Source organism: Pseudoalteromonas sp. SWYJZ12, from assembly GCF_015864395.1.
Classification (GTDB): domain Bacteria; phylum Pseudomonadota; class Gammaproteobacteria; order Enterobacterales; family Alteromonadaceae; genus Pseudoalteromonas; species Pseudoalteromonas arctica.
In genome coordinates this window covers 1-57,671 of sequence record NZ_JADYXH010000022.1, presented here as the reverse complement: position 1 = coordinate 57,671, position 57,671 = coordinate 1, and the positions used below count along the sequence as shown (strand labels likewise).

The 57,671-nt window shown below is 38.1% G+C and carries 46 protein-coding genes, 2 tRNA genes, 1 pseudogene and 1 riboswitch (1 of these 50 running past the window's edge); of the genes and pseudogenes, 16 read left to right on the top strand and 33 right to left on the bottom strand.

Annotated features, from left to right (window positions below):
* The 4 genes from I6F42_RS17575 to I6F42_RS17560 form a co-directional block, all read right to left on the bottom strand.
* Positions 1 to 1,048, bottom strand: partial view of a GNAT family N-acetyltransferase gene (locus tag I6F42_RS17575; RefSeq protein ID WP_197152932.1) — the 5' portion only. The gene continues 92 nt to the left of window position 1, outside the view; only the first 1,048 of its 1,140 coding nucleotides appear in the window; its start codon is at positions 1,046 to 1,048; its stop codon lies off the left edge, out of view.
* Between the two features lie 6 nt (positions 1,049 to 1,054).
* Complete coding sequence (locus I6F42_RS17570) at positions 1,055 to 2,443, bottom strand: carboxylesterase (RefSeq protein WP_197152931.1); 1,389 nt, start codon at positions 2,441 to 2,443, stop codon at positions 1,055 to 1,057.
* On the bottom strand, positions 2,433 to 5,153 hold the full coding sequence (locus I6F42_RS17565; protein WP_197152930.1) for an ATP-binding protein: 2,721 nt from the start codon (positions 5,151 to 5,153) through the stop codon (positions 2,433 to 2,435). The genes I6F42_RS17570 and I6F42_RS17565 overlap by 11 nt, the downstream gene beginning before the upstream one ends.
* Before the next feature lie 72 nt (positions 5,154 to 5,225).
* A complete protein-coding gene (locus I6F42_RS17560; RefSeq protein WP_007579788.1) occupies positions 5,226 to 5,681 on the bottom strand; it encodes an Lrp/AsnC family transcriptional regulator in 456 nt (151 codons plus the stop codon).
* A gap of 136 nt (positions 5,682 to 5,817) precedes the next feature.
* Between I6F42_RS17560 and I6F42_RS17555 the strand changes: the two genes are divergently transcribed.
* Together I6F42_RS17555 and I6F42_RS17550 are read left to right on the top strand one after the other, a co-directional pair.
* A complete protein-coding gene (locus tag I6F42_RS17555) occupies positions 5,818 to 6,987 on the top strand; it encodes a monodechloroaminopyrrolnitrin synthase PrnB family protein (RefSeq protein WP_024589494.1) in 1,170 nt (389 codons plus the stop codon).
* 1 nt (position 6,988) lies between these two features.
* The gene (locus tag I6F42_RS17550; protein WP_197152929.1) at positions 6,989 to 8,113 is read left to right on the top strand and encodes an aminotransferase class V-fold PLP-dependent enzyme; all 1,125 of its coding nucleotides are present in this window, start codon (positions 6,989 to 6,991) and stop codon (positions 8,111 to 8,113) included.
* Here the strand turns inward: I6F42_RS17550 and I6F42_RS17545 are convergent.
* The 4 genes from I6F42_RS17545 to I6F42_RS17530 form a co-directional block, all read right to left on the bottom strand.
* The gene (locus I6F42_RS17545; RefSeq protein WP_007579794.1) at positions 8,097 to 8,585 is read right to left on the bottom strand and encodes a DUF4124 domain-containing protein; all 489 of its coding nucleotides are present in this window, start codon (positions 8,583 to 8,585) and stop codon (positions 8,097 to 8,099) included. The two genes, I6F42_RS17550 and I6F42_RS17545, sit on opposite strands and share 17 nt — an antisense overlap.
* Before the next feature lie 491 nt (positions 8,586 to 9,076).
* A tRNA-Ser gene (locus tag I6F42_RS17540) sits at positions 9,077 to 9,169 on the bottom strand.
* 52 nt (positions 9,170 to 9,221) lie between these two features.
* A tRNA-Ser gene (locus I6F42_RS17535) sits at positions 9,222 to 9,312 on the bottom strand.
* Between the two features lie 219 nt (positions 9,313 to 9,531).
* Complete coding sequence (locus tag I6F42_RS17530; protein ID WP_010554841.1) at positions 9,532 to 9,672, bottom strand: hypothetical protein; 141 nt, start codon at positions 9,670 to 9,672, stop codon at positions 9,532 to 9,534.
* 327 nt (positions 9,673 to 9,999) lie between these two features.
* On the opposite strand from I6F42_RS17530, the gene I6F42_RS17525 reads away from it, so the two are divergent.
* Positions 10,000 to 10,869 (top strand): diacylglycerol kinase family protein, encoded by an 870-nt coding sequence (locus I6F42_RS17525; RefSeq protein WP_197152928.1) that lies wholly within the window; start codon positions 10,000 to 10,002, stop codon positions 10,867 to 10,869.
* A 37-nt stretch (positions 10,870 to 10,906) separates the two neighbouring features.
* Here I6F42_RS17525 and I6F42_RS17520 read toward each other — a convergent pair whose 3' ends face one another.
* Entirely contained in the window at positions 10,907 to 11,836 is a 930-nt protein-coding gene (locus tag I6F42_RS17520) for a DMT family transporter (RefSeq protein WP_169044528.1), read from the bottom strand.
* A 102-nt stretch (positions 11,837 to 11,938) separates the two neighbouring features.
* Between I6F42_RS17520 and I6F42_RS17515 the strand changes: the two genes are divergently transcribed.
* Entirely contained in the window at positions 11,939 to 13,381 is a 1,443-nt protein-coding gene (locus I6F42_RS17515) for a PLP-dependent aminotransferase family protein (protein ID WP_007579799.1), read from the top strand.
* A 238-nt stretch (positions 13,382 to 13,619) separates the two neighbouring features.
* Here the strand turns inward: I6F42_RS17515 and I6F42_RS17510 are convergent, their stop codons facing one another.
* Complete coding sequence (locus I6F42_RS17510) at positions 13,620 to 14,414, bottom strand: YggN family protein (protein ID WP_010554844.1); 795 nt, start codon at positions 14,412 to 14,414, stop codon at positions 13,620 to 13,622.
* 388 nt (positions 14,415 to 14,802) lie between these two features.
* Between I6F42_RS17510 and I6F42_RS17505 the strand changes: the two genes are divergently transcribed.
* Positions 14,803 to 14,988, top strand: a complete 186-nt coding sequence (locus I6F42_RS17505; protein ID WP_007579801.1) for a PA3496 family putative envelope integrity protein — start codon at positions 14,803 to 14,805, stop codon at positions 14,986 to 14,988.
* Between the two features lie 118 nt (positions 14,989 to 15,106).
* Here I6F42_RS17505 and I6F42_RS17500 read toward each other — a convergent pair whose 3' ends face one another.
* The 3 genes from I6F42_RS17500 to I6F42_RS17490 all read right to left on the bottom strand — a co-directional run bounded on the left by I6F42_RS17500 (position 15,107) and on the right by I6F42_RS17490 (position 16,677).
* A complete protein-coding gene (locus tag I6F42_RS17500; RefSeq protein ID WP_197152926.1) occupies positions 15,107 to 15,604 on the bottom strand; it encodes a glutathione peroxidase in 498 nt (165 codons plus the stop codon).
* A 72-nt stretch (positions 15,605 to 15,676) separates the two neighbouring features.
* Positions 15,677 to 15,976 (bottom strand): AzlD domain-containing protein, encoded by a 300-nt coding sequence (locus tag I6F42_RS17495; protein ID WP_004335020.1) that lies wholly within the window; start codon positions 15,974 to 15,976, stop codon positions 15,677 to 15,679.
* The gene (locus tag I6F42_RS17490; RefSeq protein ID WP_197152924.1) at positions 15,973 to 16,677 is read right to left on the bottom strand and encodes an AzlC family ABC transporter permease; all 705 of its coding nucleotides are present in this window, start codon (positions 16,675 to 16,677) and stop codon (positions 15,973 to 15,975) included. Before I6F42_RS17490 ends, I6F42_RS17495 begins: the two co-directional genes overlap by 4 nt.
* Before the next feature lie 107 nt (positions 16,678 to 16,784).
* Between I6F42_RS17490 and I6F42_RS17485 the strand changes: the two genes are divergently transcribed.
* The 4 genes from I6F42_RS17485 (at position 16,785) to I6F42_RS17470 (ending at position 20,953) form a co-directional block, all read left to right on the top strand.
* Positions 16,785 to 17,441: a cytochrome b/b6 domain-containing protein gene (locus I6F42_RS17485; RefSeq protein WP_007579804.1), complete on the top strand. Its 657-nt coding sequence runs from the start codon at positions 16,785 to 16,787 to the stop codon at positions 17,439 to 17,441.
* An 88-nt stretch (positions 17,442 to 17,529) separates the two neighbouring features.
* Positions 17,530 to 17,618, top strand: a riboswitch (cyclic di-GMP riboswitch).
* Positions 17,619 to 17,714: 96 nt separating this feature from the next.
* Complete coding sequence (locus tag I6F42_RS17480; RefSeq protein WP_197152922.1) at positions 17,715 to 18,278, top strand: chitin-binding protein; 564 nt, start codon at positions 17,715 to 17,717, stop codon at positions 18,276 to 18,278.
* A gap of 142 nt (positions 18,279 to 18,420) precedes the next feature.
* Complete coding sequence (locus I6F42_RS17475; RefSeq protein WP_197152920.1) at positions 18,421 to 20,496, top strand: S9 family peptidase; 2,076 nt, start codon at positions 18,421 to 18,423, stop codon at positions 20,494 to 20,496.
* A gap of 58 nt (positions 20,497 to 20,554) precedes the next feature.
* On the top strand, positions 20,555 to 20,953 hold the full coding sequence (locus tag I6F42_RS17470; RefSeq protein WP_197152918.1) for a hypothetical protein: 399 nt from the start codon (positions 20,555 to 20,557) through the stop codon (positions 20,951 to 20,953).
* Between the two features lie 22 nt (positions 20,954 to 20,975).
* Here I6F42_RS17470 and I6F42_RS17465 read toward each other — a convergent pair whose 3' ends face one another.
* A complete protein-coding gene (locus tag I6F42_RS17465) occupies positions 20,976 to 21,728 on the bottom strand; it encodes a LytTR family DNA-binding domain-containing protein (protein ID WP_007579810.1) in 753 nt (250 codons plus the stop codon).
* 238 nt (positions 21,729 to 21,966) lie between these two features.
* Between I6F42_RS17465 and I6F42_RS17460 the strand changes: the two genes are divergently transcribed.
* Complete coding sequence (locus I6F42_RS17460) at positions 21,967 to 24,906, top strand: TonB-dependent receptor domain-containing protein (protein WP_010554852.1); 2,940 nt, start codon at positions 21,967 to 21,969, stop codon at positions 24,904 to 24,906.
* A 191-nt stretch (positions 24,907 to 25,097) separates the two neighbouring features.
* Here I6F42_RS17460 and I6F42_RS17455 read toward each other — a convergent pair whose 3' ends face one another.
* Positions 25,098 to 25,571: a Dps family protein gene (locus I6F42_RS17455; protein ID WP_004334993.1), complete on the bottom strand. Its 474-nt coding sequence runs from the start codon at positions 25,569 to 25,571 to the stop codon at positions 25,098 to 25,100.
* 336 nt (positions 25,572 to 25,907) lie between these two features.
* On the opposite strand from I6F42_RS17455, the gene I6F42_RS17450 reads away from it, so the two are divergent.
* Positions 25,908 to 26,117: a hypothetical protein gene (locus tag I6F42_RS17450; protein WP_010554853.1), complete on the top strand. Its 210-nt coding sequence runs from the start codon at positions 25,908 to 25,910 to the stop codon at positions 26,115 to 26,117.
* On the opposite strand, the gene I6F42_RS17445 is transcribed toward I6F42_RS17450, so the two are convergent.
* Together I6F42_RS17445 and I6F42_RS17440 are read right to left on the bottom strand one after the other, a co-directional pair.
* Complete coding sequence (locus I6F42_RS17445; RefSeq protein WP_010554854.1) at positions 26,114 to 26,719, bottom strand: alpha/beta fold hydrolase; 606 nt, start codon at positions 26,717 to 26,719, stop codon at positions 26,114 to 26,116. The two genes, I6F42_RS17450 and I6F42_RS17445, sit on opposite strands and share 4 nt — an antisense overlap.
* 183 nt (positions 26,720 to 26,902) lie before the next feature.
* Entirely contained in the window at positions 26,903 to 27,439 is a 537-nt protein-coding gene (locus I6F42_RS17440) for a YaeQ family protein (RefSeq protein ID WP_024593828.1), read from the bottom strand.
* Positions 27,440 to 27,530: 91 nt separating this feature from the next.
* Here I6F42_RS17440 and ylqF point away from each other — a divergent pair, with 91 nt between their 5' ends.
* Positions 27,531 to 28,475, top strand: a complete 945-nt coding sequence (ylqF, locus tag I6F42_RS17435; protein ID WP_010554855.1) for a ribosome biogenesis GTPase YlqF — start codon at positions 27,531 to 27,533, stop codon at positions 28,473 to 28,475.
* A 1,101-nt stretch (positions 28,476 to 29,576) separates the two neighbouring features.
* Here ylqF and I6F42_RS17430 read toward each other — a convergent pair.
* Both I6F42_RS17430 and I6F42_RS17425 read right to left on the bottom strand, forming a co-directional pair.
* Positions 29,577 to 30,689, bottom strand: a complete 1,113-nt coding sequence (locus I6F42_RS17430; protein WP_010554856.1) for a DUF547 domain-containing protein — start codon at positions 30,687 to 30,689, stop codon at positions 29,577 to 29,579.
* A 92-nt stretch (positions 30,690 to 30,781) separates the two neighbouring features.
* Positions 30,782 to 33,760 carry a DUF3857 domain-containing transglutaminase family protein gene (locus I6F42_RS17425; RefSeq protein WP_197152916.1) on the bottom strand — a complete coding sequence of 993 codons (2,979 nt, stop codon included), beginning with the start codon at positions 33,758 to 33,760 and terminating at the stop codon, positions 30,782 to 30,784.
* 245 nt (positions 33,761 to 34,005) lie between these two features.
* Between I6F42_RS17425 and I6F42_RS17420 the strand changes: the two are divergent.
* Positions 34,006 to 34,209: pseudogene (locus tag I6F42_RS17420) on the top strand (HTH domain-containing protein); the annotation flags it as partial.
* A gap of 206 nt (positions 34,210 to 34,415) precedes the next feature.
* Positions 34,416 to 36,500, top strand: coding sequence for an elongation factor G (gene fusA / locus I6F42_RS17415; protein ID WP_010554859.1), 2,085 nt, complete (start codon positions 34,416 to 34,418; stop codon positions 36,498 to 36,500).
* Between the two features lie 855 nt (positions 36,501 to 37,355).
* On the opposite strand, the gene mdoH is transcribed toward fusA, so the two are convergent.
* From mdoH to I6F42_RS17345, 14 genes are all read right to left on the bottom strand, one after another.
* Complete coding sequence (mdoH, locus tag I6F42_RS17410; protein WP_010554861.1) at positions 37,356 to 39,317, bottom strand: glucans biosynthesis glucosyltransferase MdoH; 1,962 nt, start codon at positions 39,315 to 39,317, stop codon at positions 37,356 to 37,358.
* Entirely contained in the window at positions 39,289 to 40,908 is a 1,620-nt protein-coding gene (locus I6F42_RS17405) for a glucan biosynthesis protein (RefSeq protein ID WP_010554862.1), read from the bottom strand. Before I6F42_RS17405 ends, mdoH begins: the two co-directional genes overlap by 29 nt.
* A 324-nt stretch (positions 40,909 to 41,232) precedes the next feature.
* Positions 41,233 to 43,962, bottom strand: coding sequence for an ExeM/NucH family extracellular endonuclease (locus tag I6F42_RS17400; RefSeq protein WP_010554863.1), 2,730 nt, complete (start codon positions 43,960 to 43,962; stop codon positions 41,233 to 41,235).
* Positions 43,963 to 44,084: 122 nt separating this feature from the next.
* Positions 44,085 to 45,095 carry a porphobilinogen synthase gene (hemB, locus tag I6F42_RS17395; RefSeq protein WP_010554864.1) on the bottom strand — a complete coding sequence of 337 codons (1,011 nt, stop codon included), beginning with the start codon at positions 45,093 to 45,095 and terminating at the stop codon, positions 44,085 to 44,087.
* 12 nt (positions 45,096 to 45,107) lie between these two features.
* Positions 45,108 to 46,955 carry a diguanylate cyclase gene (locus I6F42_RS17390; protein ID WP_010554865.1) on the bottom strand — a complete coding sequence of 616 codons (1,848 nt, stop codon included), beginning with the start codon at positions 46,953 to 46,955 and terminating at the stop codon, positions 45,108 to 45,110.
* Entirely contained in the window at positions 46,955 to 47,740 is a 786-nt protein-coding gene (locus I6F42_RS17385) for a TatD family hydrolase (protein ID WP_010554866.1), read from the bottom strand. Before I6F42_RS17385 ends, I6F42_RS17390 begins: the two co-directional genes overlap by 1 nt.
* Entirely contained in the window at positions 47,740 to 48,258 is a 519-nt protein-coding gene (locus tag I6F42_RS17380; protein WP_010554867.1) for a hypothetical protein, read from the bottom strand. The genes I6F42_RS17385 and I6F42_RS17380 overlap by 1 nt, the downstream gene beginning before the upstream one ends.
* A gap of 1 nt (position 48,259) precedes the next feature.
* Positions 48,260 to 49,000 (bottom strand): twin-arginine translocase subunit TatC, encoded by a 741-nt coding sequence (gene tatC / locus I6F42_RS17375; protein ID WP_010554868.1) that lies wholly within the window; start codon positions 48,998 to 49,000, stop codon positions 48,260 to 48,262.
* A 48-nt stretch (positions 49,001 to 49,048) separates the two neighbouring features.
* Positions 49,049 to 49,381 (bottom strand): Sec-independent protein translocase protein TatB, encoded by a 333-nt coding sequence (gene tatB, locus I6F42_RS17370; RefSeq protein WP_010554869.1) that lies wholly within the window; start codon positions 49,379 to 49,381, stop codon positions 49,049 to 49,051.
* A 5-nt stretch (positions 49,382 to 49,386) separates the two neighbouring features.
* Complete coding sequence (gene tatA / locus I6F42_RS17365) at positions 49,387 to 49,635, bottom strand: Sec-independent protein translocase subunit TatA (RefSeq protein WP_007579853.1); 249 nt, start codon at positions 49,633 to 49,635, stop codon at positions 49,387 to 49,389.
* Between the two features lie 80 nt (positions 49,636 to 49,715).
* A complete protein-coding gene (ubiB, locus tag I6F42_RS17360; RefSeq protein WP_010554870.1) occupies positions 49,716 to 51,320 on the bottom strand; it encodes a ubiquinone biosynthesis regulatory protein kinase UbiB in 1,605 nt (534 codons plus the stop codon).
* Positions 51,321 to 51,329: 9 nt separating this feature from the next.
* Positions 51,330 to 52,013: an SCP2 domain-containing protein gene (locus I6F42_RS17355; protein WP_010554871.1), complete on the bottom strand. Its 684-nt coding sequence runs from the start codon at positions 52,011 to 52,013 to the stop codon at positions 51,330 to 51,332.
* 11 nt (positions 52,014 to 52,024) lie between these two features.
* Entirely contained in the window at positions 52,025 to 52,780 is a 756-nt protein-coding gene (gene ubiE, locus I6F42_RS17350) for a bifunctional demethylmenaquinone methyltransferase/2-methoxy-6-polyprenyl-1,4-benzoquinol methylase UbiE (protein ID WP_010554872.1), read from the bottom strand.
* 83 nt (positions 52,781 to 52,863) lie between these two features.
* On the bottom strand, positions 52,864 to 53,850 hold the full coding sequence (locus I6F42_RS17345) for a GGDEF domain-containing protein (RefSeq protein WP_010554873.1): 987 nt from the start codon (positions 53,848 to 53,850) through the stop codon (positions 52,864 to 52,866).
* A 357-nt stretch (positions 53,851 to 54,207) separates the two neighbouring features.
* Here I6F42_RS17345 and I6F42_RS17340 point away from each other — a divergent pair, with 357 nt between their 5' ends.
* Together I6F42_RS17340 and I6F42_RS17335 are read left to right on the top strand one after the other, a co-directional pair.
* The gene (locus I6F42_RS17340; protein ID WP_033012462.1) at positions 54,208 to 55,986 is read left to right on the top strand and encodes a DUF885 family protein; all 1,779 of its coding nucleotides are present in this window, start codon (positions 54,208 to 54,210) and stop codon (positions 55,984 to 55,986) included.
* Positions 55,987 to 56,098: 112 nt separating this feature from the next.
* Positions 56,099 to 57,565 (top strand): FMN-binding glutamate synthase family protein, encoded by a 1,467-nt coding sequence (locus tag I6F42_RS17335; protein WP_007579865.1) that lies wholly within the window; start codon positions 56,099 to 56,101, stop codon positions 57,563 to 57,565.
* The last annotated feature ends 106 nt before the right edge of the window (positions 57,566 to 57,671 follow it).

The window sequence follows — 57,671 nt, the reverse complement described above, 5'->3', positions numbered from 1 at the left end:
TACTGAAGTCGCCATCAACAATATGGTGAGCAGAGTAGGTAAGCACGGGTTCAAATCCGCGTGCTATTTTGTGCTCACCTTGTGCACCCGAATGAAAACAGTTGAGTTTATGCTTTATTGCAAACTCAATACCTTGGTAATAACACAATTCAAAGTGCAGCGAATCTACTTCCTCACTTGCTCCCCAGTAGCGTCCATAAAGCGTATTTTTACCTACTAAACTAAGTGTTGCAGCAATCACTTTATCGTCTCTTTTGGCCAGCATAATAACGAGAGTATTAGCCATTAAGGCATGTAAAAGCGTAAAAAACTCCATATTTAAATAGCCCAAATGACCAGAGCGCTTTAAGTAGGTACGCTGATAAAACTCACAAAACAATTGCATTATCTCGGGCGTAATTTGCGTTCCTTGCAGCCATTCAATATCAATATTCTGTTGCGCTATTTTAGCTCGCTCTTTTTTAAGTGACTTACGTTTTCGTGAGCTAAGCATCTGCAAAAAGTCGTCAAAGGATTCATAACCTTTATTAAACCACTGAAATTGCACACCCACTCTTAACATGGCGTGTTGCTCAGTTAATGATGTTGCTTGAGCTTGATCGCAAAAGTTAACATGCCATCCCGACCATCCTTGCTCAGCACTGTGTAAGCTAAGTTGCTCTGTAATGTATTGATATACCGCATTTGGATTAGCGTGCTCGATAGCAATGCGCTTGCCTTCAATAGGGCTAAAAGGAATGCCAGATAGCCACTTGGGATAATATTCTAAACCGTGTTTTTCGTATGCCTCAGCCCATGCCCAGTCAAATACATACTCGCCGTATGAATGACTTTTTAAATACCCGGGTGCAAGTGCAACGAGCGTATCACTTTCAAAAATAGCGAGGTGATGGGGCTGCCAACCACTTTTTTGTGTTACGCATTGGCTTTGTTCAAGGGCATATAAAAAAGCATGTTGAGTAAATGGTTCATCACCAAATAAACGTTGCCACTGCGCCTGATCAATCTCATTAATACTGTTAAACCATTGGTGCGAAAACGTTCCCATGACTACTTACCTTGTAGTTGTTCTAAGCTGTTCTACGTTTTTAATAAACGTACTAATTTGCATTTTAAGCTCGGTAAAATGAGGATTATAAGTTAAGCGCTGTAAAGCCGGATAGTGTTTTAAGTTGGCGCTTGTACGCTCTCCTAGTTGTGGATTTTTTGTTGTTTTACATGTTTTGTACAGGGACTCGTCGTTAATAAAGCTGCCACAATTACGATAGGTTGCGTTAATTCCATAATGTGGATTTTGCGGTGAGTTAACAACAGCAATATGCGACATACCATGAACTTTTTTACACTGAGACGTTGTGCATTGCGGATTATTTACTGTGTAGTCACTAGCAAAGTCTGGCGGTAAAATATCAGTGCTTCCATAAAGTACTAAAGTATCGAGCGACTTATATTTTACTGAATTACCTTGGTGTAATGCACTCAATAACTTTAGCGTGGCACGCGTATCTATCGTAGTATCAATATCGCTAAGTACACTAAAAATAGGTAATTTAAGTGCAGGGCGTTTGTTCAAGCTACTTATGCTTGCAAGTGACATTGCATCGTACGAAGCGGCAGCTGCATTTAAAGGAAATGATTCATACTTAGCAAAGTCTACATCGGCGTCTTTATCTATCCAATTAACAAAGGGTATGGCATCAATCCACTTTGCTATCCAGCCGTACTTATTATGTGGCTCGGAGCCTGGCGAATAAAGCATAAGCGCTTTAATTTTAGGGGATACAGTGTGTTTGGTTGCGTAATCAAGAAGTAACGCTGCACCGGTAGAGTAACCTGCGAGTATCACCTCATCAAAGTCTTGCACCGAGCGTTCAATACCGTATTTTATTGCTTGTTGCCATTGGCTAACGTCTACATTGAGTAAAGCACTTGCGGCGCTTCCATGTCCTGGTAATAAAATAGTACGCACAGTATAGCCTTGCTGATAATACACTTGTGCTAAATCGTGATACGTAAAGGGGGAGTCAGTTAGTCCGTGGATTAATAGCGCAACTTTATTGCTGTTTGGATGCGTAAGCTCAAAAGGGGCAATAATATCTGCAATAGTAGGGTCAGGTTTTCGCTTACCCTGTATTACTAATTGCTGATACGTTTGTGTAATAACAGGGCATGGCATATTTGCACGTGGATTGGCTTTATTTATATGTTTATATGCAAAATCTAAGTAATCGTTAAATGGTAAAATGGCGTGGTAATTAAAGCGCTGATGGTTGTGCTCATTTTCAAAGCGTAATAAGCCTTGTTGCTTACTTTTTGTTATAAATTTAAAGTCGCTCGCCTGCGATATACAGTTTTGAGCGACAGCTGTATGAGAAAAAAGACTTAAAACAAAACCAAAAAATACTCTTAAAACTATTCTTAAAATTAAACCACTATTGTTCATTAACTTCTGCATATTGGACAAGACACTCGGTTAGCTTAATGAGTTCAAGCGGTTTTGCAAGATGTTGATTAAATCCAACTGCTTGTGCATGTGCTTTATCCTCTGGCATTACGTCGGCAGTTAAAGCAATAATAGGGAGTTCTTGTTTGGTTTTAAACTGCCGAATCAGTGCAGTTGCTCTATAGCCATCCATTATAGGCATTTGGCAATCCATAAGGACTAAATCAAAATGTTGTTTTTTCACTATATCGACCGCCAACTCACCGTTTTCTACCATATACGGCATAATCCCTAACGAGCCAAGCATCGCTTTAATAACCATTTGATTTACTGGGTTATCCTCTGCGACCAAAATGTCTAGCGAAGTAATATTAGTATTATCAAATGTAATAACATGTTCTTTTTTAGGTTCTGTTGTTTCTAATCGCATTGAAAATGTAAAAGTAGAGCCTTTATCTATTTCACTTTTAAGGGCTATTTCTCCCCCCATTAATTGGCTTAGCTCTTTTGCTATTGTTAAGCCAAGTCCTGTACCGCCAAACTGCCTTGAGGTAGAACTATCAGCTTGGGTAAATGCGTTAAATAATTTTTTATGCTGGCTTGGTTTTATACCTATTCCGGTATCACTAACGTTTATAACAAGTTGTACTTTATTGGCGGCAGTAAACTCTGTTTCTATGTTTAAAGTAACGCTGCCTTGGCTTGTAAATTTAATCGCGTTACTACATAAATTAAGTAATACCTGCTCAATTCGCATAGGATCACCAATAAACCAGGTATTTAAAGGTAACTTTGAGTTAACTTGCCAGTTAATACCTTTGTTAACTGCGCTTTGTTCAAACATATTGTCTATGCGTGTTATTAAGGCACCTAGGTCGAATGCAATAGATTCAATAACTAACTTTTGGGATTCTATTTTTGATATATCAAGAATGTCATTAATTAAGTTTAATAAACTTTTAGATGATGAGTTTATTTTATCTAAATAGCCAATGAGTGTACTTGCACTGTCTGTTTCTCGAGCAAGTGAAGAAAAACCAATAACGGCGTTTAATGGTGTACGTATTTCGTGGCTCATATTCGCTAAAAATTGGCTTTTAGCCTGATTAGCTAAATCAGACTGCTGCTTTGCTTGTGCGAGTGAGTGTGTACGCTCTGCAACTTGACGTGTAAGTGCAATCTGTTGCTGATTAAACAGCAGTAAAACCATTAAAATTAAAGAACATACGGCAACTTGAAGTATGAGCAATAATAGAGTTAGTTGACTATTATGTTGTGTTAAAAAGCTTTCTTTAAGGGCTAGTTTTACAATCCATTTTTGCCCTGCAAAGTCCACGTCAAACGACATTAAACGGCTGCCTTTGGCTTGCTGAACATCCTGAGAGTAATTACTATAAAACGGCGGTGTGTTTGTATCTTCGTATATACCAATCGAAAACATATCAGACTGTTCTTTAGAAATGGCCTGCTCAATAATACTACGCACTAAAAATATACCAGTGGCATAGCCTTTAATTGTTTTTTCATCGTTATATTGGGAGTACACAGGGGCAAATAATAAATAGGCTGGTTTAGGTTGTTTGGTTTGCACCAACTGAATTATTTTAGTTCCGACTGGCATGTACTTTATAGCGGGGTTAAGCAGAGAGTTTTTTCGATCAGGGTTTGAAAATACATTAAAGCCAATAGCTTTTTGATTACCATTAAAAGGAGCTATGTATTTTACTATAACAAGGGGATCGTTAATTTCAAGAGGTTCGCCAACTATATCAATATCTAAATGGTAAATGTTTGATATTTCTTGAGCAAAGACTTCGCGTTGATCTTGAGGTATTTTTGCATTCCACGATAAAGCGTTAATAAACTCGTATTGAGTTAGTAACTGACTAGCATAAGAATAAAAATCTTGCTGGCTCAGCATGGGAGATGATTGAACCTGACTTGCTAAGCTCTGCACTGCAATAATACTGCGATTTGTATATCTATAAAGGCTGTTTTCTATAACGTGGACTTCACGTTCGGCAATTTTAATAGTGCTTATACGATTTTCCTGATCGTATAATTGTGTTGTTACCGCGACTGATAAAAATAAAACTGAGCATACTGCAATTGTCGGAAATGCCGATATAGTATGTTGATTAGACTTTTGTGGTAATAAAGAAAGTAAAAACGGAGTCGCAATTAATACCCCTAATGTATCGCCAAGCCACCAGTAAATAACATTATTCCAATGATTATCAATACTGTAAATCGAGTTAAATTGACTCAGTGCGAATACGCCAAAGTTAGCTGAAATTAAGCTGACCAATATGGCTATGACTAAAATAAAGTAAATTATATTCTTGCGCTTTTTAAAGCGCAGCGGGTGACCAAGCCAATACTTTAAAAGAGCTGCGCCGACCATTGCCTGTATAACAACACCAAAGGCGATATACATAGCCTCGTTGAATGAGTTGCCGACCAGGACTAGCTCATGAGCTGAACTATCAAAAATATTTAGGTTAAACGCAATTGCAGCTACAAATAAAGGCGGGATAAAGCGCCACCACCAAATATAACAACCGACTAGAGCTATGCCGGCAGGTAACCAAATTGGAATTATTTGCGAGTTAAAAGCAAGTTTAGTGAGTGCTATGCCGACTAAAAAATATGCTAAAGCAAACATGATGTAAAAAATAATGGAATGATTTTTAGAGTTAAAATTTTTCACATAAGGTCCAAGCAATTATTATTATCGTTTTGAAATATCAGTATAGCTAACAGTAAGTTATTTTGGTTATTTTTATAATGGTAACTGTTTTTTGCTAAATGACTGCTTTAACACGACTGTTGATTCTATATTTGCAATACAACTTAAACTACCTAGTTGATGTTTTACAAATGTTTCGTAGCTCTCAAGATCATGTGCAATGATTTTTAATAAATAATCATAGCTTCCTGATATTACACAACACTCTAATACATGTGGTAATTTTTCTACATGTTGCTCAAATTGCTCTGCAGCACTTACCGAGTTTTGGCTTAATCGTACAAACGCATATACCAACACATTAAGGTTAAGTGCTTTAGGATTTATGGCGGCGTGGTAGCCGGTAATAATGTTTTCTTGCTCTAACTTTTTTATACGCCTTAGGCAAGGTGTATCCGATAGGTTGATACTGCTGGCCAAATCTGAAACCGACATACGAGCTTGGCTTTGCAGTGCAATGAGTAATTGCTGGTCTTTTTTATCTAACATAGTTGTCGGCTTTTATTAATTATTTTTATATTTGTAGTGATTATTGCTAAGTATTGCAATTTTTACTAATTTTTTTGGCGTTTTACCCTCATTGAACTCTGTTAGCATTTAACTATAAAAATAATAGAGCACAACAATGAACACACATACCGCTATTTTTGATCACTGGATACGAACAGAGTTTGTCACTTTAAATAGTGAATTAGAGCAGCTTTATTGGCAGCAAACCGATAAAGCAAATGTAGAAGGAATAGGTGAGGCCTTAAAGCAACAATTAGAAAAAGAAGGCAACGCATTAATTAGCAATTTATTAGCCGAGGGAAACACAGATCAAGGCTTTGATAGCGCTTTTGACTTACTCGGTAACGTAGGATTGTTTATGGCGGCGTGTAGGCGCCATGAAATTACTGAGCCAAGCAGAGAAACTACTTCGCCACTAATTGAAGCCTCAGCGCTTGCTATGCATATAGGCGCATCCATTGGCGTAACCCCTCGTTTTGCTACCGCCCACTTAACTACTCATAACAAAGCACTTAACGGTATTTATAAACGATTTACCAATTTACCTGATGAAAAGCTATTTCTTGATTACAACACTCAAGGCATTTTGGCCTACAAACGGGCAAGTGATGCATTATTAAAAATATTGCCGTTAGGTATTTCACATCCCTTGTGTGGTGAGTTATTAAAAGTAGCTAAACAAGCGCTTATAGATGTAATTGAGTCAAACAATGCACTTTATTCTGAGCTCGATACAGATCGATTTTTTAACTGCGTTCGCCCTTATTATAAACCGTACCGTGTAGGTAAAGAGGTTTACAGAGGTGCAAATGCTGGTGACTTTGCAGGTATTAACGTGATTGATATGTTACTAGGGCTTTGTAGCGCAAATGAGCCTAGTTACTCGCAAATGCTGGTGGATAAGTTTTTATATATGATGCCAGAGGATCAACAAATCCTACGAGAAGCCATGCGTATGCAAAGCTTTATGGATGACTTTTTACAAGCAGAGCAATATAAAAATACAGATTGGTTTAAAAGCCACGCAACGTTATTTATCCAAGTGTGTAAATTACATGGTGACACCGCAGTCGGTCATCATAATCAACTGGTTGAAAAGTTTATTGCTCAGCCCTCAAAAAATATGCAACAGCAGCATATGAGCAAGGTAACAGCAAGTGGTCCGCCGCTTCATGTGTTACTTGATTCGCTCGAAAAATTAAGAGATAGGCGGGCCAGTGCCAAACGCGACGATATAAAAACACGTTTTGACGATCTAAATACACTTAAAAAATGGGTTAAATAGCATGCTTAAAAATGATTTTTGTATGGCTGATGGCTGTTATTTACTAAACCACTCGGTAGGGCGTCCTCTTAAAAATACGCAGCAATATTTAGCTCAGCACTACTTTTTACCGTGGGAGAGCTCAAATAAAGAACCTTGGCAACAATGGCTGCCCGCAGTTGAGCAATTTACTACCGCGCTTGGTAAGTTATTTAATGCGCCTAGTTCGCAGTTTTGTCCTCAGGTTAATTTATCAAGTGGCTTAACAAAGTTGCTTATGTCGCACCCACGGTTACAGCAAAAAAATTGTAAAGTGCTAATGGCACAAAGTGATTTTCCGAGCATGGGTTTTGCAATGCAAAAAGCATTACCAGAGTGCGCACAAATTATGTTTATACCAGAGCACGAAAACCTAACTGATATTAGTGTTTGGCAGCGTTATATAACCGCCGACATCGATTTAGTTTTTATAAGTCATGTGTATTCAAATATAGGTGTACAGGCGCCTGTATACGATATTGTAGCTATAAGTAAATTAACCAATAGTTTATCAATAGTTGATGTTGCTCAATCAGCGGGTGTTATACCGCTTGATTTAAGCATACTCGATGCGGACTTTATGATTGGCTCGAGCGTTAAATGGTTATGTGGTGGCCCAGGTGCAGCTTATTTATGGGTTAACAAAAATCAAATAGAGTATTGTGAGCCTAAAGATGTGGGTTGGTTTTCGCATCAAAATCCATTTGAGTTCAATATAAACCACTTTGAATATAACGCCAGTGCGCTCAAATTTTGGGGGGGCACTCCCTCTGTAGCGCCTTATATTATTGCCGCAAATAGCATTGCTTACTTTGCAGAGCTAACTGCTCACAAGGTAAGGAATCATAATTTAGCTATGCTTACGCTTATTCATGAGCAACTAGGCAAATATGTTGCATCACCTATGAGTAGTGATAAATGCAGCGGGACAGTTATTTTGTTTTTTAACAAGCAGCAAGACCATGTACTTACAGCGCTTAATAAAGCGAAAGTCAGTGTAGATGCCCGTAAATTTGGGATACGAGTATCGCCACATATTTATAATACTCAAGAAGACGTTGCGCAGTTTATCTCGATAGTAAAACGAGCGCTTAAGGGTTTTGGCTAAGCTGCTGCTTTCTTTGTTTTAATGACTCTATTTTTTGCTGCGTTTGATTAATTGATGCGTCGTAAGCTTGCTTTAACGAATTTGTTTTAGTTGCGATAGCATCAGCAATAGACGAAGCGCCTAAACGATTGGCTTTATCTTGAGTCATGTAATCTATCTGCTGTTTTTTAGCTGCGTATTCTTTTTGGCTTTGTGCAATAGATAGCTCGAGACGCTTTATTTCTCGTTCTATTTGTTGAACTTCTAAGTAGTCATCCACAGAGGTGTCGGTAATACCTTTACCGGGCGTAGAGCTTTTGTATGCTTCAATTACGTTTATATCTTTAAGAGTAATAACTTGTGCATCTTTAGCGCAAGGCGTTTGGCTAAAGGTAGGAACGCCCTTAATTACACACTTATACACTGTTGTACTTTGTGCCAAGGTAAAAAATGGTGCTGCCGCGCAAACTGATAGCAATATGAACCGGATCATAGCTAAACCTAAAGTGGCTAAAGTTATGTTAATAATGCCCTAAGTTATTACTAGGCACAATTTGTTTAGTTTTTATAATTTTTAGGCACAAAAAAACCACAATCAAGTGGTTTAAATTAAGTATGGTGGAGAGGGAGGGATAGACTTGCTTGCATCCATGTAATCAATCGCTGCGCGACGCTTGCAGCGGCCCAAAATGTTCCAGACATTTTGTCGAACCCTGTCGAGGGTTCTCACCCTCCCAATTTAGTATCGGTGTTAAATTTTAGGCACAAAAAAACCACAATCAAGTGGTTTAAATTAAGTATGGTGGAGAGGGAGGGATAGATTTGCTTACATCCATGTAATCAATCGCTGCGCGACGCTTGCAGCGGCCCAAAATGTTCCAGACATTTTGTCGAACCCTGTCGAGGGTTCTCACCCTCCCAATTTAGTATCGGTGTTAAATTTTAGGCACAAAAAAACCACAATTAAGTGGTTTAAATTAAATATGGTGGAGAGGGAGGGATTCGAACCCTCGATAGAGCTACAAACTCTATACTCCCTTAGCAGGGGAGCTCCTTCGGCCACTCGGACACCTCTCCAACGCCATAACCGTTTGTATTGATGGAAGTAAAAAAGCCACCAATTAAAATATGGTGGAGAGATAGGGATTTGAACCCTAGATGGGCTATAAACCCATGCCGGTTTTCAAGACCGGTGCATTCGACCACTCTGCCATCTCTCCGTGACGCAGAATAATACTTAGGTGATACCGCTGTGTAAATAGCAAAATGACTGTTTGCCTAAAAAATGTACGTAAATGAGGTTTTTTTTGTAAATAAGGGGAAATTAAGGCAATTTTTAATAAAATAAATAGGTTGCAGCAAACAAGGGGGAGCTAAATAAGTGACTTCATTTAGTGGTTGAGTGTTCGCTGCACCGAAAAATAATCATGGTTGGGTGATTATTTATATTGAGCTGCGCCGCTAAGTGCTAGTCTTTTACCAATAGTGTTAAGTCTAGCTAACATTCTTGCTTTACGGTTAGTTGGTTTAACTGCTACTTGAGCTGCTGCTGTTTGATTTAATGTGTTAATTGGTTTCATTATTTTGCTCCGGGTTGTATATGTTGAAATCGCGTGCATTTTGCACGTTGTTTGATTAAAAAGACAACGATAAAAATTGAGCCTGACGGATTAGTTAAACTAATCCTTATTGATTTTATTAACGTGCGGTTCAGTGTTTTTTATTATGGTTTTTGCATAAATAGTTAAAATAAAATCGGCTTTACTCTCACCAATACTGGTGTTTGTGTGTGTTTTTATTTATTTATATGCATTTTAAATAAACTTTTTTGACTAGTTATTCAGATTAAAAAAACTCAATTAAACTCTTTTTTATTCGTTCTTAAATACATTGTTGGAAACAAAAGCTTGTCACTACTAATAATTATTAAACCAAGTACAAAAAAACAGAGTGAAAAATCACTAATATGGCTTAAAAGCATTTGTAAAAAACGCAGTTTTTCTTATTGTATGTTTACTACAACGGGAAACTTTAACGATGACTGCGCTCAAATAAGGTTGCTACTGAGTAAATTTACCAAAGTAGTTGTACTTGGCGGAGACGGTACATTGAGCTTGGCGGTTAATGCGTTAATAGGGAGTAGCTGTACGTTAGCATTATTGCCTTGCGGTACAGGTAACGATTTCTCGAGAGGGTTTAGTTGCAAAGAAGATGATTGGCGAAAGGCACTATTTAATACACCGACAGCAGTTGATGTAGGAAAAATTAATAGCCGCTATTTTATTAATATTGCAGGGGTAGGGTTTGATGCTCATGTAGTTAAAGCGATTAATGCTAAAGCTAGTTTTTCATCTTTTGATTACAGTTGGACGAGCATTAAGGAGCTATTTTATTATCAAGCTCAGCAGTTACAAGGTACGTTTAATAACGATGTTTGGCAGTATCAAAATTTAATTACCGTATTTGCTAATCATAAGTACTTTGGTGGTGGTCTAGAAATAGCGCCAAAAGCAGATTTAACTGATGGGCTGCTTGAGTGTTATCAAATGCGATCGGGTGGGCTTTTTTATAATGTAATAAGCTTTATGAAGTTATTTTTTAAGCGCCATCAGCATATAAAAAACCTTAACTACAGTCGCTTAAATACAGCTTCCATAAAAACTGAAGGGTTATTGATTGAAGCAGATGGTGAACTGGTAGGTAAAACTCCTGCCGTTATTAGTGTACATGGGCAGGCTTTACTTTTTCATATGCCAATAAAAAAGCGCCTACAGTAGGGTAGGCGCTTTTACGTTAGTTGCGTTAATAACGCGTCTAACTGGGGACGGAGCCACTTTTAGCCATTGCTCTATTAGCTAAAAAGGCGTTAATTCGTTTTGTTGGAGTAAGCACAATGGCGTTACCTAATAGCACTAGGCTAAATCCTGCAAAGGTATTTGCGTGCCATTCAAAGCCTTCAAAAAAGCTACTCAGTGTTACTGCCACTAATGGGAATAAAACAATAACGTAGCTGGCTTTTTCAGGGCCTATATTTCTAAGTAGAGCAAAGTAGCAACCAAAAGCGATTACAGTGCCAAATATTGATAGATAAAGTAGTGATAACCAGTAACTTGGTGGAGCGTTTAAACTAAATTGCACATTGTTCATTAATACATATAAAGCCAAGCCTATAGCGCTGTATAACATACCCCATGCATTGCCTTGCAATACACCAATTTGTTTACGAGAATTACGAACGCTTACCATATTTCCCAATGAAGCCACAAAGGTGCCACCGAGGGCAAGTAGTAACCCGACCAACGCACCATTACTCAAGTCGAACTGCTGTAACTGTGGCCAAAACAGACACGTAATACCTAATACAGCGAGTACAGCACCTGTATAAATTCGTTTTGAGATTGGCTTACCAAAAAATAACCGAGTATTGACTATGTTCATAACCAGCAGCATTGAAAAGGCAATAGAGGTCATGGCTGAGGTAAGGTGATTTTGTGCCCAGTAAAGCATTAAATAATTTAATCCAAAATTACAAATGGCTAATAAAACAAAAAAGCCATGATCCAGTAACTTAAATCGCATGTCGGGTTTTTTGTACGCTACATATAACCACATTAAAAGCGCTGCAATAGCAAAGCGATAAAATAACGATAACTCTACCGCAATATCACCTAACTGAAACTCTATGGCTAACCAAGTTGAGCCCCAAATTAAAACAGTTGTAATGTATAGCGCTGCACTTTTCATGGTTAGTCTCCAAAGCCCGATTGAATGGCTATTTTAAGACCTATCTGTATACTTACCATATACAGAAAAGTAAAAATGTAACCTATACAGATTTGGTGTGTGATGATAAGACAAAAAAATAGCCAAGGGCATGAGTTTTTATATCAGCAAGTTATTCAGTTGATTAGAGATATGAGCGCTCAACAAGTTTTACTCCCCGGCGAAAAACTTCCATCACTGCGTAAAATGGCAGATAACTTAAGCATAAGTATCCCCACTGTAAAACAGGCTTACCAGTCACTTGAAGATCAAGGGTTGGTAGAGGCGCGTGAAAAATCAGGATATTTTTTAAAAGTCGTTAGCATGGCGCACAATTTACCTAAGCGAGTTAAATTAAGTCGCGAACCTGTTGTGGTAAATAAACAAGCCTTAATAGAGCAGGTGTACAGCGCGATTCATCAAGCGAACGTAGTCCCTTTTGGTATCGCTAACCCAATTGCCGCAGCACCTACCGATAAAGCACTCGCCAGAAATATGCGCCGCGTAATGACAATTGCGGGCAGTAAAGCCATAAACTATGGCCCAACAGATGGGTTTGTACCGCTGAAAAAGCAATTAGTGCATCGCTATTTAGATTTTGGTATTGGCATTGATATGGACGAGCTTGTGATCACCAATGGAGCACAAGAAGCCATGGCTATTGCACTTAAGTGTGTAACAAAGCCAGGCGATGTAGTGGCTATTGAGACACCTTGTTATCACGGGATTATAGAGCTAATAGAAAGCTTAGGGCTTAAAGCGCTCGAAATACCACTGTGCCCAGATAATGGCATTTGGTTAAGCGATTTGGAGCGCGCTTTGAATGAGCATGACATAAAAGCGTGTTTATTCTCGACAGCAATTAGCAACCCTGTAGGCAGCTTTATGCCAGATACAAACAGGCAGCAGCTGGTGGAGTTACTCGAAAGCCACGACGTAGTGCTTATTGAAGATGACGTATACGGCGATTTATATTTTACGGCAAAACGAGGCACACCTGCTTTAGCGTACTCTAAAAAAGGATTAGTGATCAGTTGCTCATCTTTTTCTAAAACCGCAGCGCCTAGCTATCGTGTGGGTTGGGTCGTTGCCGGTAAATTTGCAACACAAGCGCGGCGATATAAACGAGCACTAAGCTGTTCTGCTTCGTTAATAAACCAATGGGCGTTATCAGAATTTATTGCCAGCGGCGAGTACGACCGTAACTTAAAGGTACTCAGGCAGCGCCTGCGCGATAACAAAGAGCGTATGCGATGGTGTTTACAACAAGCTATGCCAAAAAATACACGTATAAGCGATCCAAAAGGAGGCTGTGTAATGTGGCTAGATTTAGGAGGCGAATACGATAGTCAAAAATTATTTTTACTTGCTCTTGAGGTTGGTATTAGTATTACCCCTGGGCTTATTTTTTCAGCCTCTAATAAGTATAAAAGCTGCGTAAGGTTAAGTTATGGTGTGCCGTGGAGCGAGCAGATAGAGCAAGCAATTATTACTCTGGGTAAGCTCACTTTATTAGCTAAAAAGTAATACCAATCTGCTTATATATGGGGTCTATTTAACGTTAAGAAAATTACGCTAGAACTAGGCAAAAGTTTTTGTATCTAGTTGTTCTAAATAAAAAATTTTTAACGAAGTTATAGTGCAATTTAATTCGTTAAATTGATCAAAGATTTATGCAGGTTGGTATAAGTTTGGGAAACACAAAAAAGCAGCATTTAAGTAAACTTAAGTGCTGCCAAAGGGATGTTAAATAACGTTTGCTGTACTAATTCTGTTTAAAGCTAAATAATTGGTAACCTTTAAGCTCTGGCACTTGCATTACTAATTGCTCTTCTTGTTTTGCAATATCAGCAAAGTTTTCACATAAAGAGTTAGCTCTCTCTTCAAGTGCGCTTGCATGTAGCTCTACTTTTTCTTCTATTTGTGCACCCATATTTTCCATGCGTTGTTCAAAGGCATCCATATCGCCGCCTGAACCAAGTAACTCAGAACCTAAAGCCACTAAAATACTGCCCATTGATTGCATTACTGCTGATTCAACCGCTGTTTCTATCTGCTGCTCAAATTGTTGTTCAAAGTTTTCGCCAAATTGATTAAAACTTTGTTGGCCCATTACAAATGTACCTTGCTGGTAAAATGTATTTTCTACCTCAATTTTAATGTCGTCCATAAGCTCAGACATATTATCAAGACCGTCAATATTAAATGCATTGCCTACTTCTTCTAATGCCACACCGGCAATTTTAACACCCTCTAACGCTATATTAGCTACTTCAGGTAATTGAGTGCGTAAGCTGTCAGAGTACTTATTCAGTGCTTCGCGTTGTGAGCTATTAAGCGCTACAAGCTCGCCATTTACGGTTAAGTCACCATGGGTATTAAATTGCATAGTTTTATTATTGGCTGTAAAAATTTCTAATTCGTTTGGTTTAATACGTACATCGTTTTTAAATTCGACGTTACATTCATCGTTACTAAATGAAATTGCAGAATCGTTGTCGTTATGAGCCATAGCGGCTGGCGTACAAATTAATGCGCTAACTAATAGTAATTTTTTCATGTTTGTTCTCTACTTTTTGTTGATGACGATTAATTAATAACAAGTTTGATGCCAGTTTTATTTTTCCATAAAAAACAATTGATTAAGTGTTTTTCTTTATTTTTTAGCAAGTCAAAATAATTAATAAATAACTATTTTTTAGTCAAATTGGCTAACTAATAAAAATTAATAAATTTTATTTATCGATACGATAAAAAACTCTCACTTTCCTCAATTCAAATTTAGCGCTATTTATTCACATTACTGACATGAAGACTATTTACAGTAGTCGCGTGGCTTTATTTTGATGTTAATTTGCAGTGCACTTTGGCATTAAACATTTTTAATTTTACCGGCTATTGCGATAATAAAATCCTTGGTTGGTCTCAAACACTTTATGGAGTGGGTTGTGGGTAAGACATTTAGTTACGATGCGCTAGATGACGATTTTGTTGAAGACGAGTACGAAATGCTCGGACGTAATCAACACGATAAGAACAAGCAAAAGGTTAAAAAGAAGTTGGAAGACTACCTTGAGCAAAAACGCTTGCGTAAAAATCTAGGCGAAGACGATTTAAGCGATTACACCGATTAAATTTCACTAGTATAAATAAAATACCAATTAATATTGAGAGTTTAAATGTGCAGTTATGCGTATGTTTAAGTTTCAGTAGTATTGGCAATAAAGAGGCCTTGCGCCTCTTTATTACTTTTCAAAGCGTGCTTTTAGCCTGTGCCAAAGCTTTTTGAATTGTAAGTTCTAGCTTTTCGGGTTTAGTAAAAGGTGCATAACGTTTAATTGGTGTACCATCTGCGGCAATTAAAAATTTAGTAAAATTCCACTTTATTTTACGTGTTAAAAAACCAGGTAAAGCCGATTTCAAGTGACGAAATACAGGATGTGCATGCTCACCGTTTACATCTACTTTGGCCGCCATTAAAAAGCTCACACCAAAATTAAGTAAGCACCCTTGCTCTATTTGTGTTGCGTCGCCGGGTTCTTGCTGACCAAATTGATTGCACGGAAATCCCAGAATAACTAAACCTTGGCTGGCATATTTATTATGCAAAGCTTGAAGCGACTTGTATTGGTAGGTAAATCCACATTTACTTGCGGTATTAACAATAAGCACAACCTTCCCTTCAAAATCATTAAAGTTGATAGGTTGACCCTGCAAGCTTGTTGCGCTTAATTGATGGAATTTGTGCATATTGGCGTCTTTTTATTGTTGTTAGCCGCATTTTAACCTGAGTGCAGTATTTCATAAAGTATAAAGATCGCACTAATTTAAAATTAGAAATAGCCCCATACCGGCAAGCGTAGTGTAATAAATATTATGTGTTTTGTAGGCAACAATAATGGCGACTATTGCTGCGCTTAAATAAGGGTTTTGCCAGTTTAAGTTAATGCCATCTTCATTCAAAAACACGATAGGCACCCAAATTGCTGTAAGCACTGCTGGTGCGCTAAAGCTTAAAAATTGCTGCATTTTAGGGCCTACTTTAAACGGCAAAGCACGGTGTAAAAATAAATAACGCGTAAAAAATGTAATGCACGCCATGAGTAAAATAGTCGTCATCATGGCGTTACTTCCTTTTTAGTGGTTAGTCTTGCTGTGCTGTAACCTGCGGCCATTGCCAGCAGCGCTGAGCAAACAAGCCATAACTCAAATCCTGTGCTTTTTAAAAGCGTTGCGCTAATGCCTGCTACAATTACCGTAACGAGTGAGGCCAAATTTTTAATGCCCGGAATAACCAAAGCTATAAACGTGGCAGCAATGGCAAAGTCGAGCCCTAAATTAGTTAAATCGGGCAGCATTGTGCCTGCTACAATGCCAATTAACGTCCAAATATTCCATGCAATATAAAAGCTAAAACCAGCGCTCAATGCGTATATTAAACGTGTTTTTGTTCTGTACGCTTTTCTATGGTGAGAAAATGCAAATAACTCATCGGTTAATACAAAACTTACTGGTAAGCGCCAACGCATAGGTTGGTCAATTACCTTATGACGTACAGCTAAACCGTATAAAAAGTGCCGAGAGCTAATAATAAATGTTGTGAATAAAATTGTGAGCAATGGTGTGTTGCCCGCTACAAGTTCAATTGCAACAAGCTGTGCAGAGCCTGCAAAGACTAATAACGACATTGCTTGGGTTTCTAGTGCACTAAAGCCATTTTGAATCGCTAAAGAACCACATAAAATGCCCCAAGGAACAACAGCTAAACACAGTGGTAGCATATCTAAAAAGCCTTTTAAAATAGCTTTTTTAACTGGTTGCATGATATTTACTCGCACGGCTTGTAGAATGGCTCATAAGGATACCTTAATATTATGATGTTAAAGTAGTTAACGAATTAGATAATACTGTTTTTTTAAGGATAGGCGCAATGACGACGTTAAAAGTGTGGGATGGGTTTATTAGATGCTTTCATTGGTTTTTGGTTGTAAGTATTGCGGTGCTTTATTTTAGTATTGAAGAGGGCATGATTGAGCTTCATTTTGTTGCTGGGTTCTTTACTTTAGCACTCATCGTAACGCGTTTAATATGGGGCATTATCGGAAGTAAAACTGCGAGATTAAGTGGGTTGCTGCACTCTCCTCGTGCTATTTTAAAGGCACTAAAGACACCAAGCGACTCGCTAGGTCATTCAGCACCTGGCAGTTGTATGGTAATGGTATTTTTTATAATTATAATTACGCAGCTTATTACCGGGTTAATGAGTAGTGATGGCATTTTAACTGACGGCCCGCTTGCTCAATATGTGTCTAGCGATACGATTGATTTTGCAAATTGGCTACATGAGCTGAATTTTGACATTTTACTTTATGCTATTGGTTTACATGTATTAGCTATTATTGTTTATAGAATAAAAGGTAAGCCGCTAGTTAAGGCGATGATCACAGGCTCAAAAGAGTTAAAAGCGGATGACTCTGAGGCTAAAGTAACAAAAGCGTCTTGGCCTGCGTGGCTAATATTTATATCTTTATTGGTGTTGCTGATATTTACGTGGGCAAAAGAACCTTTAACTTATTTATTTAGTTAAAAACACATTAAACCAATCTTAAAGGGTTGGTTTTTATTTTTGGTTACATTCTTTTGTTTGATTGTTATGCGGGGCCGAATTATAATCGCCGCATTGCTGGCAAACTAATCGAAAGATTAGGGCGCAAAGTTTCCGGTCTAAGGCTTTTTATAAAGCTATGGTAGCGGGACTACTGCATAACGTGTTGTTATGTATCACTTGCCCTCAGTGTATTTTTTGTGTATCCATAGTGTATGGATAAGATTTTGTAACTCTTAAGGTGTTGCCGTGTTTATGCATACGTCGTTGGCCTGTGGAAAGTGGTCAACAATAGGTTGCTTAAATCATCATACCCAATTGTTTATTGGCGATGTGGTGAGTGTAACCTTTTATGACATGCAAGGAGAGCTAGCTAGTTTATCATTTGATTACAAAATCACCTCGCTTGAACAAGGTGAACCTCACGCATGGCCACGTTTAGTTGCCGAGCATATTAACGTGCATGTACCCCTTGTTAGCGCAGGTAAAATGACCGAACAAGGTTTAATTGTAGCCTATAGAAACAATGAAATTTTTGCTTTGCAAAGCAGTGGTATATGTAAAGCGCATGTCGATTTTCATTGTATTGCAAAATGCGATGAGCGTGTTGTTAATAACCTTGATACTTATGATTACGTGTACCCTGAAAATTGTGAAAACTATAATGCGGGTACAAAGGTATTGCAGCCAAAAACAGGGCATGTTTATCAATGTAGGCCTTGGCCATTTAATGAGTTTTGCCGCGCGAGTGACGATAAAAAGTTTATGTTCGAGCCCGGTATTGGACAAAGTTGGGCTATGGCTTGGCAGCAAATATAAGGCTGTTAGTGAATTATCTTCCCAAAGGTATAGCGGTTTTAGTAATGAAGCGTTTACCGTTTTAGCCCATCCAACTATTGGATGGGCTTTTTTATTTTTATGATAAACTGTAAATCACGTTATTTTTTTAATTGGTTTTGTTGTGTCTCGTCCTGACTATTCTTTAAGTTTATTACCTAATTTCCCGATTGCTAAACAGCAAGCCCATACATTAAGTACTCATAATAAAATACGCACTGATAATTACTATTGGATGCGTGATGACGATCGTCAGGATGAGCAAGTACTTGCTCATTTACATGCTGAAAATGCGTATTGCGATGAACAGTTAGCTGCAATGAAGCCACTCCAAAATACACTTTTTGAAGAGTTAAAAGCACGCATTGTAAAAGACGATAACTCGGTACCCGTTAAAGACGGGAAATACTGGTATCACTCAGAAGTTCGTGGTGATGATGAGTACTCTCGCCATTATAGAAGCACGAGCATAAGGGCTGATAATAAAGAGCTTTTACTCGATGTGAATATATTAGCTGAGGGATTTGAGTTTTTTGAGCTAGGAGAAGTCGCACTAAGCCCATGCGAGCAGCTTATGGCTTACTCTGAAGATACTGAAGGTCGTCGTATTTATAATGTTCGCTTTAAAAGCTTAACGACCGGTGAAATGCTACCTGATGTACTTGAAAATACAGAAGGGCAGATTGTTTGGGCTAACGACAATAAAACTGTTTTTTATGTAAAAAAAGATTTAAAAACGCTACTAGGATACCAAGTATTTAGGCATGAGCTTGGCAGCGAGCAAAGCCAAGATGTAATGGTTTACGAAGAGCAAGACAGCAGCTTTTTTATGGGGCTTGGTAAAAGCCGCGACGAAGGCTTAATTATTATTGATTTAGCATCGACAGAGACCAACGATACATGGGTGCTTGATGCTAATAAGCCCACTGACGAATTTAAAGCATTAATGCCGCGTGAAGATGGCCACGAGTTTGACGTAGATAAGCTAGGTGACACATTTTATATTGTGACTAACTGGCAAGCTAAAAACTTTAGATTAATGACGGCAACAAACGAAACGATTGCTGATAAAACACAATGGTTTGAGCATACAGCTCACAGAGAAAATGTACTGCTTGAAGGTGTAGAGTTATTTAATGACTTTTTAGTATTGAGTGAACGCGAGCAAGGGCAAGCTCGATTTGTAGTTGTTAATAGGCTAGGGGATCGTATGGCACTTGAGTTTGCCGATCCTTGTTATTATGCTGCAATAGCAATGAACCCAGAGCCAGACACACGCACTGCGCGTATTTATTACTCAAGTTTAACAACACCAGGCTCTTTATATGATGTTGATTTAGCAACTGGCGAAAAAACACTACTTAAACAGCAAAAAGTACTCGGTAGTTTTAATGCCGATGACTATCAGTCGGAGCGATTAATGGTAACTGCTCGCGACGGAGTTAAAGTACCTGTATCTGTTGTTTATCGAAAAGACAGCTTTAAAAAAGATGGCACAAATCCGTTATTTCAATACGGCTATGGCGCCTATGGTTATACGATTGATCCTAGTTTTTCTAGTTCGTCATTGAGCTTACTCGATCGTGGCTTTGTTTATGTTATTGCGCATGTTCGAGGCTCTGAAATGCTAGGTCGCGAATGGTATGAGCAAGGTAAAAAAGAGCATAAACAAAATAGCTTTAGTGACTTTATTGATGTGACAAAAGCGCTTGTTGATCAAGGTTATTGTGATAGCAATAAGGTGTTTGCCTCAGGCGGCAGTGCCGGTGGCTTATTAATGGGAGCGGTTGTAAACCAGGCACCAGAGTTATATTGCGGTGTTGGCTGTCATGTACCATTTTTAGACGTATTAACCACAATGCTTGATGAGAGTATTCCGCTCACAACAAATGAATACGATGAATGGGGTAATCCAAATGAGCCTCAATTTTATGATGTGATAGAAGCTTACTCACCTTATGACAATATTAGCGCACAAAACTACCCGAACATACTCGTTACTACCGGTCTTCATGACTCACAAGTACAGTATTGGGAGCCTATGAAGTGGGTTGCAAAAATGCGTGAACTTAAAACAGACAGTAATATTTTAGTCTTTAAAACCGATATGGATGCAGGCCATGGCGGTGCATCAGGTCGTTTTAAAAGCTTAGAAGAAAAAGCCCTCGAAATGGCCTTTTTTATTGCGCTGTTAAATTAACTGCAAAATCGGAAAATTGTATTACTCTATATAGAAGTTGATATATATAAGGTAATTTATGTTTGGAGCACATGGCGAATTTCAGATTTGTTCACAGCCTCCTCATATGTATTTAAAATTGAAGGGGAGCTTTAACAATGAAGGTATAACATCATTAACTAATGGTGTTATTCAAGAATTGAGCACTCACCCTGAAAATACGATTAAGTTTGTGATTGTTAACTTAAAAGAGTTTGAACTGTTAACTTTAGATAGTCTTGATTCGTTAGAGGCCTATTTTGCGGGTGTAAAAGAACGTGGCTATCAACGAGTTGACTATATAAACATTAATATCATAGCTAAAAACATGTTTGAAAAAGTATGGAAAAATAGCGATGTAGAAGTTAATTTTTATAAAGATACTGAAAGCTATTTATTAATGCATCCAAGTGATAGTTATATAAAACAGAACTGGTAATTAATATGAGTATTATAAACCGCTACTGAAGAGGGCTTATAATACTCTCTAAACACCCTTTATAGCGCCTTGAAAGGTTTAAGCACATATCGTTTTTAAGTCTAACTTTATAATCGCCACTGTCAGTAGGCATCAGTTCGCAGATAGCTTGTTTTCTTACCAGCGTTGAGCGATGAATACGAATAAACCCTTCTGGCTCTAGCTGCTGTTCAATATTTTTCATGGTTTCGCGGTGTAATACCGGTGTACTACCTTGGGTAAAATGCAGCTCTACATAATTGCCCGCACCATTAATCCAAATAATATCTTTTATATCAATTAGCCTTACCTTACCTACATCTTTAACTACGATATGTGATGATGGTTTTTCGGTTTGTGTGCTTTGTTGATATTGACGTTCGGCCGCGCTTGCAATCGGGCAAAGGTGAATTAGTTTATCAAAGCATTTATCAATACGTGGTGCAGTTGAATCTACTATTAAAAAATCAACAGCGCCAACTTCAAAAGCAAAACTCGCAAAATGACCCGACTGGGCAATAATGACTAACTTAAGTTTTTTAGCTAGCTCTGTTAAATGCACTATTTGCATAGGGTCAGCCAGATTAGTTAGTTCGTAAAACAGTACGTTGTATTGATCTGTATCTATCTGATCTAATCTGTTTGCCTGAATAAAAGATTGAGATTCAAAGTGTCGGTGCTCTTGCACGCGCTTTGTTAAAAATGTTGCAAACTTAGTGTTACTAACAAAAGTTAATGCATGAAAAGAAGCGACCATTATTTTATATCTCTTGCTGTATATAATAATAAAGACCGTGCTTAGCGGAAAAACTGTTATGAAAAGTACAATATATTTATAAAATAATTGTGACGTACTAATTCGTCCCATAAAACTAGCTATTCATACCAAAGATTACGCCTAATAAATAACGTACGTAGAGTGTTTAAATAAATCCCCTTACTGTAATCCGCGAAGTAACTATTTAGTTACAAAAATAACAATTCAGGGGAATTATATGACATTAACTAACAAAGGTAGCGCACGATTATTTAAAAAATCGTCGTTAACAGTTGCGCTAAGCAGCGCGATACTTGCAAGCATTTCATTTCAAGGTGTGGCTGCAGAAGATGACGAAATTACTAAAATAGAACGTGTACAAGTTACAGGCTCTCGTATCAGCAAAGCGAAGCTTTCTCAACCAGCACCTATTGTAACAATTACAGCTGAAGATATTGCAAAAGGTGGCACCCCTGATCTAGGTAGTATTTTAGCTGAATTACCTTCGATAGGCGCAACAGATACATTAGTTGGTAATAACAATAGCAATGCTGCCGCTGGTGTTAGTTCTGCTGATTTAAGGCGTTTAGGAGCAGCAAGAACACTTGTTCTAGTTAATGGTAAGCGTCATGTAGCAGGGGCACCCGGCTCATCACAAGTTGATTTAAATACGATACCTTCCGCACTGATAGAGAGAATTGAAATTATCACAGGTGGAGCATCTGCTATTTATGGCTCTGATGCGGTATCTGGGGTAGTTAATGTCATTTTGAAAGATAACTTTGATGGTTTACAGTTTAATGCTTCAGTTGGTAATTCAACTGAGGGGGTGGGTACTGAAAACCATAGCTTTAGTGTTGTAGCTGGGACAGATATTGCTGGTGGTAAAGGTAATATAACCTTTTTCGCAGGCCAAGATAGAGTGCGCCAGGTTTTAGCCAATGATTTACGCCAAACAAATGCTTATGGCACAGTAGATAACCCATTAAATACTGGTGAAAATGATGGTATTCCAGATCGTTTAACAGTGCCTAATGTGCTTTCTGAAAGAATAAGTGAAAATGGTGTAATTAATCCATTTGGCGATAGTGGAAGTATCTATACTTTTAATAATGGTGGTAGAGCTGAGTTAATGCCAGCACGGGAAGCAAGCGGTAGCTTTGCTTTTGGTAATTTCCCTGATGGTTGTGAATTTTGTGCTAATACACAAGATTATGAAAATGTATTACCAGAGCTTGAAAAGTTAACACTTGGTTCTACATTAAATTATAACCTTACAGATAATCATACATTTTATAGTGACTTTAAATTTGTGCGCACTGAAGTTGAGCAGCAATTTCAACCATCTTTTGAATTCGGTGGTATTTTCATTGATGTTGAAGATAATCCATATTTAGATAGCAACCTTCGCCAACAGCTGCTTAGTGAAGGTACTACTAGCGTTGAAATGTCTAAATTTTTTGGTGAGCTAGGAAACCGAAGCGCAGATAATAAACGTGAGTTATTTCGAGTTGTAACTGGGCTTAAAGGGATCTTTACTTTAAGTGAAACTGACGTTGATTATGATTTTTATTATGTTTACGGCCAAACAGATAATCGCCGAAAAACACTTAATGACTTAATCCCAGATAATTTGGTTGCTGCACTTGATGCCGTGATTGATCCTGCCACAGGCGAAGCTGCATGTCGAAGTCAGGTACCTAGCTTACAAGGAGAAGGTTATATTGATCCTGCTAGTGTAAATGGTGACGCTTGTACTCCATACAATGCATTTGGCTTTGATCAAGCCTCAGCAGCTGCTAAAGATTATGTATCAGCAGATGTTACTCGTACAGATACAATTACCCAAGAACTTATTGGCGGCAGCATAACGTTTGATACAGGTGAGTTTTTTGAGCTTCAGGGCGGCGCAATTGGTTTGGCTACCGGTTTCGAATACAGAGAAGAGACTTCTGAAAGCATTACTGATGAATTCACAAAAGCTGGATTTTTATCAAACGCGGCTACACCTGATGCATACGGTGAATTTGATGTAACGGAGGCATTTGTTGAAATCAATTTACCTCTATTAACTGATGTAGCATTTGCAAAAGAGTTAACTATTGATGCAGCATACAGAACAGCTGATTACTCTCACGCTGGTACAGCTGACGCATGGAAAGTTGGTTTACTATATCGTCCAGTAGATGATGTTCGTATACGTGGTACATATGGACAAGCCGTTCGTGCACCAAATATTACCGAAGCTTTCGATCCAATATCGCCTGGTTTTGATAATATTGCAGATCCTTGTGATGCAGATCGTATAGATAACAACCCAAATAGAACAGCTAACTGTGCGGCATTAAATATAGGTGCGGGCTTTCAAGCTAACGATAATGTAAGTATTGATGTTCTTAGTGGTGGTAACCCTGAACTAGAATCAGAAACATCAACATCACTAACCGCTGGTGTTGTGTGGACTCCGAGCTTTTTTGAAAACTTTTCATTAACTGTTGATTACTATGATATTGAAATAGAAGATGCTATTTCTTTTATTTCTGCACAGAGTGTTATAGATAATTGTGTTGATGCTGCTGGTGGTCCAGATGCAGCGTTCTGTTCGCAAGTTGATCGTGACTCAGCTAGCAACGATATAACTTTAGTACGTTCAGGTTATTTAAATGCAGCCTCAATAACAACAAGAGGTATTGAAGCTGATTTTGATTACGATATGAACTTAACTGATTACTCATTAGAAGGTGATTTGAAGTTCAACTTATTTGTGAATCATCTTCTTGAGCTTGATGTGTTCGAATTTCAAAGTCGACCAGATACAGTAAATGTTGAAGACGGTGAAGTTGGTGATCCAGAATGGCAGGCACGTTTCTCTGCTGTGTATAACTATAACGATTTAACGCTTAATTGGACTACTCGCTATACCGACCGTTCTGCGCGCTTTGATTTATCACCAGACGGTGATATTGAAGAGGATTTAAAACCTGGCTATGTCGGTTCTATTATAACTCACGATATTTCAGCAAGTTATAATGTATTTGATAATACACGTGTAGATTTTGGCCTTCGTAATGTGACAGACAAGCTACCGCCTGCATATATCTCTGCTAGTGGTGGTGATGAAGCTATTTATGATGCTGTCGGTCGACGCTTTTTTGCTAATTTAAGTGTGAATTTCTAATCCAAACTATTTTTAGAATAAAATCATCGATGATTACAGGCTTATTACCCGCTTAAACCAAAAACAACGCCACTGGTAACAGGGGCGTTGTTTAGTATTGGGAGTAGACTAATATAGTAACCGAATCGCTAAGTTACTTAACGATTTATCCCTATTTGTGGCCCTCTTCATTGAGGGCTTTTTTTGCTAGTTTAGTCTAAGTAAGCCTTTAGCATCCAAACCAATTTTTCTTGCTCTGAGATGTAATCGCTCATTAGTGAGGCTGTACCTTCATCGTCTGCATCACCAGCTTGGCTTAAAATATCACGCTGCATGTGAATTAATGTGCTGTAACCAGCAAGTAGGTTTTCTACGGCTGTAACGCCATCACTAATACCTTTAGCTTCTTTGATTTTACTTACTTCAAGGTAATCAGAAAATGCATGTAGAGGTGCGCCATCTAACGTTAAAATACGTTCTGCAACTTCATCTACTTTTAGAAGTAGTAAGTTATAAATTTCTTCAAACTTAACGTGTAGTTCAAAAAAGTTACGGCCTTTAATATTCCAGTGAAAGCCACGCGCGTTCATGTATTGAATCTGGTAGCTACTCAATAATGTATTGAGTGACTTTATGATGTCTTCGCTTTTTGCGCTGTTTAGACCAATTGCGTTTACATGTGACATAACTTGCTCCTTGAATAACCGTTGATTTGTGAACTTGTGATAAGTATTACTAATTTCGATAAATTAGTAAAATCGTTTAAATGTATCTAGTTAATAGTTTTAACCTATTAGCTGTTTTTGATACCTATATTCACTTTAGACTATTAATAGAAGTGGGTCTGATTAATAAAAATACTACCCCTCAAAAGTAAATAAACCTCAAAAGTATATAAATCATGATCTAAAACAAACTTTATTCAAGGTAATAACTTAGCTATTTTTTTTATTGATGCAGGTCAAAAATCATCCACCCTAACGGCGCATAATAATGTTGTCGAAATAATTAGGAGAGATAACATGCATGCAAAAACAGCGAAACAAAATAAAGCAGAGTTAATAGTGGTAGGAATTGCAGTCATCGCATTTGTACTTGGGTTAGTAGCGCACTTAGCGAGTGCAAGCTTTGCGAACTCAGATTTTTTTGGCTACATTGCGGCGCCGATTCCGCTTATATTGGCAGTGGTATTTTTAATTAGTTATAAAATAGCAGCCAATGCTGAGGATTAATCTTTCTCGTTTAAGCACTTTAAAATGTAATCGAGTACTTGGCGCGAGTAAATCATACTGGTATGGCTTAAATGAAACACTTTATGTTCGGCCATACCTTTAAGTTTGGTTTCATCTAGTAATACAGTGCCATCTGACTGGCTACCTTTGACTATTAAGGGCATAAGCCCAATAGGTAAATCGCCCGCAATACTGTAAAGCTTAGCTTTAAAAGGCCAATTACCATTTTTAGTGAGTAAAAATTCAACACTATTTTTTAAAAATGATTCAAACCCTTTTTGCTTCATTTTTTGCGCTATATGGCTGCCTTTATGTGGAGTACCCAGTGTAATTACCTTCGTAACATTCTGGCTAGCAGGGGAGTTTGCCTCTAGGTAAGCACGTGCAATAAGCCCTCCCATTGAGTGGCATACAAGCGCTGCAGGTTCGTTAGAAATACACTCATCAATTTGTGCAAATATGGTATCGCGGTGAGGGTCGAGCGTATTATAGGTAATGTTTAATACCGTCATCCCCGATTCTTCAAGTCGTGAACAAAGTGGGCGCATAACAAAGCCAGACATATACAAGCCATGTAAAACAATAACGTGTTTAACTTTCATATGCTCCCTAATACCAATTTTATTAAAAACATGATCATTCTAGCGTATTAAATAATCCGCTACCTGCGTTAAAAATTATTTATATAGAACAACTATATGTCATAATTTTTGCCTTGTTATCGACTTATTTATTTGTCGCTATAATAGATAACTAATTTAATGCAATTGGTATAACTACCGTAATTACATTAATTGCAGCGGTTTTATTTCAATATTGGTTGTATCGGTATTTACCCATACTTCACCATCTTGAATGGTAATGGCGAGCTTAATTCCACGATCAACCAAAGCAGCAAGTGCTTGTGTTGCTGCATAATCAAGGCTAAAAATACTTAGATTTTTAAATTCATACAATTTAGGTTGGTGTTTTTGCCACCAAATTGCTTGATTGTTTTCACCGTAAGTATATAGCACCACTTTTTTAGATTTATTACAGGCTTTTTTAAGACGTTTTTCATCTGGTAAGCCAAGCTCAACCCATAGTTCTATTTCTTCACTATAGCTTACATGCCAAAGTTCAGGCTCATCATCAGCGCTTAATCCTTTAGTAAATTCTAAACCATCACAGCTATTTAGCGCAAAAGCGAGTAAGCGAATCATCAACCGCTGATCGGTTTCTGATGGGTGTTGAGCCAAGGTTAAATTAAAATCTTGATAAACGTGGCGGTCCATATCGCTAAGCGATAACTGCACTTTCATAATGGTGGATTTAAGAGCCATAACAACTAATCTGAAAAAATTTGCGTCAGTATAGCGCAATTAAATGAATTGCCAGTTAAAATAGCGGTTAATTATACGTTAGGAGTTAAAAATGGCTATCCAGTGGTTCCCTGGGCACATGAATAAAGCCCGCAATGAAATTAAAGAAATAATGCCACAAATGGATGTGATCATTGAAGTGCTTGATGCGCGCATTCCTTATAGTAGCGAAAATCCGATGGTGGCAACCTTGCGTGAAGGTAAGCCGGTCATCAAAATTATGAACAAAGCTGATTTAGCTGACCCTAAAATGACTCAAATCTGGAAAGATTATTTTGAGCAAGAAAACGGTGTTAAAGCTATTTCTTTTGGACATGATAAAGCGGCTGAAGTACATCGCATTAACGAACTTTGTAAAAAACTGGTGCCGCATAAAGTGGGTGCCGATAAGCAAATTAAAGCCATGATAATGGGTATTCCTAACGTAGGTAAATCTACGTTAATTAATGTATTAGCTGGGCGTATAGTTGCAAAAACAGGTAATGAACCTGCAGTAACTAAAGCGCAGCAACGCATTAAGCTTGAGGATGGCATTATGCTTTACGATACGCCGGGTATGCTTTGGCCAAAAGTAGAGAACGAAAACTCAGGTTATCGTTTAGGTGCTACAGGTGCTATTCGTGATACAGCGCTTGAGTATGAAGAAGTAGCTAGCTATACCGCTGAATACTTATTGCGTGCGTACCCAGAGCTTTTAAAAGCACGTTATAAAATTGCCGAACTTCCTGAAAGTGATTGGGAGTTTGTTGAAATGGCGGGTAAAAAGCGTGGTTGTATTCGTGGTGGTAATCAAATCGACACGTATAAAATGTCTGAAATACTAATTAACGAATTACGTGATGGTATTATTGGTCGCATTACAATGGAAACTCCGCAAATGCGTGAGGAAGAAGAAGTAATGGTTGCTGGTTTACGTGCCGCTGCAGAAGCTAAAAAACAAGCTAAAGAAGAAGAGAAACTTCAACGCCGAGCACGAGCGCGTAAAAACCGTCGTTAATAATTAACCTGAACCTAGGGCGTGTTGATCTTTCGTGGTTGAATTTGCAGCAGTATGTTTGGTATTTGGGCAAGGCAGAGCCTATGTAGTGTGGTTATTCCCCATAAATAGGCGATAACGCAGCATAAAGGCAAGACATGCGCTGCCCTTTGGGTTCTTTCTAGGGACGATTGACTCTTTGTTGCTCGGTTTTTACTTAGCCCACTAGGTTACAAACCTCGCGCCGCGATTAAATCGCCCCTAGATTGAACAAATTTCAATCCACAAAGGTCAACACGCCCTAGAATAATAAATCTATCTCGAGCAGCTATTTTCAGCGCTAACTGTGTTGAATTTACTTGCAATAGACCAGCTATTGACGCGTAAATTCGCCTTGTTTTCACTGAAAATCTCTGGCTAGAGAAAATAAATTTAAATATCACCATGACTCAATACGTTAGTAAATCTCTTAACCAGAGTTCAGGTTATTTAGCGTTATAAGTAACTTAAATTTGTTAAATTGCAGACATAAAAAAAGCCCGTAAGGGCTTTTTTAGTTTCATATCTACCGTCACCGATATGAGCAATGTAGCAAGTAAAATAGGGCGGTTACTTATTATCAACATCAAGGGGCGTTGCGGTCCATAATAAGTAACCATAGCTGTTAACGTGCGCTACACGTTGTTTCAGGGTCAGAAACAATTAATCAATTCATTCCGTCACAAGCCAGTATGTCTTCCGTCTTGTTGATATTGATTATCAGTTAGATCTAACTGTCTGTCAACACCTAAATGCAAATAATTCCTATTATCTCTTTGTTTGTTTTGTAAGCTAATGTTAAGTATGAAAAAGAATAATAATCTAAGCTGTTTGACTAACCAGTAGAGCTTTAATTCGATATATCTAATAGTGATTTTTATTTATTAGAGCTAATCGATTAATGCAGGAGAGAGGTTTTCGTTTGTATTTTAAGCTTAGGGCCCTAGGGCTGTGTCTTTGGAAAAGTTTAGCGAGCTTTAATGTGAATGCTCTATAAGGTTTGGACATAAAAAAACCCCAGTAATTGGTATGTCCAACTATTGGGGTTACTTCATTTACTGCGCATTTTTAATTGGGATTATACTATTGGTTATTAGCGTAGTAGGCGTTTTCACCACTTACATTTGTTTTTAACAAATCATTTTTTCTTTGTAACTCTCTAAGAATAACGATTCGCTTAGCTGGAATATTAAGATTGTTTAAGCGAGGAAAGCTATGCTGAGGGATCAGTAATGCTTTATCCCAATTACTAATAATAATATCGTAAGAGTCTCGGTGCTTAGGACCTGTTACATCAGTAATGTCATAATTATCGATGGTAAAAAGAGCTGTTTTTTTATTTTTTAACTTATTTAGTAAATCGTTATCTGCATACAAACTCAGGTGAGCAAGTAAATCATTATTAAAGTCATTAAAATATGCTTTTTTATCTTTATACATGGTCGATACATTAAGAAGGTTACTGCTGTAATTAGTGCCTCTATTTGAATTAATAAATTCTTGAGCGTTATCAATTAATGAAGGCATTAAGTTATTCGCGGTGTATGCCTGAGTTCTAATATTTGGTGAACCGATATAGCCTTTATATAAGCCATACATTACAAGAGGGTTATTTTTATTTAATGGCATTAATATTTTGTATTCAATGTCATCTAAACTAAGTTCTTGCCCGTTATATGTGAATAGCTTTTTGTAAAAGAAGCTGCTTTTATCAGCCACGTCATAAGATAAACTATTAGTGTCTTTTGGGTAGCGCTGAGCTAATTCATTTATTACTGCTACATTATGTAGATTCAGCCAAAATGCAGTTTGTTCTTCATTACTTAATTTACTAAGTTGGTTATTTGCTAAATAACTAAGAAGATTACTTTGTATAGCGGCAATTGATTTTGTTAATTCTGGATCATCAATAAATTGCTCATAATAAAAGCGGTTTGCTTCTGCATCAGTCGCTCGGTTACTTCCGAGGTTAGGACCTTGCTCATTTTCATCATAGGAAATGTACGATCTATCTGAACGAGCCAATTCAAGAACAGAGGCTTCTAAAACAGTATTGTATTGAGAGTAGTCAACTGCAAAATTAGCAGTCACTTGATTCTTACTGTTTAAAGAATTTGTTGTATTGCTACTTTCAGCAAAGCACGGGGCTGACAGTAACGTACTCAGTATTACAGATTTAGCTATTAATTTGATCATATTATTTCCCTCGATGATTATATCCAATATCGCTCACGGTTGTTTGTTTTGTGAACAAAGTAATAATATGCATTAAATTAAGCTTAGTCAAATTATTGTAATTTATTGGCTGCTATACGTAAATTAATTTGCTTTACGAGTACTTTATCTTGTTTGTTAAAACGTCCTACAATAAGTAAAAAATCACTACCGTCAGTTTTTATTACTTTAATACTTGTATTATCAAGTTTGGTTTTACCGTATGTGGTTTCTATTTTTTCTATGTCTTTAAAATGACTAAGATCTGATTCAAGTTCTCCTTGGTCATTTTTGTAATAGCTAAAAATATAGTTCTCGGTTATTCCGTTACCGTCTTCTCGGTAATCAAACATTGCATCGCTATAAAAATAGAGTATTTCTTCGTTTTCAGGTGTTAGGCGATTACGTTTTAAAAAGTGTACTTGGTAAGACCATAAACTATCGCCTTTTATAATTGCGGCATTAGGTAAAATATTTACTTCTTGAAGTACGCCTAAAAATAATAGAGGTGCAAACGCAAGCGAGATTAAATACTGTCTAATTCGCCAGTACGAGTTGTAATGTAGGGCTTCTTTACTTGTATCGGTTTGTTCAATGTAACTAACTAGAGGCAACCATAAAAATGGCATTATACAAATCACTATGGTTGCGTATTCGTCCATACGATAAGCAAAGGCGCTGGCGAGTACCATTAGCCAGAGTGTTAAGGCAGTCCAGTTAGGCATTACTCTATTTTTGTTTAACTGTTGTTGGCTGTGCTCTGCAAGTGCGAGATACAAAGGGTAATACCATAAAAACGCAAATATACCTCGAGCAATAGGCATAATACTTGAGTTATCGCGCTCTTTAATGGCTTTAAAGTTACGATAACTCCAGTAGTTAACAAATATGCCTAAACTTAAAATACTGTAAATAATAAACTTACTTATAGACACTGCATAAAATGGACTATCTTCAAATTTAACTTTTTTTGCTGACTCTAATCGCCAATCGGCGAAAAAGAATATGAGTACTAAAATATAGCCAGCCAACACATATTTAAGCCAGCTATAACCAAAGCTATCTAGCACATCAGCTGTTGTTTGAGGTGTTTCGCTCGCTTTTGCATATTTTAGAATAGGGTAATGGGTTGCTGATATTAACTTTTTACGCTGTGCTAAATAATCATCTATTTGAGCGGCTTTAATATGATCTTGTTTTGCGTAATAGTCATAACTCAGTGTTAAAACGTTATCATTAAATTCAGTAGTTGTTTTTAGATTGAAGTAGTTGTTATCAATTTCTTGTTGATCGCTATCAAATCCCCAACCTTTTTCTGCAAAATGTAGTTTTATTGTGGTGTTAATTATATTGGGGTAGTCAAAGTAAAGTGGGTCGGTGCGATTTACCTGCTTTGGTTCGTAAACGCTATTTTGTATTTCACTCGCATAAAAACTAGCTTCGTAGCCTTCGTCTGTTTTATCCCAAAATTCACTAATTAAATACGATTCTTTGGTTATTAGTTTACCCGTTTGTTCTTGCTCACTAATTGCCATTGCTTCATTGATTGATAAGCCATTTAAAAAACTTTGGTAATACTCGAAGTAAGATTTAGCAACGCTATTTAGACCACTGCTGGCTATATTACTTCTTCGGTTAATTGCTTCAAATTCAGCATAAGTGTACTGGGTTTCAAAACGTGATGGCTCAGATACTTTTTCAGCAATAAAAAAGTTATCCTCTACAGATACATTTGTATGTACAGGCTTTTGCGCCATTGAAGTTAAAGCGGTTTCACCTTTATCAATAATTAGGGCATAGCCATAATCAGGCTGCGCTAAATATTCGAGAGCACCTCGTTGGTAGCTAACCGTAGGATCGAGCCAGTAGCGTTTTCCGTTTTGTTTAAGCGTAACAATTACGTGATTAAATACACTTGCAGAAGGTGGAAGTTCTTTTAAACGTTTGGTTTCCTCTGTATCAACTAGCGCAGGGAAGGCCTCTATATCCATCGCTTTTAATAACGAGATAAGCAGTACTGTTTTATCTTTGCAATCGCCATATCGTAGCGAAAGCGTTTCTGAAGCTGACGTTGGTTGATGCGAGTTAGTGCCCATTTCAAGCCCTAAATATCGAACTTCGTCTTGGCTAAAGCGCAGTGCTGCTGCAATTTTGTCTGATGTTTTTGTGTGCTTTGCTTTTATTTCTTCAGCTACATCCAAAATGCTGTTTGGGGTTTCTATGGCTGATTGATAAAGTGGATATGCCCAGTTAACTACCTGACCCCAATCGTCAAACTCAGAAAAGTAAACTTGTGTATATGGGTCGTACCACGTTGGGGTTTGAGAATTCTGCTCCAGTAAAGGTTCTTCAAAAAGAGTTATAGAATAATCTTTGCCATATTTGTTAAGCGTTTCTTGAATATCTGCTGTGCCGTTTATTGTATTAATATGTAAAGGCGTTTGTTTACCCCAAAGTACACGCATATTTTGTTGCACTACGGGTACCGACCAGTTTAGCGTGCGTCTTGTACTAAATTTATTAGCATATATAGGGTTGCTACCTGCCACTGTGTAGCTGTAATCAAGTATGTCGCCACTGCGCATATCATCAATAATAATGTTGAGTGATAAGCTACCATTATAAATACGATCAGCTAACTCAGATTCACCTTGCATAACCGTCATTCTCGCGCTGCCAAGCTTATCAATACGCTCATTATTTCTAATAATCGTTAAGCTGTTTAGTGTTAGCGACTCATAACTTGGATCAAAATCAAGATTAAGCTGGCTTATATAATCAACACCACTTTGATTTAAAGCTTTCATAACCAAACGCGTATAGCGTTGCTGTTTTTGTCTGCTCGGTATATAGGATTGGTTATCGAGTAACAAATAAAGTGTGCCGTCACGTACTTTGGTTATGTCGGAATGCTTGGGTTGCTCAATAATATGTGTATTAACCCAATTAGCTGGTTTATCTATTTTATATTGCTGCGCAAAAATATTATGAGAGAAAATTAATAAGGTAAGTGCAATTAGCCAAGAGCTGAGTCGAAGGAAGTTCCATTTCATTGTAGGGTCTTATAGTTGTTTTTATAAATACTATTGAAGGAATAATGTACCAAATTTAGGCTTTTTTGACAATGAGATGTTAATAGAATCCATCCACATATTTATTTCTATAATTATGATAATAAATAAGTTCATCTCAATTTAGCTTGTTATTTATATGCATAGGTTATAAATACAATGAAAGCATAAAGGTATTTAATTATCTCTAAAAATGGCTTTGCTGTTTGTCTTATTGCTCGTCACACATTTTACTTTGCAAGATACACTATGCTTTTATAAAGCACGCAACCACTGCATTTACCGCTCAGCAAATGGGCGATTTGGTTGGTGTTAGTCGCTCTACAGCACGCCGTTATTTGGAGTATTTGCTTGAATCAGGTAAGTTAACAGCGGATCAAAGTTATGGCAGTATTGGCCGCCCTGAACGTTGCTATAAAATAGCGAAGTAACTTTTTGTACCTAAGGCTTAAATATTAAATTTCATTTATTTCAATGCCTTACGTTTTTTTTGTTATGTTTGATATTTAATAGATTCTGACGATAAAAAAAATATGTTGAATTGATTGCATTTTAAGCGGCTTGTATGGTGATGTTCGCTTTAAGTGATGTTATACTCCTGCGGAATAATTTATCGACTTTATTAAGAGCAAAATTAATGGCAGATTTATCGAAGTACAGAAACATTGGTATTTTCGCGCACGTTGATGCGGGTAAGACCACGACTACTGAGCGTATCCTAAAGCTTACTGGTCAAATCCATAAAACTGGTGAGGTTCATGATGGTGAATCTACTACTGACTTCATGGAACAAGAAGCTGAGCGCGGTATTACTATTCAGTCTGCGGCTGTAAGCTGTTTCTGGAAAGATCACCGCTTTAACGTTATCGATACTCCTGGACACGTTGACTTCACAGTTGAAGTTTACCGTTCACTTAAAGTACTAGATGGCGGCATCGGTGTGTTCTGTGGTTCTGGTGGTGTTGAACCACAATCAGAAACTAACTGGCGTTATGCTAATGATTCAGAAGTTGCACGTATTATCTTCGTAAATAAATTAGACCGTATGGGTGCTGATTTTTACCGTGTAACTGAGCAAGTACGTAAAGTACTTGGCGCAACTCCACTAATCATGACTTTACCAATTGGTATTGAAGATGAGTTTGTTGGTGTTGTAGATGTTTTAACTAAAAAAGCATACGTTTGGGATGACACTGGTCTTCCTGAAAACTACGAAATCACAGACATTCCTGCAGACATGGTAGATAAAACTGACGAGTATTATGAAATGCTTGTTGAAACTGCCCTTGAGCAAGACGATGCACTACTTGAAGCTTACATGGAAGGTGAAGCACCTTCTTTAGAAGACATCAAACGTTGTATCCGTAAAGGTACTCGTGACCTTGCTTTCTTCCCAACATACTGTGGTTCTGCGTTTAAGAACAAAGGTATGCAGCTTATTCTTGACGCTGTTGTTGATTACTTACCATGTCCTACAGAAGTTGATCCTCAACCTCTTATGGATGAAGAAGGTAACGAAAATGGCGAGTTCGCAGTAGTATCTACTGACGAACCTTTCAAAGCGTTAGCATTCAAAATAATGGATGACCGTTTTGGTGCATTAACATTCGTACGTATTTACTCAGGTAAACTAAACAAGGGTGACACTATCCTTAACTCGTTTACTGGTAAAACTGAGCGTGTTGGCCGCATGGTTGAGATGCAAGCAGATGACCGTAACGAATTAACTAGCGCACAAGCTGGTGACATCATTGCTATCGTAGGCATGAAAAACGTGCAAACTGGTCACACTCTATGTGATCCTAAGCACCCTGTAACACTTGAGCCAATGGTATTCCCAACTCCAGTAATCTCGATTGCTGTACAGCCTAAAGATAAAGGCGGTAATGAGAAAATGGGTGTTGCTATCGGTAAAATGGTTGCAGAAGATCCATCTTTCCAAGTTGAGACTGATGAAGATTCAGGCGAGACTATCCTTAAAGGTATGGGTGAGCTTCACTTAGATATCAAAGTAGATATTCTTAAGCGTACTTACGGCGTAGACCTTATTGTTGGTCAACCACAAGTTGCTTACCGTGAAACTATCACTAAAGAAATTGAAGATAGCTACACGCATAAGAAACAATCTGGTGGTTCTGGTCAGTTCGGTAAAATCGACTACCGCATCAAGCCAGGCGAAGTTGCTTCAGGTTTCACGTTTAAATCATCAGTTGTTGGTGGTAACGTACCTAAAGAATTCTGGCCTGCAGTTGAGAAAGGCTTCAAGTCAATGATGGGTACTGGTGTTCTAGCTGGCTTCCCTGTACTTGACGTTGAAATTGAACTTTTCGACGGTGGTTTCCATGCCGTGGATTCATCTGCAATCGCGTTCGAAATCGCTGCTAAAGGCGCTTTCCGTCAATCGATCCCTAAAGCGGGCGCACAACTTCTTGAGCCAATCATGAATGTTGACGTGTTCACTCCAGAAGATCACGTTGGTGACGTAATCGGTGACCTTAACCGTCGTCGTGGCATGATGAAAGACCAAGAAGCTGGTTTAACAGGCAGCCGTATTAAAGCTGACGTACCGTTATCAGAAATGTTCGGTTACATCGGTACACTACGTACAATGACATCTGGTCGTGGTCAGTTCTCTATGGAGTTCTCACACTACGCTGCATGTCCGCAAAACGTTGCTGATACAGTAATCGCTGCAGAAAAAGAGAAAAAAGCTGCTAAGTAATTAGCTCTTTAACTCTTTAAAAAAACCCGCACATGTTGCGGGTTTTTTATTGCCTATAATTTGGTTTTATTTTTTGTAGTTGTTTATAACTACTTTTTATTATTAATTAGTCCTATGTTACTAATTAATAAAAAGGTACTAGAGAGCAATTTATTTACCTAAATTACTTAATTGATTGGTTTATAAGAGGTTAATTGTAAGGTGAATGTAACTATATGAATTTTAAGAACTTCTATTGATGCATCTATATACGTAATGTAGAATACTAGCACTTTTAGACTAGAGCTCTAAAGTCAGATAAGGAAGTCTCCGCAGCAGAGACGTTTGCTATTAATTCTATATAAGATGTAACAATCATGAAATCTATTAAATTAGCACCAAACTGGTGGCTACAATTTACAAAATGCGTTTTAGCATTCAGCTTAATATTTTTAATTCATATTATATTTTCTGTGAACCTAAAAATTATTTTTCTCACTGTAATGCCAGCTCTACTGATTATTACTACTTTTAATATTCTTCATCTTCGTTTTTTACATTGTTATAAAGCAGGCATTTGTTATACGCGTTTATGTACAAAGCGTTATATCAATAGCGAGGAAATTAGTTGCGTATCATTTAGTTCGTTTTTTCTTTTCACCATTTTTAAGGTGGAGTTAGATAATGGTAAAACGTTCCATTTTTATAACTGGCAACTTGATGATGAAACGCAATCAGCTATTTCTAAAATGTACTGCAATAAGTTAGCTAACAAAATTGAAAATATTAGCGATAAATGCAATGCTTGATCTTTAATTTAGATAGCAAAAAGGAGCGATTAATCGCTCCTTTTTTGTTTTTGTATTTTATAACGCGCTAATTAAACTTTTTTATAGCCTTAGCTTTTAGCGCTTTCATCTTTAGCCTGCGTGGCTTCTTAAAAGACTGGATAGGCATTGTTACCAACTGCTCTTGTGGTAGTGCCGGTATTGTTTGTGGATAAGCACCTTCCTTTGGTACCGAAATTTCTTTTAGATGTATTTTAAGTGCTTCTAGAGTTGAGTCGTTATCAACTTCACTAGGGCAAATAAATATACCTAACTTTCTTAGTTGTACACCGAGTTTAATGCTACTGGTATAACGGATAATCGGAGCGCCTAATACTAAGCCCAGCAATATAGGTGATAACCACCAAAAGAATACTGGTGTGAAGTAGTAAGCCGTACAACCCCATGCAATAGCCACAATAGTTGAGAATAACGTATAACCAAACGCCTCTTTCCACGGAACCATACGACCTTCGCGCGGTTGCGCATCCCACTTCACTTTTTTACCTAAAAACACACAAAGTACAAAGTAAGCATGAAATACCATCATTAATGGGGCAACAATAATAGCAAATACGGTTTCAATGATTGAGCCTAGTATGAGCTTAATTGAACCACCAAAGCGTTTGTTTCTATGTATTAAGGTGACTATTATGCCCATTAGTTTAGGCATTAATAAAATAACAATAGTTAAATACAAGAGTGAATCAATCAGATCGGTTTTAGCTATTTGCCATGTAGGGAATAATTGATAAACACGGTTAAAGTACACATCACTATTTAATGCGCGCGTTACTGCATCAATAGTACTTAGCGCTAGCATTGAGAGCCAAATTAGTGATGAAATATAGGCTGTGGCACCGAGTAAAAAGTGTAGCTTACTCATTAATTTTAATTTGGATGACGATAGTAAACCTAAGTGCTGAATATTACCTTGCACCCAGCGTCTATCGCGTACAGCGTAGTCTAGAATGTTACTTGGTACTTCTTCATAGCTACCTTCAATATCTGATAGCAACAATACATCCCAACCAGCACTGTGAAGTAGTGAAGCTTCTACAAAGTCATGACTTAAAATTTCGCCGCCAAAAGGTGCATTACCTTTTAGTGTTGGCAAGCCACAGCACGTTATAAATGCTTCAACTCTAATGATTGCATTATGACCCCAGTAGTTGGCTTTATCAGTTTGCCAAAAAGCTGAGCCAGTAGCGAGCATTGGGCTATATAGCACTGACGCAAACTGTAAAAAGCGGCCAAAAAAGGTATCTTGACGAACAGGGATCGGAATAGTTTGGATCAGGCCTGCTTGTGGGTTGTTGAGCATACTTGTAGTAAGCTCTAACATACATTTCCCGGTCATTACGCTATCTGCATCAAGCACAATCATATGGTCGTACTGGCTGCCCCAGCGCTCACAAAAGTCGGTTAGGTTACCTACTTTACGGTGTTTGTTATCTTCGCGACGACGATAAAAAACGTTTTTAGCCGTATCACCTAAACGTTCACACAATGCATGCCATGCACTTAGCTCGTTTTTAGCTATTTCTGGGTCTTGCGTGTCGCTTAATAGATAAAAATCGAAGTTTGCAAGTTGACCTGTTTCTTTTAACGATTGCAGACTAACTTCAAAGCCCGCGATAACACGGTGGGTGTCTTCGTTGTAAATAGGCATTACAACGGCGGTTTTTTGGGCGTTAATTGCCTCACTATTAAACTCAATTGGTTTAATACGCTTTAGCGTAAGTGGGTCAATTCGTAATAGCTGTAATACAAAGCCGATTGTTCCACTACAAAATGCCGTTACAATCCAGGCAAAAGTGATTGAGAATAATACTAAAAGAGCATACTCAAGTAATGTCATACCGTTTGAGCTTAAAATCTCAAACATAATAGATATGCCGTAGCCAGATGTGCCAAGCGCTGCAATAGCAAATAGCCAAACTCTTAATGTTTTGAATGGCATTGAAGTGCCCTTACCTTTATTACTTGATGTCATTTGGGTACCAAACATAACTCCATACCTCGCTAATTTCTTTGTCACGTAATTTTAACGATAAACGCATATCAACGGGTTGATCGTCCTGTGGTGCAATTTTAAAGGCTACACGCCATCCTCGTGAATCAGGCAGTTTTTGTACATTCACGTCGGTTACTTCGCCTGTTGTAAGTTGAATGTCGGCATCTAGCTTTAACTGTTCAGAGAGTTGATTTATTTCTGACCCAGTAAAATCAACAGTAAATTGGCGATGGCTTTTTGGTGGTGGATTGTCCTCACCTGGTAAAGCGGCGCTACCGATCCTTGTGCGCAGTACTCTCGCTTTCTCGTGCTGAGTTAAAGCTGCATTAAAGGTCGTCATTTTGTAGCTTAGCTTTAACGAATCACCGGCTTTCATTGGTTTTTCTGGTACCCAGTAACTGACGATATTGTCGTTAGTTTCTGTGTCAGTAGGTATCTCTACAAGCTCTACACGGCCATTTCCCCATTCACCTTGTGGTTCAATCCATAGACTAGGGCGGTTGTGGTAATGTGCTTCTGTGTCCAGATAGTTATTAAAATCTCGATCTCGTTGAGCTAACCCAAAACCTTTTGGATTATTGTATGAAAACGAAGTTACACTTAGCTGTGAAGGGTTGTTAAGAGGGCGCCATACCCATTTATCATCAGCTGATTGAGTTAATAGGCCATCTGAGTCATGAACTTCAGGGCGATAGTCATCAAAAAATTTGGTACTGTTTTCACCGTGGTAAAACATACTCGTTAATGGAGCTACGCCGAGCTTTTTAATGTCTTTACGTGCAAATATCTGCATATCAACATCAACTAGCATATTAGTTGTAGGGTCAACACTAAACTTGTATGCACCCGATATAGATGGGCTATCTAATAATGCAAAAATGGTAATTTGTGTTTGGTCGGCCTTTGGTTTAACTAACCAAAATTCTTTGAACATTGGAAATTCTTCACCTGAATTTTCTGCAGTATCAATGGCAAGGCCTCTAGCTGATAATCCATAAACTTGCTGAGGGCCAACAACTCTAAAATACGATGCTCCCTGAAATACCATTACTTCGTCTTTATACTCGTTAGTATTTAACGGGTAATGTAAGCGAAATCCAGCATGGCCTAGTTGAGTATCCGCAACACTTTTAGCTATTTCTTCTTGTAGTGGTGCAGCAGAGCCATCGTATTGGTAAAAGTCAGTACTGAAAGGTAAGCGACTGCGTTTAGAGTCGCTATCAACGGTATTTATTGTCACAGGTGTTTTATATAAAAAACCAGGATGGAATAATTGCAGCTCGTACAGGCCTTCATCTTTCCATACTGCTTTGTCTTTTTTAAATCGAATTGAACGGTAATCTTGATAATCAATATTGTTAAGTGCTTCAAGCTCAATGTTTTTAGGCGCCACGTATTCTTCGCTTGCTAACTTTTTAGCACGGGCGCTAATTACGTCAAATAAGCTACTTTGTGGGATTGCTACATCAACGGTTGCAGCAATCGCTTGGTTGCTATTGCCCCAAGTCGAAAAAATAATAAGTAGACCCAGTAGTGGTGCTGACTTCTTTTGCCATTTAGGCAGATTTTGGGTTAGTTGTTTCATTCTCATTCCTTTATAAAAACACGACTTATTTTTACGTTTAGGGTAAATATTGATTTCTTTGTAAGTATCTTCTAGATTACTAAAGCAAGAAGTGAACCCTTTAAAAGTTTATATTTTTCAATAGGTAAACTTATCACATGTAACTCATTGAGGTTTTTTGTGTAAAATTCACTCAAATGTATGTAGTTGTTACTGATTAATTACTAGAAGATTTACGGATCGTATGAACATAGTACGTGGGGTTTAATGAAGCTTGTCTGAATTACATTTGTATAAAATAAAAAAGCCGCAAGAGCGGCTTTTAAATATTTAGATTTAACTTAGTTATTTCTTTTTGAATCTACGCACTATTGATAGTGGTGCTAAAAGAAGTGATAACCATAATAATGAACCTGAATCGTCATCATCAGAGCTCGCTTCAGTGACGTTAATTGTAACCGTTACCGATTCAGATACGTTGTCTACGCTATCTTTCGCTTGCACTGATAGTGCAATTGTACCTTCAGTGTCAAAATCAAGTTCACCGGTTACAATAAGTTGACCTTGTTCATTAACTGTAATTATCTCACTACCCGACACTATAAATTCAACCACTGGCGATACATCCGCATTCGGATCACTGAATTCAAGCGCGCCGATAATTGTGTCAATTGCGCTATTTTCATCAATTGCAAAAACTTGGTCAGCAGCAATTATTGGTGTTTGTTCCTCAGGAGTTAAAATTACCTCAGATTTAATATCAATAATTACAGGATCGTGATCTGATGCGCGGTATGCACTTTCAGAATACAGGCTAGATTGTTGAGCATCACTTTTAAATTCAACGTTGTAATCAAGCGAAATTGGTTCATCAGCATTGATATGCCAATCTTTAGCTGATACTACTTTGCTAAGTAACGATGCACTTGCTACAGCATGGTCAAGGCTACCTGCACGACCAGAGAAGCTATAAGAGTAACCAAGTGTATTGCCATCAAGTTTTGCAACTACATTTTTATATCCTTTGTCTGCAAATGCACGTATTGGATCTTCCATTGCGTAAGCATTCATATCGCCGACTAAAATAGTATCCTCATCGTCAACACCAGTTGGTTTGCTATCAAGCCAATCTGCGAATGCATTAGCACCTTCTGTGCGTATTTCATTCCAACAGCCTTGTCCATCACCTGAATCTGCATTGTTTCCAGAAGCACTACCACAGCTTTTAGATTTAAGGTGTGACACAGCAACAGTAAATACTTCATCAGTTTCTAATGATTTAAAGCTTTGTGCAATTGGAGCACGGTTACTAAAATCAAATGGAGCCTCAGTCGTAATAGCAGCAGCACCTACTTCTTCTACTTTGTTAGCACGATAGATAAGTGCGGTAGTAATTGCATCGGTACCAATTTGATCTACCTTAAAATCAACAAATGCATAGTTGTTAGCACTATCAGCGTCATTTAATGCATCTACTAAGCTTGCAATTGCACTAAATTCGCCAAAACCATCATTTTCAATTTCCATTAAACCAACAACATCGGCCTGGATAGCGCTAATGGCACTTACAATTTTAGCTTCTTGGCGAGTAAATTCAGCTTCTGAATCTGCACCTCGGGCTGTAGGGAACCCTCCGCCTTGGCCATCACCATTAAAGTAATTAAGTACGTTAAAGCTAGCTACACGTAAATCTGCTTCAGCATTAAGTTCAGGCGCATTTTCACGTGCATTTGTTGCAATAAACGAAGGTGCTACAGTTGGGTGGATTCTGTAAAGGCTAAAGCTATAAGCAAGTGCCCCCGTAACCGTATTAACTGTATCGCCAGTGCGTAATGTATTTTCTGCTGATAAGCCTGGAGTTGGGTAGGCTGTAGGGTCTAAGTTTTGTACTGTAGAGCCATCATCTAGTAAAATCTTTTTAAGTAGATTTTCTGTTTCAACTGCATTAGCTGCATCTCCAGGTAATGCAACCTGAGTACCTTGATATAAGCGTTCTGTTGCTAATTCAACTTCACCATATCGACCAAGGCCAAAGTTATTAGTCACTACTAATGGTTGCTCTAATGTAACTAACATACCTTCAAAAGCTTCTAAATCAGTTGTATCAGCTAAAGGTAAAGTGATTTTTGTAGCTGCTGCAGCTAAACCAGTGCCACATACGGCAACTTGGCTAACACTGCCGATCTGTGTTGCATCAAAATATTCTTCTACAGTACCTTGTACACGTACATGGTCGCCTACGTTTACGTCAATATCTGCAAAATAAACAAATACACCTTCAGAGGTGAGTGGATTTGCATCTATGTCAGCAGCAAGTGAGCTAACAAAAAAGCCTTTTAATTGATCATCATCTTGGAAGTCTGCGGTTACAATACCTTCAAACTCTACTAAAGTATCGACAAGCGGGCTTGCAGAACTATCGCCTTGTATAGCGTTAATTAGTACTTTCTCTGCGCCACAAACAAGTGGAACAAGTGGTTCTGGCTCAGGATCTGGTTCAGGTGTTGTTCCACCATTACCTGCGTGCGAACCTAATCCATCAAAATCATCTTTTTCAAACTGCACCCATTCTTCGCTTGGGTTAAATACTGCATCTGGTGTTGTTCTCCCTACGGTAATGCTGTCTTTACGACGAAGTGTTTTATCTTGTGTTTGTACTGCGCCTTCAGACCAAAAAGAACCGGGATCTACACCGCGCTGTCCAAAGCTATCTACTACGGAACTACCTTGCATTAGGACTAACGCATCATCACCGTTAAAGTTAGCAACACTATGTTCTAAATCGGCTTTTTCTTTTAGTGCATCATTTGAACTTGAATTAACAATAACAAAGGTACTGTTAGCTGCTAAAGTACCAGACAAATCAAGAGTTGATTGAATTGTAGTTTTGCCATTTGCATATAAATTTAATGAGTATTGATCAAGGGTTAGTTCCGACGAGGAGTTATTATAAAGTTCAATCGCTTTATTATTACTGCTTCCTTCAACATATTCAGAAATGATTAGATCAGCGGATGCTGGTGCGCTAAGACTTGCTATAACAAGTGCGAGTGGTGTTATTTTTGTTTTAAACATTTTTATTATCCCCGTGTATTAAATCCCAGAATGGGACACTAGTTTAGAGAATAAATGTGACTAAAATAATACAAAAGTGTAAATGCATGTAAAAAGGCGGTTTGACCGCCTTGTTATAAAATTTACTTTTTAGCGAGGTATTGTGCGGCTTGCTTTGCAAAGTAGGTTAAAATTCCATCAGCCCCAGCACGCTTAAATGCAAGTAAAGACTCCATTATAGTCGCTTCCTCACTTAACCAACCATTATCAATTGCCGCCTTGTGCATTGCATACTCACCGCTTACCTGATAAGCAAAAGTAGGTACACCAAATTCGTCTTTTACACGGCGTACAATATCTAGATAAGGCATGCCAGGCTTAACCATGACCATATCAGCACCCTCTTGTAAGTCTAATGCGACTTCACGTATTGCTTCATCAGAGTTAGCTGGATCCATTTGATAGGTTTTTTTATCGGCGCCTTTTAAGTTACCAGCAGAGCCTACAGCATCTCTAAAAGGTCCATAGTAGCTAGACGCATATTTAGCAGAGTAGGCCATAATACGAGTATGAACAAAGCCATCTGCTTCAAGTGCTTCACGAATTGCAGCAATACGACCATCCATCATATCAGAAGGGGCAACAATGTCGGCACCTGCCTGTGCATGAGAGAGTGCTTGTTTAACTAAAATCTCTGTAGTGACATCGTTAATAACATAGCCTGAATCATCAATGATGCCGTCTTGCCCATGCGTAGTAAATGGATCAAGTGCTACGTCAGTAATTACACCTAACTCAGGAAAGGCTTCTTTTAAAGCTCTTACGGTACGTTGCGCTAAGCCATCATCGTTATATGCTTCTTCGGCAAATAGTGATTTTTTGTCCGCAGGGGTTACCGGAAAAATAGCAACGGCAGGTACGCCAAGCTCAACAAGTTCTTTTGCCTCAAGTAATAGTAAATCTATCGATAGACGTTCAATACCAGGCATTGATTCAATTGCTTCGCGACGATTTTTACCTTCTAGTACAAATACAGGGTAAATTAAATCGCTTACGCTAAGTTGGTTTTCGGCCATTAAGCGGCGAGAAAAATCGCTGCGGCGCATTCTGCGCATGCGAGTATACGGAAAAAGGTCTAATCCTGATTGGGCCATATTAATATGCTCCTACTGTGGTAATGGAAAAGTGATTACTTGATTACGGCCATGTTGCTTTGCGTAATAAAGCGCTTTGTCGGCGCACTCAGTAAATATTTGAGGATTGCTAACGTCATCAGCAATACAGGTGTATATACCTGCGCTAATTGTAAATTGGATATCGCTATTGGCAACCGTTACAGTGCTTGCTGAGATAGCAGCTCGTATTTTTTCTGCTATATCTTGTGCACCTTCATTGGGGGTATTAGGTAATAACACCACAAATTCTTCACCGCCGTAACGGGCAACTTCATCTAGTGGGCGCTTTAAATGATCTTTTATAAGGTCAGATACCGCTTTAATAACTTGGTCGCCAATGATATGCCCGTACGTATCGTTAATGGCTTTAAATCGGTCTATATCTAACATAACAATGCTAAGCGGTGTTTGTTCTCGACGAGAGCGGCGAAGCTCCATTACGAGTTTTTTATCAAAAAAGCGTCTGTTTTTTATTCCGGTTAAAGCATCTTCGGTATTAAGTAGCTCAAGGGACTGGTTTTTCTCTTCAAGCTCTCTGAGCGTAACTTGCAATTCAAAGGTGCGTTCGTCTACTTGTGATTCTAGCTCTTGGCGTGCTTTTTCTTGTAACTGTAAACGCTCTTTGAGTAGCCTATCTTGAGCTGCATTTTCAGCAATCAAGGTTTGTTGAGCAATTACTTCTTCATCACGCTGTAAAATAAATAATTTCATAACGCTGTAACATAGACAAAATGTGCAACTAAAAAAGCATGTAAACACAAATGCGAGTGTACTCCTGCTAAATGCGTATAGCCCCATTACAGCAATAGTAAAATAAAGCATCACAACCAAGAAAAAAACCAATACGAGCAATAGTGCTTTATTCGGTTTAGAAGGAGTTATACGTATGCACATAAATGTAGTTGTTATATATAAGACTAAAGCGATTTGGGTCGCGATTAAACAAAATAATGTAACTATATGGCTTGGGAGTAACCAAATAAATAATAACGAAATGGCTAAAGCGTTAACTACTACTTTTTGAACGGTAAGTAAAAATGATGGCTGTGGATGGCAAATTTGCTTTTGCAAAGGCAAAAACATTAAAGTAATAAACATGAGTAATATAGGGAGCATAACTTGCTGTAACGCGGGTAAATTAGGATGTATATACCTAAGACCAAAACCACAAAAATAGGCTAATACACTGCCTAATGTGAGAGCTATAACACCAGCATACACAAAATAATGTTTACGTGAAAAACCATATAAAACTAAGCAACTCACACCTAAGGAAAATATAAAACCAATCAATAAGCCATAGAGTAGATTAAGTTTACTTTTATGTGCTAAATAAGCTTCTGGTTGCCATAGTGTTAAAGGGACTCGCAAGCCTGAGCTATTCGTCACTCTCATAATAATAATCGTTTCGCTATTTGCAGGGCTAATTAGTTTAACTAATAAAGATTCACTCTTAATCGCACGTTTATCAAGGGGGTATGCATCGCCAATTTGGGTGTGAGAAATTAATTGCGAGTTATGTAACTGATATACTTGAACGTCGTTTAGCAGAGGGTTGTTTAGTGACAACAGTTGTTCGGTATTATAACTAAGCGTGTTTTTTATTTTAAATTTCATCCATACAGAACGCTGCTCAAGACCTAGGTTAAGAGGTTTGTCTGTGTTTTTTTGCCACTGTCTACTTTGTTGTGCATCTAATAGCGAAGTCGGTTCAAAAGAGTAATACAGGTTATTGATGTTTTGGGAGTTGAAATCGTGTTTTATTATTACCGGGTTTGCGAAAGAGCAAAAAGTGCAAAGGAATACTAATAGGCTTAAAAATGCCTTTGCATAGGCCATTAACGATCTTCTAAACCAAAAACACGGTGAAAGTTTTCTGTAGTTTTACGGGCCACAACTTCTTCATCTATTTGATAAAGTTGTGCAACCGTTTGACAGATATAAGGAAGCAGTGCAGGTTCATTTTTACGTGATTTAGGTTTTGGCTTAACTGTTCGTGGAATTAAAAATGGAGCATCAGTTTCTATTAATAATCGATCTAGAGGAATACTAGGCACTAGCTGTTGTAGCTCTTTACCACGTCTTTCATCACACACCCAACCCGTTATACCAATATAAAGACCTAAATCTAAATAGTGTTTTAGAGCTGGTGAATTACCTGTAAAGCAGTGAAGTACACCGCGAATATTAAATTCTTTTAGAATACTTAGCATGTCGTCACTTGCATCACGTTCATGTAAGTAAACAGGTAAATCTAACTTTTGAGCAAGTACTAACTGGCGTCTAAAAACATCACGTTGTACATCGCGAGGTGAAAAGTCACGGTTATAATCAAGGCCGCACTCACCAATGGCAATAACTTGCTTATTATTTGCAAGGGCGGTTAGTTGTGCTTCGAGTTCACTAGTCGCTGATTTTGCATCATGCGGGTGGACACCCGCCGTAGAGTATTGAAGGTGTTTTATCGCAAGTTCAAGTGATTGCTGACTGCTTTCAATATCGCAGCCTATAATAAGCATGTCTGTAACACCCGCTTCGCTTGCGCGGGTAATTACATCATGATGCTGGTCATCAAATTGATGATTAGTTAAGTTAACTCCAGCATCAACTAACGTATATGACATTATTTAGTGCGTTTAACGCGAATAGAGCGGTTTTTACCGTCTTTCTTCAATAGGAAAGAGCTGAATGCACCGCGGCTAATTACAATTGTATCGTCTTCTTTTAAGCGCATGCTGTCAGAGCCAATTTGACGCCATTGTTGACCGTTATCTAGCGAAATAATTAATTCACCATAAGCAGCCTCATCAACTGAAGTAACCATAGCTTTGATTTCAGTTTCTTTTTCTACTTGTTCTTCTTTTTTATGTTCTAAACCAAAATCGTCAGTTTTTTCAATTGCTTGCACTGCTGTTGTAGCTGCTGTTTGAGGTACATTGTTAGTCGTTGGTGGTGTGAGCATTTTTGTTACTGATGGCTTAACCAGTGATTTACCTGCAATGGTATTGTCGTAACAAAGTAAGCGGTTAAAATCGTTTTCAATAAAGCTACATGCCTGTAACGCTTGAGTATTAAACTCTGTTTGCGCAGCAAAAGTCGGTGCGCTTAATAAAACCAATAGTGAGAGTAGTTGTTTTTTCATTTTATTCCTCAGATTCTTTTTGTGGTTTAGCGGTATAAAACTTTGCTAAAATTAGACCTAATTCAAACAAAAGTAGCATCGGAAATGCTAATAATGTTTGTGATAACACGTCGGGCGGTGTCAAAAACATCGCTACTACAAAAACACCCACGACAATATAAGGGCGTTTTTCTTTTAAGCTTTTTGTTGTTGTTGCGCCACTCCAGCATAGCAGCATTATTGCCACTGGAATTTCGAAAGCGACACCGAATGCAAAAAATAGTTTTAATACGAATCCTAAATAGCTAGCGATATCGGGTGCTAGAGTCATCATTTCGGGACCTGTACTTGTAAAAAAACCTAATATAATTGGTAGTACTGCAAAGTAGCAAAAAGCGATACCCCCATAAAACAAGACAACGCTTGAGATTAGTATAGGTATTAGCATTTTTTTTTCATTTTGGTACAAGCCAGGAGCTATAAACCCCCAAATTTGATGAAGTATCCATGGAGTAGATAATAAAGCCGCAACAAAAAAAGTAAGCATCATAGGGACTATAAAAGGGTCACTCACATTTATAGCTATCATGGTCGCGCCATTAGGTAAATGAACCACTAATGGTGCAGCTATAAGTTCGTAAATATTATCTTTAAAATAAAACAGCGCGATAAAAAATAATAAAATGCTCAATAGCGCTTTTATCAGTCGATCACGTAACTCAATTAAATGAGATACAAACCCCGATTTTACTTCCTCAGCCATTATTTTTTATACCATGTAGTGAGTTGACCACAAAGTGAGAGATAAATTTCACTTTTTTTCATCAAGTTGTTGGTTATTTGATGTATCAGGTTGTGTTTTTTTGTAGCTGTGAGTAACTGACTCAGCCGCTTTTTGTAGCTCCGTTAATGAACTTTGTAGCTCAGGGCTTAAGTCTTTTAGTTCTTGTTGTTCTGCTTTTTTAAGGTTTTCGTGAAGTTCATGAATACGCAGTTCTTCACTTACTTCGGCTTTTACCGAGTTGGCAAGTGATTTAGCGGTTTTAACCCATTTACTCACTGTTCTAATAGCAACAGGTAAGCGCTCAGGGCCGAGCACCACTAAGCCAACAATAAAAACAACAACAAGTTCCCACATCCCCATACTAATTAAACCTTATTGCTATCTTTGTTTTTTTCAGTATTGGTTGAGTCGTCAACGGTGCTTTTTTCTGATTGTTGAATTTGCTCTGATTTTTCTTGCTCACTCGCTGTGTCGTCCGACATTGCTTTTTTGAAGCCTTTAACAGCGCCTCCAATATCACCACCCATACCGCGTAGTTTTTTTGTGCCGAAAAGTAAAACTATGATCGCTAAAACAATTAATAATTGCCAAATACTAATACCACCAAAACCCATGGTTTTCTCCAATATATAAAATGGTTAAATGTATATTTTAAATACTAATTATACGCCCAATAGCGCAAATAGCACTCAGTTTATGCGTTGCGCCATGCTGCAATAAAGCTAATAGCGGATAAGGCTATTGCAATGCTTGCAGCTACTAAATCGTGCTGTAAATAACAAAGTGTTGCCATAATCATTGTAGCACTACCAAATAAACTCAATATTAAAGGTTTATGAGATACCTTTTGTTCTTGAGGTTGATGAGCGTGTGGCGCACGCTTTAAATTTTGGTAAATTAGATCAGGTAGTTCAGGCATTTTTTCAGCCCAAAATGGCAAGTTAGCATACATTTGCTTCAGTACTGATAGCGGTCCAACTTGCTGCTTCACCCAATCTTCTAAAAAGGGTTTGGCTGTTTTCCATAAGTCGAGTTGCGGGTAAAGCTGACGCCCTAATCCTTCAACGTATAATAAGGTTTTTTGTAGCAATACTAATTGCGGTTGTACCTGCATGTTAAAGCGACGTGCAGTATTAAATAGATTTACGAGCACGTGACCAAATGAAATTTCAGCCAAAGGTTTATTAAATATAGGCTCACAAACTGTGCGAATTGCAAATTCAAATTCTTCAATGCTAGTATCTGGTGGTACCCAACCTGAATCAACATGTAGCTGTGCAACTTGGCGATAATCACGATTAAAAAAGGCGATAAAGTTTTCAGCTAAATAGCGTTTATCTTCTTTGCTTAACGTACCAACTATACCGCAATCAATACCGATATACATTGGATTTTCAGGATGCTCGCGAGAGACGAATATATTACCAGGGTGCATGTCGGCATGAAAAAAGCTGTCTCTAAACACCTGCGTAAAAAACACTTCTACGCCGCGCTCAGCAAGTAATTTCATATTAGTGTTTTGCGCCAGTAATGCATCCGTATCAGACACCGGTATACCGTAAATACGCTCCATTACCAGTACATTGCTACGGCTATAATCACTGTAAACTGCAGGGATATATAATGAATCAGAGCCTTCAAAATTGCGTTTTAGTTGAATCCCGTTGGCACCTTCTCGCATTAAATCGAGCTCGTCTAGGAGTGTTTTTTTGTATTCTTTAACCACTTCAACGGGGCGTAGACGTTTTGATTCGTTATGGACTTTTGCAAGTACCTTAGCGAGCTTTTCCATTAACGCTAAGTCGGCATTAATTTGCTCGTAAATATTGGGTCTAATAACCTTAATTACTACATCTTGCTCAATGCTTTGCTCATCAATAAGCTTTGCTGTATGTACTTGCGCTATAGATGCTGAGGCCAGTGGAGTTTGTGAAAACTCACTAAACAACTCGCTTATGTCGTTAATTTCTAACGCTTTTTCTATAATTTTTTGTGCAAGTGCGCCTTCAAATGGCTGAACTTGATCTTGTAAAAACGCAAGCTCTAAAGCGATATCATGAGGGAGTAAGTCACGACGAGTTGAGAGCATTTGGCCAAATTTAATCCAAACAGGACCAAGCTCTTGTAGTGCCAAACGTAAGCGTAGTCCTGCAGGTTTTTCTTTGTGCTGATTACGCAGCCAAAACAAACTGCCACGAGCTACTTTACCAAACCAAGGGATCTTATGTTTTGGAATTAGCTCGTCTAACCCATAGCTAAGTAATGTTTTGGTGATGTTATACAAACGTGCAGTCGACACAAAAAATCCTTAGAGGGTGTTTGAAGGTGAAAAAGAGTTTAACAAGGTATTTATACGCTGCTCAACAGCAGCGACTTGGCCTTTGAGTTCTCTATTTTTTTGTTTAAATTGCTCAAGCTCTAATGGGTGAATAGTAATTGCGAGCTCATCTTGGCATAAACTTGTAAGCATTGTACTTATTTTAGTGTTGGTTTTGCTGCTCTTTTGTTTTAGTTTTTTTAAGTGCAGATATAACTGCTGAGCGGGGGTATCGCCAATGTATTTAGAAAGTTGTTCAGGCCAATCAATATCAATACCTGAAAATGCATTGCTATAAGTTTGCGCAATATTTAAATCGCCTTGTAAGTCGAGCTTATCTTGGCGAATTAACTGGGTAAGCATAGCTGGGTTTTTAAGCGCTAAAAGCGTGTCTATGTCGGCGCTGATCATACAATCTGCGTTTTCATTATTTTGAGCACTGTATAAGTGTAATTGCTCAGCGCTATAAACAAGTTGGATGCTTTGTTGCCAATCTCTTACTTCAACCACTAAGCGCTGATGTTTAACTGCGCTTAGCTTTTGAGATAATTGTGGGTCAAGGCTAAGTGCTTGATTTAGTACACGCTCAATAAGCGAAAGTACAAAATTAGGTAACATAAAAAACTCAGATGGCATTGCATCATTATTATCTTTTGTTATTTTTTCAAGCGCCATAACTGCTAGCCTTAATATTTAAAACCACGATGCAGCGCAACAATTCCGCCTGTGAGGTTTTGGTATGTTGTTTGCTCAAAGCCTGCATCTTCCATCATCGCTTTTAGCGTGTCTTGATCTGGATGCATACGAATAGATTCAGCTAAATACTTATACGATTCACTGTCGTTAGCAACTAGCTTACCCATTGTAGGCAATAAATTAAATGAGTAAAAATCGTAAGCTTTACTAAGTACGTCATGCTCTGGTTTTGAAAACTCTAAAACAAGTAAACGACCACCTGGCTTTAAAATGCGGTACATAGAGCGTAATGCTTTGTCTTTATCGGTAACGTTACGTAAGCCAAAGGCAATAGTGATCACATCAAAGCTATTATCTGGGAACGGTAGCATTTCTGCATTCATTTGTACGTAGTCGATATTGCCCACTAATCCAAGATTATGCAGTTTTTCACGACCAACTTTAAGCATAGATGAGTTTATATCACCCAAAACAACTTGACCCGTTTCGCCCACTAATTGGCTAAACTTTGCCGTTAAGTCGCCAGTGCCGCCGGCTAAATCGAGTACATAATGGCCTTTACGAACACCTGAGCTTGCAATAGTTTGACGTTTCCATAAACGATGCACACCAAAAGACATTAAATCATTCATTACATCGTATTTTGCAGCTACTGAGTGAAATACATCAGCAACCATAGAAGCTTTATCGTTCTCGGCTACTGTTTTATAACCAAAATGCGTGGTCTTTTGTTCGGTTTCGTTCATGATTAATCTCTATCGTGACAATAGAGGTTAGTGTACTTTATTGTACACAGTAGGTGCAATTTGAATATGATTTATCAGGTAATTTATTGCCCTGCAGTGTAACTACTTTGACCTAATGAACGTGCTTTAAAAGCAGCATGAGATGCTTTTTTTGCTAACTGATCAAAATCATCTTCTTGTTGATGCTGAGCAATTCCTAGTGATAAGCCAATACTTGGTAGCTTGATACCTGTTTTTGAACTAACAAAGCGTAGCTTTTCGACCCCATTTCTTACTTTCTCGGCAATAACATTGGCCGTATCTGGGTCGATGTCGGCGAGCAAAACAGTAAATTGATCTTTAGCTGTGCGACCAGGTAAGCCACTTTGAAAAACATACTTTTGCACTTGCTTAGCTACTTTACTCAAAATGACTTCACCAATAATATCACCATAATTTTTAGTAAAGTGATCAAGGTTGTCTATTTGAATCGCTATTGCGCAAATAGATTTTTTTTGATTAGTCCACACTTGGGTTTGTTGCGTTAAATAATGGCGCTTATAAAGCCCTGTTTGGCTATCAATAATATGTTGTTTACGAAGTTGAGTTAGCTGCTTTTGTGTTTTTTCGTGTAGTTGTTTGGCTTTGTTTAGTTCTTGCTTAAATTGCTTATGTTGGTTTAGTAATTCGGCGGTTTGATTATGAAGTACTTCAAGCGCTTGACGGCTTTGCTCTATGTTGTTCTCGTCTAGCGAATGTAGGCATTCGCTCACTTGATCCGCAAAGCGAATTATTTGCTTTTCAGTGGCTTGAGAATTTTGAGAAAGTGAATTTATAACACCATCAACGTTTTGAATCATGCTGACTTGCGCTGTGTGACCCGTATTTAAAAACTCAGCATGTAGCTGTTCAATAAAAATACTGTCAATATTATCTTCAACCGCAATAGCGCGGTCTAAAACTTTATTTAGCTTAAGATTAGCCTGGCTGGTATAAATATAAATAACGTGATAATTGAGCGGTGTAGGTGGAAGTGCATAGCGCTCTAAAAACACACACACTTTAGTCATTTTTTCTTGAGCAATAGCCATGGAATCATGGAACATCATTTTAAATACCAACTAAATACGCATAAGTGCAAATTTTAAATATCTCATTCCATGAGGCGGTTATGCATCCAGCTTTTTATTATTTTTTACTACAGTAATCGTTATGCGAACTATTTAAAAGTAAAAAGGAGAGTTAGGATACTTAAATTTAACTTTAACGACTCAACCGCTGCTTTTCTCATCAATTAGACTGGATTTTAGCTCTGTTAACGTAAGTAGTACTTTAATTACACTTACTGCTTGTAAGGTTTTTAGCGCGTCAGTTTGTCTCATTTACTTGCTATTTATTTACCCTACGATAGTTTTATGAAATCTATTGCATTATCAAGTTACATTATAATGAATCATTTTTTAATTAAGCCACTTCGCCAATCTTTATTTGGTATCACGGTTTTGTGCTCATTAAGTGCATGCCAAATGACCATGCAAAATTCAGATCAACAATTTACTAAAGTAGCGCAAAGTATTGTTGATTATAGAGAAAGCATTAACCCTTACGATAGTGTAGGTGGTGTTGAAGGTTATTTATTACCAAATTTATCCCCTGAATTTTTAGCGCAAGAATATAAAAATAAAACGCGATTACTTGCTGAATTAGACACTATTAATATTGAAAAGCTAAGCGATGAAAATCAAATTAACTTCGATATTATTCGAGCTCAAGTACAAAACAGTGTCGATGAATATGTATTTAATGCGCACTATATGCCGCTCACCTCTGAATATGGGTTTCATTCTGGTTTGTCGTACATAATAAATAGCTCTAAATATAAAAACCCGGAAGATTACCAAGTGTATCTTGCACGATTGGCGCAAGTTCCACGCTTTTTTGAGCAAAACATGTATTGGATGAAAAAAGGGCTTGAGACAGGGCTTACTCAACCTAGAGCTGTATTAGAAGGTTATGAAGATTCAATTAATGCTTACATTGTTGACGATGTAACTACGTCTGAATTTTATAAACCATTTTTAACTAACACAGCTGGTTTAAGTGAAAGTGAATTTAAAGCACTACAACAAAAAGCTAAAAATACTATAAAAGAAGAGGTTATAAAATCTTATAAAGATTATTTAGCGTTTTTTACGCAGCAGTATCGACCTAGTGCACGTACAAGTATTGGCATATCAGAAACACCTAATGGCGAAGCGTTTTATAAAAATAGAGCTAAGTACTACACCACCACCGACATGACACCTAAAGAGATTCACGAACTTGGCTTAAAAGAAGTTGAACGAATTCGTAGTGAAATGGAAAATGTAATAGCAGAAGTAGGTTTTAAAGGCACGTTTGCCGAATTTATCCACTTTTTACGCACTGATCCACAATTTTACGCCACAACACCAGAGCAACTTTTAAAAGAAGCATCTTATATTGCAAAAAAAATGGATGCACAACTACCTAAGTTATTTCATACCTTACCGCGCAAACCTTATGGCGTGGCACCGGTACCCGCAAGTATTGCCCCTAAATACACAACAGGTCGGTATTCAGGCTCTAATCGAGATGATGAAGCAGGGTATTATTGGGTAAATACTTACGCTTTAGATAAGCGCCCTTTGTATGTTTTAGAAGCATTAACGCTGCACGAAGCAGTGCCAGGTCATCATTTACAGATATCACTTAATGCAGAGCTTGAAAATCTGCCGAGCTATCGCCGTGATGCTTACCTCTCGGCATTTGGCGAAGGTTGGGGGCTTTACTCTGAATATTTAGGTTTAGAAGCCGGCTTTTACCAAGACCCATATAGCCGTTTTGGTCGTTTAACGTATGAAATGTGGCGAGCGGCACGTTTAGTTGTTGATACGGGTATGCATATGTATGGCTGGAGCAGAGAGCGTGCCATGAACTTTATGAGCGAAAATACAGCGCTTTCGTTGCATAACGTTAAAACAGAAACCGATCGTTATATAACATGGCCTGCACAGGCGCTTTCGTACAAAATAGGTGAGCTTACTATTAAGCGTTTACGCATTGAAGCAGAGCAAGCGCTAGGAAAAAGCTTTGATATTCGTGAATTTCATCATCAAATATTACGCCATGGTTCAGTGCCTTTATCGGTACTTGAAACACAAGTGCGTTTATATATAAAAGCAGAGTTAGCTAAACAACAGAATTAGATATAAGGCAGTTAAAGCCTTGAACAAATAAAAGTGTTATGTCATTTTGGTGGTATAGCACTTTTTTATTTTAAAAACAGTCATCAAGGGGCCTTGGGTGAGTAATTTTATAATGTTTAGTATTGATGTATTTGCAAGTATGTTTATTGTTGTTTTAGGGTTGTTGGTTTTAATCGTTGTCGTTTTTTATATTCGAGATGTAACACAAACCAAGCATGCTATTAGACGTAATTACCCTGTTATTGGTCGCTTTCGATATTTTTTTGAACGCCAAGGTGAGTTTTTTAGACAGTACTTTTTTGCTCAAGATAGAGAAGAAATGCCGTTTAACCGCGCAGAGCGTAGTTGGGTTTATCGTGCAGCAAAAGATGTTGACCGTACGGCTGCATTTGGCTCCACGCAAAGCTTAGAAGTAACAGGTACGGTTATGTTTATGAACTGTGCATTTCCTACTTTAGACGAAGAAGCGCTCGACCCGAGTAATGTTACTTTGGGTCCATACTGTAAAACACCTTACACGACCAACTCGTTATTCAATGTATCTGGTATGAGTTTTGGTGCGCTTTCAAAGCCAGCTGTACGAGCCTTATCAAAAGGGGCAAAACTAGCGGGTTGTTGGATGAACACCGGTGAAGGGGGATTAAGTCCTTATCATTTAGAAGGTGGTGCCGATTTAGTGTTTCAGATTGGTACAGCTAAATATGGTGCACGAGACGAGCATGGAAATTTAAGTACCGAAAAGCTAAAAGAAATAGCGGCTCACGAACAAGTAAAAATGTTTGAACTTAAAATGAGCCAAGGTGCAAAACCAGGTAAAGGCGGTATGTTACCAGGGCGCAAAGTTAACGCCGAAATAGCTAAAATTAGGGGCATACCAGAAGGGCAAGATTCTATTAGCCCCAATGGTCATCCTGAAATTAAAAACCCAGCCGATATTCTCGATATGATTGCCACTGTGCGTAACGCGACAGGTAAACCTACAGGGTTTAAAGCCGTTATTGGTGCTTACGGATGGTTAGAAACGTTGTTCGCTGAAATAAACCACCGTGGTATAGAGTCCGCGCCTGACTTTATTACCATAGATAGTGCTGATGGTGGTACGGGCGCAGCACCACAACCGCTTATGGATTCAGTGGGTTTACCACTGCGCGAAAGTTTACCGCTTGTAGTTAATATGCTTGAAAAACATGGGCTGCGAGATCGTATTAAAATAATCGCCTCAGGTAAATTAATTGTTCCTTCAAAGGTTGCTTGGGCGTTAGCGCTCGGTGCTGATTTTGTTGTATCGGCTCGAGGGCATATGTTTGCACTGGGCTGTATTCAGGCAATGCAATGTAATAAAGATACCTGTCCGACCGGGATCACTACGCATAACGAGCGTTTGCAACGCGGCTTAAATGTAGCTGATAAAGCGCAACGAGTAGCTAACTATAATAAATACATTCATTACGGAGCTGGGCTAATAGCCCATTCTTGTGGTGTGACTAGTGCACGCGAATTAAAACGTGAACATGTACGTATAGTGCAAGAAAGTGGTTTATCAGAACCGCTCGATAAAATTTACGAAAACTATAAGTAAGTTTTTGACTAACTAAAAAAGGCGCATTGAGCTGTCTCTTATACACAAATCCCTGCTAAGAAATTAGCGGGGATTTTTTTGAACTAAATCTCAATGTCATGATCAG

What these genes read in the sequence shown, in the direction of transcription:
- mdoH (WP_010554861.1), bottom strand. Translation starts at nt 39,317, where the DNA reads ATGTTTGGTACCCAAATGACATCAAGTAATAAAGGTAAGGGCACTTCA.
- fusA (WP_010554859.1), top strand. Translation starts at nt 34,416, where the DNA reads ATGGCAGATTTATCGAAGTACAGAAACATTGGTATTTTCGCGCACGTT.
- I6F42_RS17385 (WP_010554866.1), bottom strand. Translation starts at nt 47,740, where the DNA reads ATGTCATATACGTTAGTTGATGCTGGAGTTAACTTAACTAATCATCAA.
- I6F42_RS17550 (WP_197152929.1), top strand. Translation starts at nt 6,989, where the DNA reads ATGCTTAAAAATGATTTTTGTATGGCTGATGGCTGTTATTTACTAAAC.
- I6F42_RS17480 (WP_197152922.1), top strand. Translation starts at nt 17,715, where the DNA reads ATGCATACGTCGTTGGCCTGTGGAAAGTGGTCAACAATAGGTTGCTTA.
- I6F42_RS17515 (WP_007579799.1), top strand. Translation starts at nt 11,939, where the DNA reads ATGATAAGACAAAAAAATAGCCAAGGGCATGAGTTTTTATATCAGCAA.
- I6F42_RS17380 (WP_010554867.1), bottom strand. Translation starts at nt 48,258, where the DNA reads ATGAAAAAACAACTACTCTCACTATTGGTTTTATTAAGCGCACCGACT.
- tatC (WP_010554868.1), bottom strand. Translation starts at nt 49,000, where the DNA reads ATGGCTGAGGAAGTAAAATCGGGGTTTGTATCTCATTTAATTGAGTTA.
- I6F42_RS17510 (WP_010554844.1), bottom strand. Translation starts at nt 14,414, where the DNA reads ATGAAAAAATTACTATTAGTTAGCGCATTAATTTGTACGCCAGCCGCT.
- I6F42_RS17495 (WP_004335020.1), bottom strand. Translation starts at nt 15,976, where the DNA reads ATGATGACGACTATTTTACTCATGGCGTGCATTACATTTTTTACGCGT.
- I6F42_RS17460 (WP_010554852.1), top strand. Translation starts at nt 21,967, where the DNA reads ATGACATTAACTAACAAAGGTAGCGCACGATTATTTAAAAAATCGTCG.
- I6F42_RS17530 (WP_010554841.1), bottom strand. Translation starts at nt 9,672, where the DNA reads ATGAAACCAATTAACACATTAAATCAAACAGCAGCAGCTCAAGTAGCA.
- I6F42_RS17440 (WP_024593828.1), bottom strand. Translation starts at nt 27,439, where the DNA reads ATGGCTCTTAAATCCACCATTATGAAAGTGCAGTTATCGCTTAGCGAT.
- ubiE (WP_010554872.1), bottom strand. Translation starts at nt 52,780, where the DNA reads ATGAACGAAACCGAACAAAAGACCACGCATTTTGGTTATAAAACAGTA.
- I6F42_RS17485 (WP_007579804.1), top strand. Translation starts at nt 16,785, where the DNA reads ATGACGACGTTAAAAGTGTGGGATGGGTTTATTAGATGCTTTCATTGG.
- I6F42_RS17445 (WP_010554854.1), bottom strand. Translation starts at nt 26,719, where the DNA reads ATGAAAGTTAAACACGTTATTGTTTTACATGGCTTGTATATGTCTGGC.
- I6F42_RS17405 (WP_010554862.1), bottom strand. Translation starts at nt 40,908, where the DNA reads ATGAAACAACTAACCCAAAATCTGCCTAAATGGCAAAAGAAGTCAGCA.
- I6F42_RS17400 (WP_010554863.1), bottom strand. Translation starts at nt 43,962, where the DNA reads ATGTTTAAAACAAAAATAACACCACTCGCACTTGTTATAGCAAGTCTT.
- I6F42_RS17390 (WP_010554865.1), bottom strand. Translation starts at nt 46,955, where the DNA reads ATGGCCTATGCAAAGGCATTTTTAAGCCTATTAGTATTCCTTTGCACT.
- I6F42_RS17455 (WP_004334993.1), bottom strand. Translation starts at nt 25,571, where the DNA reads ATGTCACATGTAAACGCAATTGGTCTAAACAGCGCAAAAAGCGAAGAC.
- I6F42_RS17470 (WP_197152918.1), top strand. Translation starts at nt 20,555, where the DNA reads ATGTTTGGAGCACATGGCGAATTTCAGATTTGTTCACAGCCTCCTCAT.
- tatA (WP_007579853.1), bottom strand. Translation starts at nt 49,635, where the DNA reads ATGGGTTTTGGTGGTATTAGTATTTGGCAATTATTAATTGTTTTAGCG.
- I6F42_RS17520 (WP_169044528.1), bottom strand. Translation starts at nt 11,836, where the DNA reads ATGAAAAGTGCAGCGCTATACATTACAACTGTTTTAATTTGGGGCTCA.
- I6F42_RS17355 (WP_010554871.1), bottom strand. Translation starts at nt 52,013, where the DNA reads ATGGCGCTTGAAAAAATAACAAAAGATAATAATGATGCAATGCCATCT.
- I6F42_RS17340 (WP_033012462.1), top strand. Translation starts at nt 54,208, where the DNA reads ATGAATCATTTTTTAATTAAGCCACTTCGCCAATCTTTATTTGGTATC.
- tatB (WP_010554869.1), bottom strand. Translation starts at nt 49,381, where the DNA reads ATGGGGATGTGGGAACTTGTTGTTGTTTTTATTGTTGGCTTAGTGGTG.
- I6F42_RS17555 (WP_024589494.1), top strand. Translation starts at nt 5,818, where the DNA reads ATGAACACACATACCGCTATTTTTGATCACTGGATACGAACAGAGTTT.
- I6F42_RS17425 (WP_197152916.1), bottom strand. Translation starts at nt 33,760, where the DNA reads ATGAAATGGAACTTCCTTCGACTCAGCTCTTGGCTAATTGCACTTACC.
- I6F42_RS17570 (WP_197152931.1), bottom strand. Translation starts at nt 2,443, where the DNA reads ATGAACAATAGTGGTTTAATTTTAAGAATAGTTTTAAGAGTATTTTTT.
- I6F42_RS17345 (WP_010554873.1), bottom strand. Translation starts at nt 53,850, where the DNA reads ATGGCTATTGCTCAAGAAAAAATGACTAAAGTGTGTGTGTTTTTAGAG.
- hemB (WP_010554864.1), bottom strand. Translation starts at nt 45,095, where the DNA reads ATGGCCCAATCAGGATTAGACCTTTTTCCGTATACTCGCATGCGCAGA.
- I6F42_RS17430 (WP_010554856.1), bottom strand. Translation starts at nt 30,689, where the DNA reads ATGATCAAATTAATAGCTAAATCTGTAATACTGAGTACGTTACTGTCA.
- I6F42_RS17465 (WP_007579810.1), bottom strand. Translation starts at nt 21,728, where the DNA reads ATGGTCGCTTCTTTTCATGCATTAACTTTTGTTAGTAACACTAAGTTT.
- I6F42_RS17560 (WP_007579788.1), bottom strand. Translation starts at nt 5,681, where the DNA reads ATGTTAGATAAAAAAGACCAGCAATTACTCATTGCACTGCAAAGCCAA.
- I6F42_RS17490 (WP_197152924.1), bottom strand. Translation starts at nt 16,677, where the DNA reads ATGCAACCAGTTAAAAAAGCTATTTTAAAAGGCTTTTTAGATATGCTA.
- I6F42_RS17545 (WP_007579794.1), bottom strand. Translation starts at nt 8,585, where the DNA reads ATGATCCGGTTCATATTGCTATCAGTTTGCGCGGCAGCACCATTTTTT.
- ylqF (WP_010554855.1), top strand. Translation starts at nt 27,531, where the DNA reads ATGGCTATCCAGTGGTTCCCTGGGCACATGAATAAAGCCCGCAATGAA.
- I6F42_RS17500 (WP_197152926.1), bottom strand. Translation starts at nt 15,604, where the DNA reads ATGCACAAATTCCATCAATTAAGCGCAACAAGCTTGCAGGGTCAACCT.
- I6F42_RS17450 (WP_010554853.1), top strand. Translation starts at nt 25,908, where the DNA reads ATGCATGCAAAAACAGCGAAACAAAATAAAGCAGAGTTAATAGTGGTA.
- I6F42_RS17335 (WP_007579865.1), top strand. Translation starts at nt 56,099, where the DNA reads ATGTTTAGTATTGATGTATTTGCAAGTATGTTTATTGTTGTTTTAGGG.